The 44358-nt window shown below is 46.2% G+C and carries 39 protein-coding genes and 1 pseudogene; 18 read left to right on the plus strand and 22 right to left on the minus strand.

Going from position 1 to position 44358, the window contains the following annotated elements:
• Nucleotides 1-329: 329 nt before the first annotated feature.
• The 4 genes from ISR87_08265 to ISR87_08280 all read left to right on the plus strand — a co-directional run bounded on the left by ISR87_08265 (nucleotide 330) and on the right by ISR87_08280 (nucleotide 4047).
• Nucleotides 330-731 carry a hemerythrin family protein gene (locus ISR87_08265; protein ID MBL7025438.1) on the plus strand — a complete coding sequence of 134 codons (402 nt, stop codon included), beginning with the start codon at nucleotides 330-332 and terminating at the stop codon, nucleotides 729-731.
• 33 nt (nucleotides 732-764) lie between these two features.
• On the plus strand, nucleotides 765-1553 hold the full coding sequence (locus ISR87_08270; GenBank protein MBL7025439.1) for a GNAT family N-acetyltransferase: 789 nt from the start codon (nucleotides 765-767) through the stop codon (nucleotides 1551-1553).
• A 15-nt stretch (nucleotides 1554-1568) separates the two neighbouring features.
• Nucleotides 1569-2342, plus strand: coding sequence for an ABC transporter ATP-binding protein (locus tag ISR87_08275; GenBank protein MBL7025440.1), 774 nt, complete (start codon nucleotides 1569-1571; stop codon nucleotides 2340-2342).
• A gap of 97 nt (nucleotides 2343-2439) precedes the next feature.
• Nucleotides 2440-4047, plus strand: coding sequence for a hypothetical protein (locus ISR87_08280; GenBank protein ID MBL7025441.1), 1608 nt, complete (start codon nucleotides 2440-2442; stop codon nucleotides 4045-4047).
• Nucleotides 4048-4169: 122 nt separating this feature from the next.
• On the opposite strand, the gene ISR87_08285 is transcribed toward ISR87_08280, so the two are convergent.
• The 6 genes from ISR87_08285 to ISR87_08310 form a co-directional block, all read right to left on the minus strand.
• The gene (locus tag ISR87_08285) at nucleotides 4170-4652 is read right to left on the minus strand and encodes a peptidylprolyl isomerase (GenBank protein ID MBL7025442.1); all 483 of its coding nucleotides are present in this window, start codon (nucleotides 4650-4652) and stop codon (nucleotides 4170-4172) included.
• Between the two features lie 343 nt (nucleotides 4653-4995).
• On the minus strand, nucleotides 4996-5772 hold the full coding sequence (locus tag ISR87_08290; protein MBL7025443.1) for a hypothetical protein: 777 nt from the start codon (nucleotides 5770-5772) through the stop codon (nucleotides 4996-4998).
• Between the two features lie 82 nt (nucleotides 5773-5854).
• Nucleotides 5855-8584 (minus strand): MMPL family transporter, encoded by a 2730-nt coding sequence (locus tag ISR87_08295; protein MBL7025444.1) that lies wholly within the window; start codon nucleotides 8582-8584, stop codon nucleotides 5855-5857.
• Between the two features lie 105 nt (nucleotides 8585-8689).
• On the minus strand, nucleotides 8690-9874 hold the full coding sequence (locus ISR87_08300; protein ID MBL7025445.1) for a hypothetical protein: 1185 nt from the start codon (nucleotides 9872-9874) through the stop codon (nucleotides 8690-8692).
• Complete coding sequence (locus ISR87_08305; GenBank protein ID MBL7025446.1) at nucleotides 9871-10620, minus strand: outer membrane lipoprotein-sorting protein; 750 nt, start codon at nucleotides 10618-10620, stop codon at nucleotides 9871-9873. The genes ISR87_08300 and ISR87_08305 overlap by 4 nt, the downstream gene beginning before the upstream one ends.
• Nucleotides 10617-11222, minus strand: coding sequence for a TetR/AcrR family transcriptional regulator (locus tag ISR87_08310; GenBank protein MBL7025447.1), 606 nt, complete (start codon nucleotides 11220-11222; stop codon nucleotides 10617-10619). The genes ISR87_08305 and ISR87_08310 overlap by 4 nt, the downstream gene beginning before the upstream one ends.
• A gap of 173 nt (nucleotides 11223-11395) precedes the next feature.
• On the opposite strand from ISR87_08310, the gene ISR87_08315 reads away from it, so the two are divergent.
• The 4 genes from ISR87_08315 (at nucleotide 11396) to ISR87_08330 (ending at nucleotide 15992) form a co-directional block, all read left to right on the plus strand.
• Complete coding sequence (locus tag ISR87_08315) at nucleotides 11396-12985, plus strand: ABC transporter substrate-binding protein (GenBank protein MBL7025448.1); 1590 nt, start codon at nucleotides 11396-11398, stop codon at nucleotides 12983-12985.
• Nucleotides 12986-12993: 8 nt separating this feature from the next.
• A complete protein-coding gene (locus ISR87_08320; protein ID MBL7025449.1) occupies nucleotides 12994-13314 on the plus strand; it encodes a hypothetical protein in 321 nt (106 codons plus the stop codon).
• Nucleotides 13315-13488: 174 nt separating this feature from the next.
• A complete protein-coding gene (locus ISR87_08325) occupies nucleotides 13489-14667 on the plus strand; it encodes a DUF819 family protein (protein ID MBL7025450.1) in 1179 nt (392 codons plus the stop codon).
• 449 nt (nucleotides 14668-15116) lie between these two features.
• The gene (locus ISR87_08330; protein MBL7025451.1) at nucleotides 15117-15992 is read left to right on the plus strand and encodes a rhomboid family intramembrane serine protease; all 876 of its coding nucleotides are present in this window, start codon (nucleotides 15117-15119) and stop codon (nucleotides 15990-15992) included.
• 33 nt (nucleotides 15993-16025) lie between these two features.
• Here the strand turns inward: ISR87_08330 and ISR87_08335 are convergent, their stop codons facing one another.
• Nucleotides 16026-17300: a right-handed parallel beta-helix repeat-containing protein gene (locus tag ISR87_08335; protein MBL7025452.1), complete on the minus strand. Its 1275-nt coding sequence runs from the start codon at nucleotides 17298-17300 to the stop codon at nucleotides 16026-16028.
• A 108-nt stretch (nucleotides 17301-17408) separates the two neighbouring features.
• Between ISR87_08335 and ISR87_08340 the strand changes: the two genes are divergently transcribed.
• Complete coding sequence (locus ISR87_08340) at nucleotides 17409-18197, plus strand: phytanoyl-CoA dioxygenase family protein (protein MBL7025453.1); 789 nt, start codon at nucleotides 17409-17411, stop codon at nucleotides 18195-18197.
• A 71-nt stretch (nucleotides 18198-18268) separates the two neighbouring features.
• Here ISR87_08340 and ISR87_08345 read toward each other — a convergent pair whose 3' ends face one another.
• The 7 genes from ISR87_08345 to ISR87_08375 form a co-directional block, all read right to left on the minus strand.
• On the minus strand, nucleotides 18269-19291 hold the full coding sequence (locus tag ISR87_08345; GenBank protein MBL7025454.1) for a hypothetical protein: 1023 nt from the start codon (nucleotides 19289-19291) through the stop codon (nucleotides 18269-18271).
• Nucleotides 19292-19305: 14 nt separating this feature from the next.
• Nucleotides 19306-20079 (minus strand): hypothetical protein, encoded by a 774-nt coding sequence (locus ISR87_08350; GenBank protein ID MBL7025455.1) that lies wholly within the window; start codon nucleotides 20077-20079, stop codon nucleotides 19306-19308.
• 199 nt (nucleotides 20080-20278) lie between these two features.
• Nucleotides 20279-21631, minus strand: coding sequence for a cell envelope integrity protein CreD (creD, locus tag ISR87_08355; protein MBL7025456.1), 1353 nt, complete (start codon nucleotides 21629-21631; stop codon nucleotides 20279-20281).
• A gap of 90 nt (nucleotides 21632-21721) precedes the next feature.
• Entirely contained in the window at nucleotides 21722-22306 is a 585-nt protein-coding gene (locus tag ISR87_08360) for a GNAT family N-acetyltransferase (GenBank protein MBL7025457.1), read from the minus strand.
• Between the two features lie 19 nt (nucleotides 22307-22325).
• The gene (locus ISR87_08365) at nucleotides 22326-23138 is read right to left on the minus strand and encodes a dioxygenase (GenBank protein ID MBL7025458.1); all 813 of its coding nucleotides are present in this window, start codon (nucleotides 23136-23138) and stop codon (nucleotides 22326-22328) included.
• A gap of 350 nt (nucleotides 23139-23488) precedes the next feature.
• On the minus strand, nucleotides 23489-23812 hold the full coding sequence (locus ISR87_08370; protein MBL7025459.1) for a hypothetical protein: 324 nt from the start codon (nucleotides 23810-23812) through the stop codon (nucleotides 23489-23491).
• Between the two features lie 98 nt (nucleotides 23813-23910).
• Nucleotides 23911-24390, minus strand: a complete 480-nt coding sequence (locus ISR87_08375; GenBank protein MBL7025460.1) for a hypothetical protein — start codon at nucleotides 24388-24390, stop codon at nucleotides 23911-23913.
• Nucleotides 24391-25355: 965 nt separating this feature from the next.
• Here ISR87_08375 and ISR87_08380 point away from each other — a divergent pair.
• From ISR87_08380 to ISR87_08390, 3 genes are all read left to right on the plus strand, one after another.
• On the plus strand, nucleotides 25356-26492 hold the full coding sequence (locus ISR87_08380) for an NAD-binding protein (protein ID MBL7025461.1): 1137 nt from the start codon (nucleotides 25356-25358) through the stop codon (nucleotides 26490-26492).
• Nucleotides 26493-26516: 24 nt separating this feature from the next.
• Nucleotides 26517-27020 carry a cyclic nucleotide-binding domain-containing protein gene (locus ISR87_08385; protein ID MBL7025462.1) on the plus strand — a complete coding sequence of 168 codons (504 nt, stop codon included), beginning with the start codon at nucleotides 26517-26519 and terminating at the stop codon, nucleotides 27018-27020.
• A 100-nt stretch (nucleotides 27021-27120) separates the two neighbouring features.
• Nucleotides 27121-27603 (plus strand): peptidylprolyl isomerase, encoded by a 483-nt coding sequence (locus ISR87_08390; GenBank protein MBL7025463.1) that lies wholly within the window; start codon nucleotides 27121-27123, stop codon nucleotides 27601-27603.
• Between the two features lie 368 nt (nucleotides 27604-27971).
• Here the strand turns inward: ISR87_08390 and ISR87_08395 are convergent, their stop codons facing one another.
• Nucleotides 27972-28577, minus strand: a complete 606-nt coding sequence (locus ISR87_08395) for a thioredoxin family protein (GenBank protein ID MBL7025464.1) — start codon at nucleotides 28575-28577, stop codon at nucleotides 27972-27974.
• Between the two features lie 10 nt (nucleotides 28578-28587).
• Nucleotides 28588-29331 carry a hypothetical protein gene (locus tag ISR87_08400; protein ID MBL7025465.1) on the minus strand — a complete coding sequence of 248 codons (744 nt, stop codon included), beginning with the start codon at nucleotides 29329-29331 and terminating at the stop codon, nucleotides 28588-28590.
• 665 nt (nucleotides 29332-29996) lie between these two features.
• Between ISR87_08400 and ISR87_08405 the strand changes: the two genes are divergently transcribed.
• From ISR87_08405 to ISR87_08430, 6 genes and pseudogenes are all read left to right on the plus strand, one after another.
• A complete protein-coding gene (locus tag ISR87_08405; protein MBL7025466.1) occupies nucleotides 29997-31523 on the plus strand; it encodes a family 10 glycosylhydrolase in 1527 nt (508 codons plus the stop codon).
• Nucleotides 31524-31556: 33 nt separating this feature from the next.
• Nucleotides 31557-31673: pseudogene (locus ISR87_08410) on the plus strand (transposase).
• A gap of 272 nt (nucleotides 31674-31945) precedes the next feature.
• Nucleotides 31946-34111, plus strand: coding sequence for a T9SS type A sorting domain-containing protein (locus ISR87_08415; protein MBL7025467.1), 2166 nt, complete (start codon nucleotides 31946-31948; stop codon nucleotides 34109-34111).
• Between the two features lie 34 nt (nucleotides 34112-34145).
• The gene (locus tag ISR87_08420) at nucleotides 34146-35093 is read left to right on the plus strand and encodes an ABC transporter ATP-binding protein (protein ID MBL7025468.1); all 948 of its coding nucleotides are present in this window, start codon (nucleotides 34146-34148) and stop codon (nucleotides 35091-35093) included.
• A 445-nt stretch (nucleotides 35094-35538) separates the two neighbouring features.
• Entirely contained in the window at nucleotides 35539-36690 is a 1152-nt protein-coding gene (locus ISR87_08425; GenBank protein MBL7025469.1) for an ABC transporter permease, read from the plus strand.
• Nucleotides 36691-36715: 25 nt separating this feature from the next.
• Nucleotides 36716-37543 carry a carboxypeptidase-like regulatory domain-containing protein gene (locus tag ISR87_08430; protein MBL7025470.1) on the plus strand — a complete coding sequence of 276 codons (828 nt, stop codon included), beginning with the start codon at nucleotides 36716-36718 and terminating at the stop codon, nucleotides 37541-37543.
• A 184-nt stretch (nucleotides 37544-37727) separates the two neighbouring features.
• Here ISR87_08430 and ISR87_08435 read toward each other — a convergent pair whose 3' ends face one another.
• The 6 genes from ISR87_08435 to ISR87_08460 all read right to left on the minus strand — a co-directional run.
• Nucleotides 37728-38408 (minus strand): NAD(P)H-binding protein, encoded by a 681-nt coding sequence (locus ISR87_08435; protein ID MBL7025471.1) that lies wholly within the window; start codon nucleotides 38406-38408, stop codon nucleotides 37728-37730.
• An 81-nt stretch (nucleotides 38409-38489) separates the two neighbouring features.
• Nucleotides 38490-39287 carry a hypothetical protein gene (locus ISR87_08440; protein MBL7025472.1) on the minus strand — a complete coding sequence of 266 codons (798 nt, stop codon included), beginning with the start codon at nucleotides 39285-39287 and terminating at the stop codon, nucleotides 38490-38492.
• A 39-nt stretch (nucleotides 39288-39326) separates the two neighbouring features.
• Nucleotides 39327-40022 carry a hypothetical protein gene (locus tag ISR87_08445; GenBank protein ID MBL7025473.1) on the minus strand — a complete coding sequence of 232 codons (696 nt, stop codon included), beginning with the start codon at nucleotides 40020-40022 and terminating at the stop codon, nucleotides 39327-39329.
• A gap of 45 nt (nucleotides 40023-40067) precedes the next feature.
• Nucleotides 40068-41006: a hypothetical protein gene (locus tag ISR87_08450; protein ID MBL7025474.1), complete on the minus strand. Its 939-nt coding sequence runs from the start codon at nucleotides 41004-41006 to the stop codon at nucleotides 40068-40070.
• Nucleotides 41007-41163: 157 nt separating this feature from the next.
• Complete coding sequence (locus tag ISR87_08455; protein ID MBL7025475.1) at nucleotides 41164-42300, minus strand: beta-lactamase family protein; 1137 nt, start codon at nucleotides 42298-42300, stop codon at nucleotides 41164-41166.
• A gap of 619 nt (nucleotides 42301-42919) precedes the next feature.
• Nucleotides 42920-44358, minus strand: a 1439-nt coding sequence (locus tag ISR87_08460; GenBank protein MBL7025476.1) for a hypothetical protein, incomplete at its 5' end; no start/stop codon positions are given.

Below are 44358 nucleotides of genomic sequence, written 5' to 3' on the forward strand. Positions count from 1 at the left end.
AATCAGCATGCCCTTACCGTTCTCAACAAAGGCCAGGAATACTCACAGGGACGGGGTAGGACGCACCGTCAAAGAACCATCTATAAATATGATGGCATGGAAATCTTTTTTCCTTGACTTTCTTTTTCATAGAAGACAGGTAGGCTCAGGCTATTGTGTCATTGCGAACGAATGTAATGAGCGCGGCAATCTTCATATTCGAGGACAGGTTCGAGATCGCCGCGTCGGTTTTCAACCTCCTCGCGAAGACTGGGTGGTTCTGGTGCCAGGGGTGGGAATTTTGGTTGTCAGGGTTATCTTTTTGGAATTGAGACACAGGAGAGATGCTTATGTTTGCATGGACAAATATTATGTCTATTGATAATGGTTTTATTGATGAAGACCATAAGAAGCTTATCGAAATAGCCAATCGGGTTGTTCAGCTTCACCACCCCAATCGTGATGCCGAAGAACTGAAACAGGCCATTCGTGATCTATATGATTATGTTAAATATCATTTCTCACGTGAAGAAGCCTTCATGGAGGAAATTCAATATCCCCATGCTGATGCCCATCATCAAAAACATGAGGGGATTGTCAAAGAGATGAATCACTATCTTACCAGCTCACATCACATGGGCGAAATGTTGGAAAATTTTCGCACACTCATGAACAAATGGGTGCTCAATCATATTATGGATGAAGATATACAACTCCATGAATTCATAATTTCCAAACAGTCACCCAGCTAAATCAGAGCCCCCCCGAGGTAATTAAAGAAATATATGAAACTTTCACCACAGCTCCAGGCTGATCTGGATAGTCGAAAACTAAAGCTGATACAGGCCTGCGACCTGGATGGTTTTCTGGATGCGTCAGATGTGGTTACGGTGCCATGCTGGCCGGAATTCATGATGAACGATACAGTGGCTAACAGTAATTGGCGACCCATGCATGATAAATATCCTGAGTTCCAATTTGCCCTGATAGAGCAGGACACAGATAATTGGATTGCCGTGGGCAATAGCATCCCCCTGCATTTTGAAGGTCCTCTGGAAGACCTGCCAGACGCCGGTTGGGACTGGGCGGTTCTAACGGGCATGCAAGCTGAGCAGCCGGCAACTCTTTTATGTGCGCTGGCGATTCAAATTCTACCGGAATATCGAGGTGGCGGCCTGAGCGCTTTCATGATTAAAGTCATGCTGGAAATCGGCCTGAGCCATGGGCTTGGCAAATTGATTGCGCCAGTACGCCCGAGTAAAAAAAGTGATTATCCTCTGACCCCCATGGCGTTATATATTGAGTGGTCAAAAGAAGACAGACCCTTTGATCCCTGGTTGCGGGTTCACCACCGCCTGGGGGCACGCATATTAAAAGTTTGTCCGGAGGCGATGCACATTTCCGGGACCATCAAGTCTTGGGAGGAATGGACCGGTTTGAGTTTTCTGTCCGGTGGTGATTACATTATCCCCGGTGCCTTATCGCCAGTGACAATTGATATTGAAAATGATCGTGGCGTCTATATTGAAGCCAATGTGTGGATGCTCCACGATTATTACCAAAAAGCGAAATAGAAGAGAAACTATCTCATGATAAAGTTAGAAAACCTCTCAAAGCAGTTCGATACTACCCTGGCTGTAAATAAGCTGGACCTGCATATTGAGAAAGGGGAGCTGTTCAGTTTTCTGGGACCCAATGGGGCCGGAAAAACCACCACCATAAAAATGATGGTTGGCTTAATGACACCTACCCAGGGTACCATTCACATGGGTGGATTCAATGTGGATAAAGAACCCCAGAAGGCCAAGTTTATCACGGGTTATGTCCCTGACGCGGCCTTTCTCTATCAGCATTTGTCCGGGCTGGAACTGCTGATGATGGTGGGGCAACTCTACTCCATGGACAACAAGACCGTGCATGCGGAACTTGACGCATTGAGTGAGCGCTTGTTTATGAAGGAATGGATTGGTGATCGTATCTCGGGATACTCTCAGGGAATGAAACAGCGGTTGGCCTTTGCATCAGCCTTTCTGCACAGCCCTGAAATATTGATTATTGATGAGCCCATGGTGGGTCTGGATCCCAAAACCGCCAGGATCATCAAAGACATGCTCAAAGAGCGCAGTGAACGTGGCGTCACGGTCTTTATCTCAACTCACAATTTGAATGTGGCGGAGGAATTATCAGATCGCATTGCCATTATCAACAGGGGAAAACTCCTGGGTCTGGGCACGGTGGATTCCTTTGAGTCCATGGCCGGTGAGCAAGAGAATCTGGAAGAGCGATTTTTGAGAATTGTTGAAGAAGAAGAGCACACGGTGGGGCACCAGGACCTTGATGAAGCACGACCCCAAGCCAATTGACCACCATTTATAGATTGGAGATTTTGTCATCGTAAGCCAGCAAGCCCAACTTCTGTTCCGTGTAAAACGCCAAAGCCTTAAGGGGTTCCTTTCAGGTGTGTTCAAGCAAAAACGCCTGGAGATTATTGTATCCAGCCTGATTGTTTTCGGACTGATTTTTGGTGGATATAAACTGTTTGTCTCCGGGGGCAATTTTCTCCTCAGACAGGGAGAGCTGGGCGGGGTTTTTCTGGATCGTCTGTTTTACCTGGGTTGGTCCATTATTTTTTACCTCCTGATTTTATCAAACCTGGTGACGGGTTTTTCAACCTTTTACCGTTCGCCTGAAGTCGCCTTTCTCATGACGTTGCCAGTTGACAACAAGCAGATTTTCAGGATCAAGTTTATTGAGAACCTGATTTACAGTTCCTGGGCAATTCTTATTCTGGGAATCCCGCTGACACTGGGCTACGGATCACTACAGGGCTTATCATTCTGGCAGTATGGCCTGGTCTTTATTACCGGGATTCTGCCCTTTCTCTTTATTGCTACGGTGTCTGCCAGCCTGCTGCTCATGTTGCTGGTATTCCTGAGTCGCTTTTTTAAGATGCGAACGGTCTTTATTTTTCTTGGTGTCATTTTTACCGGTGTTTTTTATCTCTATTTTAGTGTGAGTCAACAGGACACGGTCTTGACTGGCAATCTTGGCAACTTCAGGTCTCTGGGGCGCTATCTGGCCAATATGGCCAATACGTCTTTCCCCTTTATACCCAGCTACTGGTTGAGTCGTCTATTTATGGGGAGTGAAACCCTGGTGTTACTGGAGCGTCTTTTCTATTCGGCCATGTTTGTGACCACGGCGGCCCTGGGCTGGGAGCTTATAAACTGGACGGCCGAGCGTTTCTATTTTCAAACCTACCAGGTTATGGAAGGCCAGGGGCAAAAGACAAAAAGAACCCCACTGAGCAGGATTTTCAATTTTGGCTGGTATGGGTTGCGGCCCCCGGTAAAAGCCCTGGCCTCAAAGGATCTGGTCCAATTTCTACGGACGCCCCAGCAGTGGGTTCAGTTTTTATTGCTGGGTTTCTTTATTGGGGTGTATTTGATCAACCTGTCACGGGGTCAATTGCAAATGGATGAGTTGTCATCCTTTTGGCGCACCACCATCTATATTTTCAATTTTGGATTTACAGGATTCATTCTGGCAGCGCTAACGGCACGCTTTGTTTATCCCATGATCAGCATGGAGGGCCGCAGTCTGTGGATATTGCAGATGGCTCCCTTCTCCATGAAACGGGTCTTTGTGGAGAAATTCTGGTTTGCCTTTTTTGTACTTTTCACCCTCACCGAGGTAGTGGCTCTTACTTCAAATTTCTTTCTGGGTCAGAGTCTGGAAGTATCCCTGATAGCCAGTGGATTCCTGTTTCTCACCAGCCTGGCGCTGATCAGCCTGTCCCTGGGTCTGGGTGCCGTATATGCTCAGTTTAATGAGACCAATCCCATGAAAATAAGCAGTGGGTATGGCGGAATTATCACGGTGGTCCTCAGCCTGATTTATGTGGCCTTCTCGGTTACCTCACTGGTGCTGGTTATCAATCTGCACATAAACCACGGCTCAGATATTGTGATTGGGCTGATTGTTGGTTTTGTGATAGTGCTGACCGTCTTCTATACCTGGTTGCCTTTGAAGTGGGGTGTCAGGGCTATTAGTTCTTACGAGCGTTAGTCGAAAGTCTTAAGGTCGAAGGTCCAAAGTCCTAAGGTTCCAGGCTACCAATCCCCCGGACATTGAGCCTGCCTTGGAGTTGCTCATAGAGCGAAGACTGGTCGAAATGTCCACCCTCCTGACTATCCTTCAGTGATGATGACCTTTTGCATGACATCACCCTGCTGGATGCTGTTGAGGACATCGAGACCCTCTGTCAGTTTTCCGAAAACTGTGTGACGACCATCCAGATGAGGTTGGGAATCGTGGGTGATAAAGAACTGGGAACCATTGGTTCCCGGACCGGCATTGGCCATTGAGATGACATTGTCAATATGGCGATTGGGGTTTCCGGCAAACTCATCTTCGAATTGATATCCAGGACCACCCATTCCCGTACCTGTTGGATCTCCACCTTGAACCATGAAGTTGGGGATGACTCTGTGAAAGGCGACTGCATCATAATATCCCTCTCTGGCAAGAAAGATGAAGTTGTTGACCGTTTTTGGGGCATGGGCTGCATATAGGTCCAGTTTGATGCTGCCTTTATTGGTTACTATCTCGCAGGCGTAGTTCTTGGCGGTGTCGATCTGAAGTTCTGGGGGGGTGTTCCATTGTTGTGACATGTCTGTATTTCCTTATTGATTCATATTCAAATATTTAGCTTACAAAATATGAACGATAGGCGCATCCCCAATCAAATAAGCAAAAACCAATTAATAGCTTCCCTCAGTGTCCGGAGGATCTCATGGTGGAGATCGATTACCACGGCTTTTGGTGAGGGGGGATAGAGTTTTTAGTTAGAAGTTAGAAGTTAGAAGTTAGAAGTTAGAAGTTAAAAGTTAAAAGTTAAAAGTTAAAAGTTAAAAAATGTATGAGTTTATGAGTTGGGGGTTGAAATTGAAAATTTGGGTTGGGGTTGCCCCTTTGGTGGCGCAGGCAAGCAGGGTCGCCGGAGGCAGAAACCAACTAACTCCAGATTAACATGAGGTGTAAACCTGTGCTGTTTAGGGAGGGTGCATTGTTCAGCTTGACAGAATTGCCATCACCGCTATAAACCCCGGGCTTCAGAAAAGAAAAGGGATGAAATACCCCACCTGTTTTTAAGGTGATACTATGCTGGGTATCAGACTTTTTAGGAAGCAAAAATATGATGGAAATATCCGTGGAAAGGGCAAAATCAATTTGTCTCACTGTTAGCATTAGCCCGTCGTTTTGATAGATATCATCCCAGTCCATTTCCTTCCTACCGTTGGGCTTCAGGCTGAGATAATTTTGGCTAAAACCAAAGCCCAGTCCAGGAGCGATCTGTAAACCACCCACTGCCTTTTTATAGGAAAGATCAATAAGAACGCTGAGGAAGGTATACTTGCTTGAACCGGTGACTCCTTCGTTGTAGCGGTTCAGCAGCGCATTGCTGAATATGGTCGTTCCGACGGAGATATGGTCACCCACATCAACCTGACTGCCAAAAATCCAACCCAGACTGGCAGCTGCTATTTTACTAAAACCAGCTGAAAGCAAAGAGCTGTTAAGGTCGCCAAGATTGCTGTACTGTTTGGTCATGAGGCCAAGTTTTGTGGCGGTGATTACTTCAGGCCCCTCTTGCTCTTGATCCAACAAGACATTTCGCTCAAGGAGAGAATTGATTTCTAGGGAGTCAGTTAAAAGATATTGCTCAATATCCTCTTGAGCTGTTGATGTGATTGAGAGTGTGGCCAGCAGGCAGAAAGTCAGGTTTCTCATGTGATGCGAACTCCTAGTTGAAGGGCGAAACGAACGGTCCGTGAGGGAGAGTCCTCTCTCCCCCACAAGAACCTAATTGGCGTTATTTCTTTTTGTCCAGCAAGCCCATAAATGCCGGGAGTATGATTATGGTGGTGAAAAAACATGCTCCCACACCAAAAATAAGTGCATAGGACAAACTGGCATAGCCACGGAATGGTGAGAACATCATGGATCCAAATGCCAGGATGGTAGTCAATGAAGTTAACAAGACCGCCTTCCCGGTACTTGAAAGCACTATATTGGCTGAGCGTGGCCCCTCCAATCGCCAACGATGGACCACATGAACACCATCATCTATACCAATTCCCAGGATCAGGGGCAAAGCCATGACATTCATCATATCCAACTGGAAACCAAAGAGTTGCATGAGGCCAACCATCCAGACTGCACCTGTAGCCAGGGGTAGCATGGCAATCAAGGCATACTTGAAGCTCCTGAAGTCGAGAAGCAGAATGAGATAGACCAAAATCAGGGTCAGATAGGCGGCATTGCGACCATCGCGACCAATGATATCAATAAGTGCCCGCATGATCACCGGCATTCCCGTGGTACGTTCACTCACCGTTTCCAGCTCGTTTGCAAACTGTTCCATGAATAGTTTGTCCTGCCAGATATTTCCAGAGGGCAGTACCGTTGTGAGAAAGAGCGATCTGTCTTTGCTGGCATAGCGGTCAACAATTGACTCTGGAAGCATTTCCAGACTAAGGGATGAGGCGTTGGCCATTTTCAAGACGCTTGCTGTGAAATAGCTCGCATAAGCGTCCTGGAAAGCATTCAACTTTGTCGTCACAATACTCGGTCCCTGGTCAAAAAGTCCATAAATGTGGCTGAATATTGTAATGGCTGGTGGATTCTCTACGCTGCCAACAATCTCTGTGCAGCGCCTGTAGACTTTATCCTGCCCACCCAGAAAGGCCATGGACTGAAATTCCATGATATTCATTTCCAGTCTTTCGATTTCCTGTCGAATCAGGTCAAGGTCTTGAGCTTTTATGGGAGCCACCTGTGCACTCTGCATGAGAGTATGAATCTCTTCAATATGGGGTGTTCTTTTTGCCTGCTCCTCAAGTGAAGGGATGAAAATTGAAATGTCTTCCACAGAGGCCACGGAAGGTAATTCTTTGGCCTTCTTGCGAAGCTCACGGGACTCCTCCACGCTTTCTGAAACGAGATAGGCGAAGTCCATGCTCAGGTCAAATTTATCCTGGACCGTGTCCTGGAGCATAATGCTGGGTAGCCCCTCAGCCTCAAGATCCATCATATTATGATTAAATGTGATTTGCCGGGCACTGAAACCCATGAGAATGGTGATCACAACTACGGCGGCGAGACTGAGCCAGGGATTGTCCTGAATAAACAGGCCAGCTTTACCCAGTGGTTTGAGCGTGAGATCTCGTAGGGTAACCTCGGCGGAGAGGCCCTTTTTTAGCTGTTTTTTTTCATACCGACGTTCTCTTACAACCAGGAAGACCGGGAGCAATACAAAGCTGGAAATCATAACTGCTATGAGTCCTATGGCGGTTACCAGGCCCAGTTCGCTCATGGCCCGGGAGTCACCAATCATTAGCGCTAGAAAAGCTACAGAAGTTGTCAGTGCGCCTGTTGACACACCACCACCACTTTTTTGCAGGCCAGCAAGGGTGGCTGCTTCCAGAGAGAGTCCCTTGCCGCGCATTTCCGTAAAGGTTGAAATAATATGAATGGAGAAATCGATACCCAGACCAATCAATATGATCATGAACATGGCCGTCATAATATTTAACACGGGAACCACCACAGCCACAATACCAGCTGCCCAGATCAAGCCAACAATCAGATTGAGCAGGGCAAGGGCGGGGGCCATGGCCATCCTGAAAGCCACGTAAAGTAGTGCACCAATGAGGAAGAAGGAAAGTCCCATGGATATCTCAAGACCCTGAGAACTATAATACATTTCATCCCGACCAACTGCTATGGCACCTGAGAGCCCGGCTTGCACATGGGGGTGATCTTTCAGAACGTCGTTGAGAACGGCCTGAACAGCATCGGTTCCATCTACAATCATGAAAGCATCCATCATGCTGAAGGTGGGTATGAGATTCATGATCAGGGCTTCTCTGTCGTAGGAGAGGAAATAGGGTTCACCCAATAATAGTTTATCCACAGCTGCTTCAGCAGCCGGAACTGAAATGGTTCCAGTTTTCAGGGTTTGTTCCATGGTCCCAAGCCAGCTATTGATACCGTTGAGAAAGACCAGCGCACCATCTTCCTCTTCCCTGGTTGACATGGATTCATCAGGTTGGATGTATTCTTTTTCAAAGGAGTTGTTCATGTTGGTCAACAAGCCGGCCAGACCGGGATCCTGGAAAATGTCCTTCATGTTTTTCAGATCATCTTCCTTCATGAGCATAAAGCCATGCTCTTTCATGAAATCCAGATCAGCTTTATAGTCGACGCGGCGGACATAAATTGCTGGCTCCTTGTCCTTGCCTGGAATGGTCAGCGAATCAAGGACCCGGGGGGCCAGATCATCAGCGAAGGCCTTGATGTCCGCTTCCTTGCCCTGAGCCACCACGATAATGCTGGAGGCAGATTGAAATTCCTCCAGGATGCGGTCGAATTCAAGGGTGCGTTTATCTCCTTCTGGGAGCATGTCCGACCATTTGGGCGTCATGGACATTCCACCTGAAAGGACCAGGGTTATTAGGGTTATGCCTGCCATTATCCAGAGCATGAGACTGGTTTTGTTTACAGCCAGGTCGGCCAGCTTTTTGATTAATCGAGCTCTCATGATTAACCCTTTCTTGAGTAGTAATTAAATTTAGAAAAACACGTAACCGTAAAGTTCGCAGAGGGCGCGAAGGCTTTGACGTTTAAGGAAGCGGGGTGATAGTGCTTAAAAATCACTGCGAACCCTGAGGCGAAGGCCCCAGTCCTGTAGTCCGAATTCTGCATTCTCCTCACCCCAGAACAGGCTGCCCTGGAGGGAGATATTGGTGTCTTCAAAGGCGTTCCAGTCAAGCTGAGGAGCCAGTGTTCCACTATTGTCGTTAAAATTTGCTATAACAAGGCTGCTCAGCGTGATATAATCGAAGGTGGGGTGCTTGGCATAGAAAAAGGCATAGTCCTGCATGAGGCTGTGAGTCTGGCCGCCCAGTGAAGCAAAGTAATCAGCAATGCTTAGTTGAGATATTTGGTCAGGCCGGTATCCATTGTGGAGAAATTCCGTCAGCACATAGAGAGAGTTGTCGAAGGTGTGGTCAGCCCCAAGAACAACCTCAGAATAGGAATTGATATTAGATACCGGGGGGATTAATAGAGCAGCCCATATGGGTATTCCACCGCTGTAATCAATTTTATTGTATCCATATTCCACCCAGATTCCACAGCCGAGGATTTCCCCGACCACACTACCCCCGATTAGTAGTTTTTTATCCAACTCTGTATATCCATAAGCAAGGCTTCTGACAGACTGCCAGCGGTGTTGGGCTACCGTCACTTCAAAATCAAAATGTCCCGCGCCACCCCTTAACCACACCTGCCTGGTAGAATTATCCCAATTACTTTCTGGCTTCAGGGCAATACTCAAGGAGGAGCGGCTATCCAGGGGCAGGTCAAGACGAATAGCTGGTACACCGGTTTGTTCGTAACTGGGATCTAATAGAGACTTGGTGTTGAAAATGTCGGTGGGGTTCCAGGCATATCCTACTCCGGGAGATAGTTGTTGCCTTCCCACAGTGAGGTCTGCCCAGGGGAAAGAAATGCGCATATACAGATTGTCGACGAGGATGGTGTCACGTATCTCTTCGATTAATTCAAGTCCGGAGTCTGAGTATCCCGGCAGAAAGTCGTATATATTCCAGCTGGTTTTCCCCCAGTACTTTTCAACATTCAGATTGGCGCCGATAAGCACATTGTCTGAGGGGCGGGCTTCCACATCAAGACGAAATTTGTTATAGCCGAACTTATAACTTATTGATCCAAGCTGCATCACATCAGCTTCAGATTCGAAGTAGCCAAAAAACTCTGGCTGTGCTAACAGCAGTGTCGGCAGCAGAAAAAATATCCCCCAGTATTTCATTTCTTCAAATTCCTTTCAGAGAAGAAGCCCTGAGGTGGTTCCCAGGCATAGGTGATTTCCAGATTTCTCATGGTTGTGCTTGACCGTTCTTTATGGTCGGTCATGACCATAATCATGGCGGTGGGATAATCCTCAATCATCTGGATGTCACTGAGCAGTAGAGATTTGGAGTTGAATCCTTTTTCATCGTAATAATCTAGAGCTACAGGGAAATAGTCTGACTGTCGGGCCCATAGGATAATTTTTGGATAGGGTGGGTCCTGTTCGGTGATACCCAGGAGTTCTACTTTCCAGACCAATTCGCTGTCACGGGTTTCCTCTGCCAGGAGTGTTGATGTAAATTTTGTCTGAAAAACATCTCCCCCGCCCATGTCTTCATAGGTGAAGTCAGAGCCTTGCATTTTTTGTTTTTTGGCATGAGAAGCAAGTTTGCGAACCCGTTTGGTCCGAGGGAAATAGCTCCAGATATCATCGGCATTGTTCAGCATGAGAAAGGCCTGGCCTCGAATTGCTGCTGGTTTAGTGTAGCGGGTCAGCGAGCTTTTACCTTTCTCAGCGGCCCAGGATTCGAACTCGAAAACCCGCTCCTTACCAGAACTGGTTATAATGGTTTGGGTTCCCCTGGAGTATGAATTCTCAGGTGACATGATGGTGGTGACTCGGTCGATAATTTCAGTTCCGGTTGGTGCTTGAGCAAACAGGCAGGAGAAGGAGATCAGGGAAAATAAAACTATTCTTGCCTTCATCGTTCCAGTCCTTTCATAAAACTGTCTATACCTTCGACGAGGGCCCTGTCATAAGCTGCTCGGTCATGGTTGAGCATAAATTGCCAGACAAAACCATCGATAAATGCCAGGGCTAGTGTTGCGACGCCATCAAAATTCATATCTCGAAAGTCTTCAGCCATGACACCAGCCTTCAAGATGTTGATGACGAAATGTTTCATCTTTTCATAAGATGCTGAAAGCTGTGTGGATTCATGCTCGCCACGTTGAATAGCCCTGGCACCCTGAGCCCACATTTCAGTGATGATGAGCATGGCTTCGTCCATTTCGAAGATGATTTCAATATTCATACGCATAAACGTACGCAGTTTGTCTCGGGGACTGAGATCCATGGCATACAGGGTTTCTGAAGCATCCACCATGTCGTTCATGATGGTGTCAACCATGGCATGAAATATCTCTTCCTTGCTGCTGAAGTATTCATATACAGTGCCTTTGCCGATACCGGCCTCTTTGGCAATGTCGGCGATTTTGCCTTTCTCTAAGCCATCTCTGGCAAAAATATGGATAGCGGCTCTGATTATTGCGTCTGCTTTTGCAGGATCTTTTTGTAGGGGACTCATAGTGGATTACCTCCTAAGGTTGAGTATGGCTGGAAAATATGACCGAACAGTCGGTCAGGCAAGTATTTTTTGGTGTTTCAACATAGTTTTTCCATAAATGCCATTCCAGTATATCTTAGACCACCATAGAATAACCTGGAGCGTTGAAAACAGCAAAATGAGAACACCTCGCCATGCTTAAGCACATGATGAAGCAACCTAAACGCCGGGTGCACATAATAGCACTTGTGGGAATGGTCATCTCACTCATGCTAAGTCTTGGGTCCTGTTGCTCAGAAGACCCCTATGCTGATTACCTCAATTTAATCATAACCACAGAGCCAAAGTCTCTGGATCCTGCCTTATCTGCTGATATTACAACGGGAGTTATAACTGCCTTGATGTATGACAACCTCGTCCGCTTTGGAACCGGCAGTGAAATCCTGCCTGGTCTGGCGAAATCATGGGAGGTGTCAGAGGATGGCTTGAGTTATATGTTCCACTTGCGAAGTGACGTCACTTTTTGGGACGGGAAACCCTTTTTATCAACTGACGTGAAGTATTCGTTCGAACGAGTACTGGATCCAGATACCCGATCTCCCCAAACCTGGTTGCTATCACCGATAAAGGGGGCTAGCGACTATATGCAGGGAAACGCAGATGAAGTGAGGGGTATAAGTGTAATTAATGATACGACAGTTCAGATAAACCTTACCTTTCCCTTTGCACCTTTCATAGGTTTTCTGGGTGCCCCGGCCACATCCATAGTGCCAGAATATGATGGTCAAGAGGTTGATTTTAAAATTTCACCGATTGGAACCGGACCATGGGTTTATCAAGAATGGCAAGCGGACAGACAGATACGTTTTAAGCGAAACGATAACTATTATGATGGTCCTGCAAAATTAAAAGGACTGTTATTAAATAATATGCCGGAAGTTTTAACTTCAGCCGTTGAGTTTGAGGCAGGTAACCTGGATGTGATGACTATTCCCAACTCTGAATTTAAGTATTGGACCCGGTCCACAGCCTGGCAGCCATACATTCACAAGCTTGATGAGCTAGGCATCTATTATTTGGCCATGAATGTCCAGAGAAAGCCCTTCGATGACCAAAGAGTAAGGCAGGCTGTCACCCTGGCCATTGATAGAGAAAAGATCATTCATCGCATAATGCACAATAGTGCAACATTAGCGCTAGGCCCGATACCGCCAGGACTTGAAGGCTATGACTCTACTAGAGTTCCTGTTAAATACGACCCGCAAGCTGCACGAAATCTATTAAAAGAGGCGGGATACACAGAAGGTTGTGAATTTGATTTGTGGGTAGACCCCGGTGCCGCGGTTTCACAAACCCTGGAGGCAATACAGCACTATCTCAATGAATCCGGCTTTATTGTTCATCTTGTTCGCAATGATTGGAATATGATGCGGGATGCCATGCGTAAGGGTGAAACTGACGCCTATTGGGGAAACTGGTGGGCAGACTATGCCGATTCAGAAAACTTCCTGGCCCCCCTCTTTCATTCTGATAATGCAGCACGCCGAAACAGATACTCCAATTCAGATGTCGATCGATCAATTGAAAAACTACAGCAAAGTTTGGATCCACTAGACAGAAAACTATTGGCCATGGAAATTGATAGTGTACTCATAGAAGAGGCACCCTATGCTTTTATGTGGTACCCGACATCTTATACTGTGGTGCAACCAAATTTAAAAGGCTATGTACCCCATCTTATGCCAAACGCTAATAAATATACCGACGTTTATTTCGAAGATTAGGACACATCATGAACAACATTGATTCTCATCCCATTCTAGGACAATTAAACGAAACCCAAAGACGTCTCACTAATGTTGCAGAAATTCAGACTGCTCTCGCCGAGCGAAGACGGGTCATGGAGCGGGACGGGAAATACACAACCATTGTTGCTGGCGTAATCGGTATCAGTGGCTTGTTTTTCATGAACCCACTCCCCTTCTATCTGGTTCTTGGCCTCCTGGTGATTGGCCTGCCAATGGTCTGGCGCCATCTTGTGAAAGAAGCTCGGGAATTTGTTATGACTGATGATGAGATAGAAGAAAAATTGAAGATAGAAGATAGAAGATAGAAAAAAGATGGGGAAGAAATGAGGACAGGTGGTGATATGAAGGCGGGAAGAAACAGAACTGACAATTTTCCCAATCAATCAAAAACATGAATGTTAACCCCATCAAACTCACTAAACTCATAGAACTCAATAACTCAATAACTCAATAACTCATAAACTCTAACAGGTAAAAACATGCCCCTGATAAATGACCCAACTGCTATCCTGGTTTATCTGATCTCCCTAATTGGCCTGATATACTTTATAAAACAACAGCCCTGGGCATCAAAAATATTCGATATCATCCCCCCTGTCATATGGGTCTATTTCCTACCCATGATATCCACCACACTGGGGATCACTCCAGAACAATCTGATCTATATGGATGGGTGAAAACATACCTCCTTCCTGCAGCCCTGGTATTGTTGCTTTTGTCTGCTGATGTAAAGGCCATTTCCAAGCTTGGACCCAAAGCCCTGGGAACCATGCTGGCTGGAACCATTGGAATTGTTCTCGGGGGTGTCATCAGTCTGGCCATCTTTGGTCGTTGGTTGCCTGAGGATGCCTGGCAAGGCATGGGCGCTTTATCGGGATCATGGATTGGCGGGAGCTCCAACATGGTTGCCGTGGGAACCTCAATTGGCGTAAGGGACGAATTGTTTGGGGTGATGATCATTGTGGATACCGTCGTTGGATATGGCTGGATGGGTGTCGTGATATTCATTTCGGCCTTCCAGACAAGACTGGATAAATGGAATAAAGTTACCTCCTCACCGGTGAATGAACTCGCCAATCACATGGCGACTTCGGATCATCAAAAGAAAGAGGTCTTAACCTTTCCAGGTTTGATCTATATGCTGGTAATTGGAATAGGTCTCGGATATGTGTGTCTCATAGCCGGTGAATTTCTCCCCGATCTTGGAAAGGTGGTTACCAGTTTTGGCTGGACGGTGATCCTGGTTTCCATTGTTGGGCTGGGTCTCTCATTCACACCAGTGGCAAAACTTGAAAAACAGGGCGCCTCACATCTTGGAAACATATTTTTGTACATTCTCCTGGCAACCATTGGCGCCAAGGCTGATCTACGTTCCATCACTGAAGCACCAATGTTTCTCATGGTGGGGGTTGTGTGGATAGGCATTCATGCCACGGTGTTGTTTAGCGTGGGCCGACTGTTAAAGGCACCCATGTTCCTCATCGCAACCAGCTCCCAGGCCAATATTGGAGGTGTGGTGAGCGCACCCATCGTTGCTTCTGTTTACCAGAAGGGCATGGCTCCGGTTGGATTGCTCATGGGGGTTCTGGGAAATATCCTGGGTCTGTATTTTGGGTTTCTCACCGCCCAGCTTATGGAATGGGTGAGCAGGCTTTAAAATAAATTTGGAAATCACCTTTGGTTTCGACTACTGTATGGCGGGGCAGGTAGGCTCTGTGTGACACCTCAATGTCCAGGGTCGTGCTCCGGCCCTTGAGCTCCCCTTTCTGTCATTGCGAGAAGCGTAGCGACGAAGCAATCTCCGCATTCAGGATAGGTTCGAGATTTATCTCTCTTAGCCTTGGCATAGAGAGATAGCTTCGTCGGCTATTGGTCTCATCCAACCTAACCCTTCGGGTATACTTCGTCCCTCGCACTTCGACTCCGCTTAGTGTGACAGCCAGGGATGACACAAGCTCAACGTGACACCCCCAGGGTGACAGCTCAACGTCCGGACTGATAAACGTCAATGTTACTGTTTCTTTCAAACACCTGCCTTTCATATCATCATAAATTTCTTATTATAATTCAATGAACCAGTGGAACTATCAGCAAGGCCCTCAACGCATGCGATTTGGCCCTAACAAAATGGGTGAGGGAGTACGTCAACTCCTCATCGCCAATGTTGTTGTGTTTTTGCTCACCCAGATCATGGGCATGCCCATCTGGGCCAATTGGTTTGGTTTGAACCCCCATGATGTCATTTTTGGTCTGCGCATCTGGCAGCCCTTTACCTATATGTTTTTGCATGGTGGTTTCTGGCACATCGCCATGAATATGCTTATGCTGTGGATGTTTGGTTCAGAACTGGAAGGGATCTGGGGTCGCAAAGAGTTCCTACGGTTCTATGTGGTGACTGGCGCCGGAGCCGGCGTCTTCTCTCTGGTTCCATATTTTATTGGTGTTCTCGGTGGGTACCGGGGAACCATTCCCTCCATTATCGGCGCTAGCGGGGCCATCTACGCCATTTTGCTAGCCTATGCCGTGACCTATCCTGACCGCAAAGTGCTGGTCTATATGCTGGTGCCCATCAAGGTAAAATACCTCATGCTTATTATGGGCTTTATGACCTTTGTCTCGGTTGGAAATGGTGACGGAATCAGCCATATAACTCATTTGGGCGGGCTGGTTGTGGGCTGGTTTTATCTGAGAAGAAATGGGCGCTACCGCGGTCTAAATATTCCCTGGAGACAGTGGCTTGGAAGACTTACTAAAATTCGATTCATCAATGACGATGCCCAGCGTAAGACGGGACCATCCGCCTCCAAACCTCAGCAAAAGGGTTGGCACCGTGTCAGGAGTGAAACTGAATTACGAAAAGAGATGGATGCCCTCCTGGATAAGATTACAAAAGTGGGTTACGAGAATCTTAGTAATGCCGAAAAAGAGCGCCTGTTGGAATTATCCTCACAGCTTTCAAATGATGGGAATCATCTGGACTAAACGCATCGGTTTTCACCGACCCTTCAAAATCTTCTATTCAACCACAATTTCTATGAGTGCTGTCACATCCCTCACATTGATGTCAAAATCATGATTGATATCTGAGAGATAAAAGGTCACGGGATCAGGAACCCCCATACCCACAATGCCCTCAATGAGCAGTACGACATCAAGAATGTTGACCACTCCATCATCATTGATATCCGGCGGTTCTGGCAATGCTGCCGCATAAATGGGTTCAAAGATAATTTCACCACCACCTTCTTCGTTATCATATAGCGTGGCATCGACTTCAGAAAGATCCAGACCAAGCCAATAATTATTCTGAGCCATAATGGGGGAAGATGTATCATTCCAGATGTGCCAGGTCTGCCCTTCAAAACTGTTGTCATAGAATAAATTGAGACCATCATCACCGGGATAATCATTGACCATATCACCCAGGTTGGGAGAGGCACCCACGATAAGTGAAACCCCATAATAATTACCACCGATAAAATTTCCCATGACAATACCAACGGAAGATGCATAACCAGCGTAGATACCGGCACCGGAATTAAAATTGCCTTCCTGGTAGTTGGCCACGATAACATTATCCAGGATATAGGCCGGGGCGCTCACAACAGTGATCCCGGTATAATTACCCCTGATAAAATTGCCCCTTATTACAGGAGCTGCGACTGAGGTTAAGGTCCAGACGCCCACGCCCTGACCATGATTATTTTCGATAATATTATTCTCAATGACCTGGGGGGAACAGGAGTCGATAAAGAGAGCAGGATGATTGAAATCATTCACAGAATTCCCAATCAATTGGCAGCCAGAAACTTCCACCTCATCTGATTGCAGAATTTTAATACCATAATCACCGCAATTACTAATGTGTGAATTACGAACGTATGAAGAGTCAACATTTGAAAATGAAATGCCCGTCTCTGCGGTATCATCAATTCGACAGCCATGCAGCCGAGCCCTGCCGCTGATTATTTTGATACCTCCATCGAGCTCATTAAAGGCACAGTTATTCATGTCGAGCAAGCCATTGTCACCCCTGACACTGCCGCCATTGTGGAAAAGCACTCCTGTGGCGAACAAGACACCCTGGACCCTGAACTCGAAAGAGGAATCCAGATCAATACCAACCCCGTCATCAATGATCAAGGTGTCCCCAAAAGCAACAATACAATTGGCCGTCAAGCGATAAGGGTTACCCTGCATATCCCAGACACCGCTCACATTCCCACTAACCAGGGTTTGCGACATCAGGTTGCTCAGGAGTAAAAGCAGGAGAAATATTTTATTACGCATTGGTTGATTCCTTCATCGTTGATGGAAGATAAATCAATTCAATTGCTTTTAATCATTCAAATGGATAATAATTTGAGCACGTACAAAAACAGTATCGCGGAGATGGTTATGATTGATATCAGTTCAAAGATGCAAGAGCAATATAGTCGGGATGGGTACATCCGGGTCACCAATGGGGTTGATGCGGCTAGTCTTGGACAACTTGCCGTTGAACTCCGTGACCTCATGGCAAAACTGAACCCCAATTCTGATCCCATTGAAATGCGCTCAACCTATAAACGGGCTTTTACCCAGGTCACCAACCTGTGGCAGAAATCCGAGGCAGTCAAAAAGTTCGTTTTCCGAAAAGACCTGGCTGAAATCGCCGCCAATATCATGGGCATTAAAGGCGTTCGCCTCTATCATGACCAGGCGCTGTTCAAGGAGGCTGGGGGAGGGGCAACACCCTGGCATGTGGATCAGGTTTACTGGCCCCTGGATACGGTAAACACCTGCACCTTCTGGATTCCCCTCCAGAAAACCCCTTTAGAAATGGGCACCCTGTCATTTGCCCAGGGGAGTCATTTGAAAACCGGTGGGAGAGACATGGTCATCAACGATGCCAGTGAGGCCTTCTTTTCTCAATATGTAAAGGACTCTGGTTTTGAGGTCAGTTCTGATGAGTTTGAACTTGGAGATATCAGCATACATGCAGGTTGGACTGTTCATCGTGCCGGTCCGAACCTCACCAGCACACCCAGAGAGGTCATGACCATCATCTATATGGCTGATGACACCTGTTTGTTAAAATCTCCCAGCACAACCCAGTATGTGGACCGGGATGCCTTTACGCCAGATGTTCAACCTAGAGAGCTTATCGCCACGCCCCTTAATCCAGTCCTTTTCAGGAAAAACTAGAGCGCTTCAGTATCCCTGCTTTCAGTTGGAGTCTCAGGTATCTTTTCTGAGGCGGTCGGTGCCTGCAGAGATCAATGATGAAGAGCCATGGCCTGCTCTAGGATCAAATCTCTTCCAAGTTCTATATCAGCCGCTGTCTGGATGACTTGAATGTCAGGGGTTACCCCCAGCCCTTCAATCGGCCGACCATCATAAGCTTCAAAATATTCTGTCCCAATATAGACGCTCTTCCCACTGGGTAATTCATATTCACCAACAGTTTCAATGGTGGCATTTGAAGATGCCACACCGGCGCCACCTGTTGTGTCACCTACCACAGTGACCTGAGGCAATTGTTTCAGTATCTCAGTCGTCCATTCAGGTGCGCTGATGGTCGTACCGTTGATCAAAACCACAACGGGGTTGGTATAGATATGGGGTCCCCGGGGCTGAAATTGAGGCAGCTCGATCAGCTCACCCAAGCGGTAATAGCTGGGCTTATTCATCGGCTGGGACATAAAGCGGGTCACCACAGCTTCAATGTTTTGAAATGATCCTCCAATGCCATCTCTAAGATCAATGATCAGACCATTGGAATCCCTGAAATGCTCCAAAACAGACGGAAATTCATGGAACAGGAAATCTGCTTGAAAACTGGAGAGGTATACATAAGCGATATTGCCAGGTAAGAGCCCATACTCAATAGTCCCACTTTCCGTAACAGTTAGTTCCTCGGTAAAATAGTGTCGGACTGTCAGCGGACTATAGGAATGCACATCCTTGAAATAGCGTTGGGGATAATAGGGGTAAACCTCACCGCCACCGGGTGTCTGATAATAGATATGCGCATCCTTCAACTCAGCCAGAAGATCATTCAGTACGAGCAGGGCTTCGTCTCCACGAGCAGCTTCAAAGTGTTGAAGATAGACCGGATAGAGAGAATCCCAGCCGATCCCCTTGAACTCCAGAAAAGGATATACAGCGTCTACCCGATGCCAGAGGGCTTCGAAGTCTTCCACGTTCAGATTGGAATCGCTGGATTGGACAATCAGGTCCGAGCAGCCTGCGGCCAATAAGACCAGGAGCGCAAAAAATAGTATTCCAAGTCGCTTCATGGTGATCGCGCCGTTCAAATTCCGTAACTGATTGCCAAGATCAAATTGTCGCTTGCAGATATCAACGGTTCCCAAACCGTCATCCGGAGCAGTTCGAATTTATATCCAACCCTGCAGTCCAGATGGTTAGAGAGAGAATACTGCAGGGCAAGATCAAAGCTGGAATAGAGACCTGAGAAAGGGGATATTATTTGAAACGCAGATTGCTCATCCGAATTTTTATCGTTCCGGCCAAAGCCCAGCGACAGAGCACTTATCTCCAGAGCAGAATGCACTGCAATATCTGGTTTCAGTTGAAAATCACCCCTAAGGTTAAAACAGATTGATACTTGGCCGGCAGCGGATTGGGCAAAATCAAACCCTGACACAGACATATTCAAGTCATTGTAGTAGAAATGTAACAGGATTGAGGGACCCCAAAAAACTGACAATCCATTTTGGAAAGAGGGGCTTCTTCTTAAGGGATAAAAAAAACCCTGGTTGAGGGTGAATTGGGTGATCGTAGTACTGATATTATGATTTTTTATGCGGGTCCCATGTCTGAAGCTTGCATAAAGCCGATAGTTGTAAGTGCCATGGTCTCGTGTCCAGCGCAGGGCCTCGTAGGGGAGTGATCCCTCATACTTCTCAGGAGAGATGAATTCATCAATAACCGCGTATTTCCCGATGCCACCCTCAATGTAGAGACGTGAAGGCTGTACCTCGGTTACCATAGTGGCAACTTGCCCATAAAGATTGCTTAGACAGAAGAAGGAAGTGAGTGCAACAAACCAGATTTTCGCCATCATGTTGATCCTCCCGGGAACTTTAGAGTGGAAGTGAAGATTTCCTGTAAAATAAGAAAATTCGTTTGTGCAAAACACTATTGCTTTTGCACCCACTCCAACTCAGCTGGTTGACCGAGATGCCTTTACACCAGATGTACGGCCAGGTGAAAGCATTGACACACCACGAAACCCAGTCCTCTATAGAAAAAGCTAACCCCCCTTAATCTTCACCGTTATCAGCTGGCGTTTCAGGCTGCTTGCCAACAGGTCCAGGCAGTTGCAAGGTGGAGAACCAGTCTATCTTTCGGGTTAGATACATCACCAGGCTCAAGATACTAAATAGTCCAATACTGCCAATCATCAGAGCCAGATCCTGTAACTGTAAGACGATGTACAAATAGGAGTAAAGCAGAACCAGAATTAGAAAAATGATTCCGGTCTGTAGCTTATCCTTCAATACCCCTTTGGTATAACTAGTGATCAAACCGATGGTAGCTATGCTGGAAATGAGATAAGCATATTTGAAAGCCATCTGCTCTGAAAAGGATAGGAGGAGTGTATAAAAAACAAGAAGTGAGAAACCGATGAGCAGATACTGAATGGGATGGATCAGTTTCTTGTTCAGCAATTCAATCATAAAAAATGATAGGAAGGTCAGACCAATGAACATGAAAGCATACTTCGCTGTGCGCATATTTTTCTGATACTCATCCACAGGAACTAAAAGTTTTACCCCGAAGGTTGCTGCACTTGTTTGATTATTGCTGCCCGTCCATTTCTGGGGAAAGTTGCGGTTGAGGTGGAGGATTTTCCAGTCGGCGTCAAACCCCTGATGTGAGGTTTCATGATGGGCCGGCAAAAAGTTTCCCACAAAGCTGGGGTCAGGCCATTTGGAGCTCAGGTTAACCGTGGTTTCTTTTCCCACAGGAGCGAAGAGAAGTGACTCACTCCCATTTAAATTCAGGTCAAAGGTGAAGACCAGCTCTTCATTTGAATTGACAGTATCAAGAGGAATGCTAACACCAGAACTGAGAATATCATCCGTCTCAATGCCGGGTTGCACCTGGATTTTTTGACCATTGACTTCAAAGGTGATCAGGTCGTTGAGCCCTTTCATGTCGGAGATACCCAAAGAGATAAAGGCGTCACTCCAGACAAAATCTTCAGGAGCCACTTTTAGATCCTTTATGGATACTGGCTTAAAAGCGCCTGATACATTAAGCACCGATTTGTAGAGAATGATTTCATAAATACCCCGTTTCCGGACCTCGGGCAAGAGCTCTCCGTTTACCTGAAGTTTTTCGGGCAAAAAATGGGCATATCCAATGGTGGGGACCAGTCTGTTTGAGGCATCCTTTTGATAGTATTTATAAGGAACAGAGAGGATGGGTCCAGTAATGGTTTGTGACTCTCCCCACTTCTGGTTTACCTCAGCTACAGCGCCATCTCTTCGGGCTTGTCTTTCATGAATGAGAGACTGGACCATAAATGAGGGGATAAGCAGGACCAGAACTAAAAAACCAATAATAACCAGACGTGCGCTGATCGATTGTTTTACCCAGTTAGTTTGCATAAAAACCTCCTGTTGAGAAATTGAAGGGTACGATGTGTTAACGTCAAGGATTCTAAGCTTGTTCCTCAGGAGTGGAAATAACAGGAATATCTATAAGGGCTTTGCCTTCAGGATGTCATGTATAATAAGTTTGTATTTGACTTCATCCAGATAACCACCCCTGGCAGTTTTGACCTGTTTCTCTTCAAATACCTGACCCCCAAGTGATTCAGCAATCTTACGACTGGGGATGTTGGCGCGGTCAACAGGATAGATCAGGTAATCCAGGTCAAGATGTTCGCAGGCCCAGAATGCCAGCGCTTGAATTGCTTCTCTGCCGTATTTGTGACCGTGGGCTGATTTTTTAACCCAGATACCCAGTTCTGGTGTCCGATGTCTTCCTTCACCATGCAAACCACAGCAACCTAGAAACTCACGCCCAGCTTTTAATGTGATGGCGAGAACTAGATTCCAACCCCCACGCATGCCCGTCAGAGAATCGTTTATAAATGTCATGGTCTCTTCAATTTTTTCAGCTGGTTTGGGAAGCATATACTGGATGATGTCAGTATTGAATTCTCGAAATATATCTTTGCGGTAGCGATTGAGGCTGGTCGTGAGGAGAAGCCGTGCAGATGGAATCTTTACGCATGTAAAATCCAGGAGTTCTGATGTTTTGAGATCAAAGGGGTGCATGCAATCCTCGGGTTTACCATTAAGTCCAGAGAAACGCCGAAACCTTTTTGCCCATAATGGTTTTGTTAAAAACCAGCTCTGCTGGTGGCGAATCGTAACCAGCAGCACCATAACAGACGTGCAGGGGCAGCAAATGTTCTTCTCGTGGGTGACAATAGCGAGCCTGAGGAGCCTGGGACCAGTTGATCAACTCATGATCCCGTTCATCAGGCGTAAGACCCTCTGAACAACAGGCCTTAACCAGCCAGTCATCAAAAACCTGGTCAGGTCGGTTTTCGTTTATATCTCCAGACATGAGTGCACGCATATTGTGAAAAGACATCCCGGATCCAACAATGAGTACCTTCTTTTCCCTGAGAAAATTGAGTGCCCGTCCCAGGGCTATATGTTGTGCCGGGTCTAGACCTTTAATAAGAGAGATCTGAAAACAGGGAATGTCCGCTTCCGGGAAGATCAGTTTTAGCGGTACAAAAACACCATGGTCAAACCCTCGTTCTCCATCCATTGCGGGTTTGAAACCAGCCTGGTCCAACTCATCCCCAATCTCTTTGGCCAGAGCAGGGTGTCCAGAGGCTGGATAGGTGATCTTGTAGGTCTCTGGAGGAAATCCATAATAGTCATAAAGCATCTCTGGATGCTCAGCGGATTGAATGGTTGGCTGTGATGCTTCCCAGTGAGCGCTGATGATCAGAATGGCCTGGGGTTCACCTAGTTTCCCCCGGATGTTTTGGAGAAAGGTGACCATTTCACGATGTCCAGAATCACCAAGGAGGGGCAGGGGTCCCCCTCCGTGGGGTAAATAGAGTATTGGCGATATTTTATTTTGCTGCATATATAAGTGGGGACTCGCCCATTTCCCTCTAAATAGAGTTGTTAATTAAAACATCAGGTGTCAGAGTAAGAGCGGCCCTTCTTCTCCTTTACTTTGTCTTTTTTAAGTTGTCGTTTTTCCTTAAGCGTATGTGCCGCTTTTTTCTGTTCTTCCTTTTTACCTTTGTCTTTACTGCCTTTGTCACCCATGAAAATTACTCCTTATGAAAAATGGTTCGGAATGAAACCCTTTTAAAGAGAAAAACCAACCAGACTGTCTGGGGCGGTTTCTCAGATACCATTTTGCATCAATGTAAGTTACATGAAAACAATTAACTAGGATTGTATATAGCAGATAAACGATAGGATTGTTTACTCGTTTTTAAAATAATCGGGCAGGATGGGTTTATGCCTGGGCTGGAATAGACTCACTAAGAAGCGCCCGATTATTGCGTATATGACAAACATGGCCAGAGCACCCAGAACAATACCATCTTGTTTGATGGACGTGATGTCGTATTGGTAATGATAAATAGCACCAGCCGCACCGACATTGACCAGAGCATAGAGCAGGTTTCCCAGGGCAGAAAATCCGAATAAGTTTAAAAAGCGGAGCCTGATGATGCCAAAAATCAGGTGAGGCATGGCATTCATCAACAAGAAGCCAGTCAAGAAATCTAATATGTTGAGTTGCATCTTAAAATCTCCGATTTAATGTTTTGTCAATATGATCAACACTCCGCCTGAGTGTTGCCAGGAGTTTAGTACGAGTAATCCCACAATAGGATAAATATTTATGTCTGCAGATCCTTTAACAAGCTGCCAATCACATTCAGGCGCTCGCTGATTATCTCATCGTCCTTTGCCAGCGTTGCTTCAAAAAGATCAAGATCATCCTCAATAAACTCATTGTCCGTGCAAACCTCCACATTCATGGCACCCCCTTGAAGACCAATTCGGTCCAGGGAAGGATAGTTTGGATAATCCTTCTCGTTTTTGTGATAGCGTTCCTTGAATACCTTTTTGGCTTTAATGATGAGGATCGCCAAATCCAGAACGCGATGCAGGGGCAGTTCTTCAGACTGACGGGACCATTTTCCACCGGTATGCCGCCAGACTTTGGCGGAAATATCAACATTTCCCCGCTCATTCCATTGGGCCAGCCCCAGGGATAATCCTTTGGCATCTGAATTGAGCGTCTGGCGTCCATCAATCCGGTCATAGTCTTCGGAAACAATCACAGGTTTATGTTTGAGTTCGCTGGGTATTTTCATTTCAAATTCTCCCTTAAATATTTACTAAATTACTACGTTACTAGATTACTAAATATTTATGGTAAATCAAGGAGTAAATGCCAATTTCATAGTACTGTGCGATTTGAAGAATAAATCTGGTTTTATGGTTCGAAATTATCCCGCCCAGCCCCCCACCGACCAAGCTAAAGGTTTAGCGTAGGCTGAAGAAATAAAGTGACAAAGCAAGCTCACATCCCCCGGGGATGGCAAAGGTTGAAACCTCCTTGATCTCACCCGTTTTTGCTGGAATTCAAGGTTTCGGTGGGATGCTATCTCTCCAGGCTTGGACATGATAACTCAGGGTTGTGTCTCGGGAAATCGTGACCTTATGATGGGATGGCGTTTCTCCATTTAAATCCACCTGCATATTCTCTCAGCTTCCCCGAGTAATCCTGAAAGCAAGCCAGGTTGAATCCAGGACGTTAAAATCTGTGGTCCACAGGCTGTCATTGTGTTGTTTCAATTTTAGACCCTTACCAATCCAAATCCTTTGGCATACACCAGCTCATCTCCGGACACGATGGCAACAGCCAGCCCCGGAATAAATGCTTCGGCTTTCAGTTTCTCAAAGGCAGGGAATAGAAGCACCACTTTGTCAATCGCTCACAAAAGCGGAGCCTTGTCGCAAAAAGAAGGTCTGGACTCAAATACGTATTGAATAACCCATTTGCGCATCTTCCATGCCGAAGCATTAGTGCAGGCTGGAGGGGGCAATACAACGACGCGATCGCCTAAACCAGGTTGGCAATTATCCAAAACCGGTTTGATCTCACTCCGTTCGATTGAAAACCGGTTTGGAATTTCTGAGGCTCACCACTCTCCCCCCCACTAAACCCATTGAACCCATTAAACTCATAAACTCCCCAACTCACAAAACTCAAAACATATTCCTTCAAGATTCCACCTTTTGACTTAGTTTAATGCGAATGAAGATCATCCATAACATGATAGCCTGGCTCAAAAGACTCCGCGAAGAAGGTGTCTTGGACCTACTGGTGATCCTTTGGGTCATACTTTTTGTAGGTGGCATTGCAGTTTTTCTGTTGGATTACACATCAAATGATCGTCAGATCACCAACGTCTTCGATGCCTTTTACTGGGCCTGGGTAACCATGACCACGGTTGGCTTTGGTGACTTGACTCCAGTTACACCGGCAGCCAGAATCGCTGCGTCTATCATGATGTTTTTCTCCATGGCTTTGATCTCATTCTTTACGGCTACCATTTCATCCATCTTTGTAGCCAGGAAAATCAGAGAGGGTAAAGGTTTGGAAAAATTAAATTATAACGACCATTATATCATCTGCGGGTGGAATGATCTGGCAGATGAATTATTGGAAACATTACTCAAGCACAATCAAAAAGACGACACGCCCATTGTGCTCATCAATGAATTGACAGAAGATGAAATCGATACCTGGCGCTCTACCCTGAATGCCAGCCATCTCGGTTTTGTCCGTGGCGATTTTACCCAAGACACGGTGCTTAACAAAGCCAGCGTCTCCAAAGCCAAGGCCGTTCTCATTTTACCAAACCTGATCAAAGCCAGCGAGGCAGAAGCAGATGAAAAAACAGCCCTGGCCACCTATTCCATTAAAGCCCTGGCCCCCAAGACCAAAGTCTATGCCTATATCCTTCATTATGAAAATAAAGCCAAGCTCCGTCGCGCCAAGGCCGATGGTATCATCATTGCTGACGAATTCGGACCCTTCCTGGGAGCCAATCAGTTGTTTAACCCTGGAATTCCAGCCTTCCTTTCTGAAATCTTGAATACAGACCAAAACCGTCTTGAGACCAAGGAAATTCCAGAGCGCATGGTTGGGAAAACCTACGCCGAATTGTTTGCCCAATCCTTTGAAGAGCATAACATGATCCTGCTGGGTGTGTTTCAGGAAGAGGGCAGTGCCGGTATTGGAGATTTTCTCAGTGCCGATTCAGGTGATTATCTCGACCAGTTTATTGCTGCCAAACTCAAGGCGGCCGGACGAGGTGTCACAGATGAACAAAAGATTAAAATGCGCATTAATCCGGAGAAGGACTATATCCTTAAATCCGGCGAGCAGATGATTTTGTTAAAATAAACCTAACCAGAAACCGAGTAGCCTATGCCTCACATACAACATCTCAAGAATTGTCCCTTGTTTAAGGGTGTGACTGAAGAGGAAATTGCAGTTTATCGACCTGCAACCAGGCAGGTTTCCTACAAAGCAGGTGAAGCCATCATGACTGAGGGCAAGCCTGGAGATACCCTGGTCATCCTGATTAAGGGAGAGGTGACCATCAGCAAAAAATTAACCCTGCTCGGCGACGAAGAAACAGACACCAAAGACAAAACCTTTATCACCCTAAATGATGAATCCAGACCCTTCTTTGGGGAAATGGCCATGCTCATGGAAGACTCCATACGCACGGCATCGGTGATAGCGTCTACCGATTGTGAAATAGTGATAATGGAGAAAGACGCTTTTAAAGCAGCCAGTATAAAACATCCATCAGTAGGTTTTCAGGTCATGGAAAATATTGCAAAAAAATTGGCTGCCAATCTGGAACGAGAAAGCAAAAACGTACTAAAATTGACCACAGCCTTTAGTTTAATCCTGGAAGAATAGAATTCGTAAAGCGTAAATAGTCACTGCAGCGAAAGGTGTGAAACAAGGCGATTCGTTCTGTTCGTCTCTTTCGATGTAAAAAAAGAAAGAAAGCATAGATATGAACATTGAAAAAAATAAGGTCGTAAGCATCGATTATACACTGACCAATGACCATGGTGAAGTATTAGACAGCAGCTCTGATCGCGAACCTCTCGCCTATTTACATGGCAATGGCGGACTCATCCCCGGTCTGGAAAAGGAACTTGAGGGCAAGGTCAAAGGCGACAAGCTGGTGGCTATTATTGCCCCTGATCAGGCCTATGGCGTGCGGAGTGAAGAGTTGGTTCAGGAAATCCCCCTGGAAAATTTCCACGATGCAAATGAGGTTAAAGTCGGCGCCCAGTTTCAGGTCCAGAATGGTGAACAGGTTCACATCGCCACCGTGACGACAATTGGTGATAAATCAGCCACCGTCGATATGAATCATCCCCTGGCTGACGAAACCCTGCATTTTGATGTAGAGGTTATGGATGTCCGTGAACCCAGCCAAGAAGAACTGGAACATGGGCATGTCCATGGTGCCGGTGGACATCATCATTAATTATAAATGATGAATGGTGAATGATGAATGAGGGCGGCCAGGTGCTGCCCTTTTTTCATCGCGAGAAAGTCAAAGACCGACGAAGCGATCTGGGCAAGATTCCTGTTCAACCATTTAGAGATTGCCGCGGTCGCTACACTCCCTCGCAATGACCATCATGGGATTATCTCGGCCACCAAGACCCAAATGTCAAATTTCAAGTATCCAATCAACATCACTGTTCATTCGACCAATTCGTGACATTCCTGTCAAAAAAGTAACCCAATGCGACCAGCCTACGCTTCCAGCTACAGCCTGGCAGGCGGGGCTCAGTATGACGCGCGGGAGTGTGTCATCACCCCTCCCAAATTTCAAATTTCCAGTTTCAGTTAATACTTAACCGAACACCCATAAGGTTTCGAAATACTGTTGCTGATGGGCTGACCAGCCAGCGCCTCATCCAGGGCTAAGGAAACAAAATTTTTGGCTCGGGAAATATCCTCGATTTTGGTCGAGCGGATATTATCAATACCACCGGCGTATACCAGTTGACCTTGAGGGTCAATGATGAAAATGTGAGGTGTGGTTCGAGCGCCATACGCTCTTCCAACCTGACCATCGGCATCAATGAGATATGCTGAGAATGCCGCGCCATGATCTTTGGAGCGTCTCAAGATTTCGTCTGCGGAGAAGTTTCCCTGTTTTCCCGACGCTGACGAATTGATGGCCAACCAGACTACATCCTTTCCAGTATACTTCTTTTGCAGGGATTGCATATTGCCGCTGTCATAGTGCTTTTTTACAAAGGGACAGTCATAATTAACCCATTCCAACACCACATACTTCCCGCGGTATTCTTTGAGTTGATGTACCTTGCCATTGGGATCATTTAAAGAAAAGTCAGGGGCTGCATTCCCCACCTGCAGATCCTGGCCAAAACCAGTGATGGCTATTAAAAGAGTGAGTCCTGAAATCATGATATGCTTTAGACGCATGGGTGTCTCCTTATGGTAATTGTTCATGGATAATTGAAGGGGTGGTTATGAGGCCCCCAGGTGAGTCGCTGTTTAGTACAAGCACACCATATAGGACTTCTGGGGTGATGTTCAAATCTTTTTGTAAGGGAATGCGTATCCTGTCCCGGAAAACACCGTGCTGTATTTGAACAGGTGTTCCAGAATCATAAATCATTTCATCAAAAGGGAAAAAATCGGCACTCCGTAGCCGCTTGCTCCAGGGATAACGCTTTAAGGCCAGCTCGATGTGATCTCCCTTGTGAGCAATTCGATCTATTTGCCTCGTAAAGGCTTGTGGAAAACTTAATTCAGCGCGCTCAACCAGACGGGTCCATTCCGCTTTTTCTGATCCCGGAGAATCACTTCCAATCAGAACAAAATGATGCCTTGAAGAGCCCGGCTGGCAAAGATCCTTGCATTCAAGCCAGTTGATATCCACCCTGAAGCTGTTGCTGTCGGCAACTTCATCAGGTGCCTGGATGTTAAAAAGATAGATGGCTTCCTCATCGTGGATGAAAGTAGTGATTCCCGCTTCCACATGTCTTGTCGGTGCAGGCTCACGCTGTCTGATCAGCTGGAAGCGCTCCGGGAGATTCCACTCAAAGGTGGTGGGCATCCCGGCCTCACCAGGATTTTGCCAGTAGGTGTGCCAGTCTGGTTCCATTGAGAATATCACTGCAATTTCAAAGGACTCACCAGGTGAAACTGCCTGAACCAGTGGAATGACTTCCACAGAAACCATGGCCTGGTTTGCAGCTTGTACAAGTGGACTAATCAGGAGAAGAGCGGTTAAGAGTCGAGCAGTAATAGCGGTTTCCTCTTGGATGAATGGTTAATGGTGACAACAAAAGTAACGATAGTTTCTGCCCACTTGTTCCGCAAGCGAAAGTTTATGCCCATGAGAAGCTCGACCATGGACATGTCCAGAGTACGGGTGGGTCCAATCATTAAGTAAATGGGGATAAGCCTGCCCTTATGGCAAGAAGTCGGAGATTGCCGCACTCATTGCATTCGCTGCAATGACAGAAAGGACAAATCCCAATATGTCTTCGCGAGAAGGTCGAAGACCGACGACGCGATCTCGATTCATCCACCAACCAAGGATCTGGAGATTGCCACACTCACTCCGTTCGCTCGCAATGACAGTTTCTGTTGATCCGAATCCGGTTCCACGAGGAGGCATACAGCAATATTTCCCCCAGTTTCCAGTTTCAAATCAACATTAGTATTCATTCACTCAATTCGTTCCATTCGTGTTCAAAAGAAAGCATAACCCCTTGCTCCCCGCCCCCCCCAGTTTCAAGTTTCAAACCTCACGGAGTATTAGCCCTGAGCACTGTCCCCAACTATATTGCCTGGAACCCATTTATTTGGACCCAAAAGCCAGGAAAGCCACCCATGAAACACACCACGCTATTGATCATTGTCGCGATAATCCTTGCTGCCTGTGCGGCACCACAGCCACCCATTGTACCAGAGCAAAAGGAACGGCCAGCGACTGAAGCCAGGCCTGATTTTGAAATTCCCAGAGAGTTTCGGGCGGCCTGGGTAGCCACCGTCGCCAATATTGATTGGCCCAGCAAACCCGGTCTTAGTACTGCCGAGCAACAAGCTGAAGCCATCAGCCTTCTGGATAGTGCAGTGATCCTTAACCTCAACGCCATAGTATTTCAGGTGCGACCCCAGTGTGATGCCCTTTATGAGAGCAATCTGGAACCCTGGTCTTACTTTCTTACCGGTGAGCAGGGTAAGGCACCAGAACCTTTTTATGATCCCCTGAGCTTTTGGGTGGAAGAATCCCACAAACGTGGGTTAGAACTCCATACCTGGTTTAATCCCTACCGCGCCCACCATCCAAACGGACAGAAGAATGAAACCTCAGTCATTGCAACCCGCCCGGAAATCGTCCGCGAAATTGACAATGGCTATTTCTGGCTGGATCCATCCATGCAGGCCACCCAGAACTATTCCTTTGATGTGGTTATGGATGTGGTCAAACGCTATGATATCGATGGTGTTCATTTTGATGATTACTTCTACCCCTACAGCAGTATTGAATTTCCCGATAGCACACAATGGGAAGCCTACCTGGAAAACGGAGGAAGCCTTGAGCGTCATGACTGGCGCCGCGAAGCTGTAAATGTTTTTATCAAGCGGGTCTATGAGGGCATCAAAGCTGAAAAAAACTGGGTCAAGTTTGGCCTCAGTCCATTTGGAATCTGGCGTCCTGGCAATCCGCCTTCAATCAAAGGCTATGACCAATACGACAAACTCTATGCAGATGCAAAACTGTGGCTCAACGAAGGCTGGGTGGATTACTGGACCCCTCAGCTCTATTGGCCCACACGCAAAATCCCCCAGAGCTATCCCGTCCTGCTGGGTTGGTGGGTTAGTCAAAACTCCCACAACAGAAATCTCTGGCCTGGTCTTTTTACCAGCAAGATCAATGATGAAGCTTCCGCCCTGGAAAACTTCAGTCAGATTATGATAACACGTGGAATGGTTCCTGATGGTCCAGGTAATGTTCACTTTTCCATGAAGGCCCTCCAGCGTAATTATGGAGGCATTTCAGATATCCTGCTTGGTGGTCCATATAGACACCCCGCGCTTATTCCTGCTTCTCCTTGGCTTGACAATCAGCCCCCTGTTGCTCCCCTGGTGGAAATCGAACCCAAAGAAGGCAATGTCCACATCAATTGGTTTCATGAGGATGTGGATGATGTCAACCAATGGGTGGTTTATTTCCAGAGAGGCAGGCACCGGGATTACCAGATTTTGACTTCCGATAACGAAGCTTATGTCCTACCCCTGGTCATCCGCTCCGAGGATGGTATGACGCCGCCCCAAATATTGGATACCATTGCTGTATCTGCAGTAGATCGTCTGGGTAATGAGAGTGAACGAGTTTATATCCCGGTGAGATAGTGTCATAACTGACTATTTGCAGGTTGTCTTTCTGAGGCTGTGTTCGGTCAGATCAAGGCGAATCGTCAGTTCAGGCGGTTCCTGCTTCGTGGTCTTGATAAGGTAACCATCGAGTTCGGATTGGTAGCCATTGCCCATAATCTCATGAAACGATGGCAAAGAATCATGATGCTACTGAAAAATACAGACATTATTGTGGCTGAAAGACTGCTTTTAGTACCAAGGTTCAAAAATTAACGCAGGGACTCTGTATGTTTATCAATCTGTGCAAATCCGTGTGAATCCGTGGTTAAAAACAAAAGAGGCCGCCTCATGTTCTGAGACAGCCCCTTCATTCTTTATCCAACATTCCTTAAGGGCTGTTCAATACCTATATTCCCAGACACAATTTTTGCAAAACTTTTTGGCGAAGGGACTCCACGATGAAACACTGGCTCCTCATAGCAATAACCGCTCTCAGTATAAGAGGGGAATGGTCCAATGATCCAGGTAACCCCGTCAATCTTGGCTCCGGTATTCAACCTCAAATCGTCAGCACATCAGATGGTGGATCCTATGTAGCCTGGTTGACCAGCGGAAATTTCCATATTTATCTTCAACGACTGGATATCAATGGCGATCCCCAGTGGAATCCTGGCGGCATCCTGGTAAGCGATGCCCCCAATAGTAGCTGGATCGCAGTATATCATATGAATCTGGCTGTGGACGGGGAAGACAATGCCATTATTTCAACCGTGGACACCCGCACTGGAAACTGGGAAGTTTATGCCTATAAGATTGATCCTGATGGAAACGCCGTGTGGAATGAAAACGGTTTGGCCCTCTCGGTAAATGGAAGAGACAACATATCACCCCGTTTGGTTGTAGAAACTTCGGATAACAGTGTGATCGTGACCTGGTCAGATGATTACTCCTCCCTGCGTCTGCAAAGGATTAGCTCCGATGGTCAGGTGTTGTGGGGAACCAGCGGGATTAATGCCTCTACTTTCAATGCCTCGCTAATGAGTCCTCAGCCAGTACAGAGTTCAGATGGTCATATCCTGGTCCAGGCTGTGAAGCAAACCGGTTCATTTCCAGCTCTGAGCAGTCAGGTCATCATGCAGAAATACGCACTGGATGGCACTGCTCAATGGAGTTTCTGGCTACCCCTTGCCGACCCGGTTGGTTTCCCCCTGGGTAACTGGCTCCAGGATATTCAACCCGATTTAAACGGAGGAGCCTTCTCATCCTGGACCGAAATGACAGGCCAAAATCAAACCGGCAAGATTCAATCTGTCAGCGATACGGGAACGCTTGAATGGACAAGTGCTACAGAAGCATCCACATCAGCAAGCAACTTCAGGGTGAGTCCCCGGCTTGCTCTGGCAAACGATAGCTCAGGAGTATATACAGTCTGGGGTGAATCTGATGCCGCCCAGATCAATCGGGGAATCTTAGTACAACGGATAGATACAACAGGCACTCGAATGTGGGGTGATGGCGGCCTGGTTGTGGAACCCATGGGTCTTTCATCATTTCTGGATATCAATACAGATCAAGTAGAGAATGATTTATTACTCAGCTATATCAGACAATACAGCTTTGGGACCATGGATATTTTCGCCAGCAGACTGGAAACTGACGGCTCTTTTGTATGGAATGCCGAGAGAGTTCCAGTAACAAATTCAGCCGCGGAAAAATCCGATTTAAGCATGACCAGAGGACCGGGCTGTACCTTTTTGACCTGGTCCGAAGCTGGAGGCATCAAAGCCCACTGTCTGCTGGATGATGGCAGCCTGGGTATTCCAGGTGAAACGCCACGGGATACACTGAATTATTTTCCACTATTAGTCAATTCGGGAATGGTTTTAGCCAGCGAGATAGATACTACCACGTTCATGATTGTACATTCAACAAATATTAATGGAAATCTATACCATGTTTTTGATACCTATTACCCTGGTGAGAGCATAAACCAGTTCCGTGTCGATGGAAATCAGGTCAAAGTATGGGATGGTAACGATGATGCCGTCTTGTATGATATTTCTGTCCCTTTAAACACAACCTGGGAGTTTAATGTGGGCGAATATAGCTCTCAAATCACATTCGTCAGTATGGGCGATACCATCGAAACAGGATTAGGTGTGTATGAAAACTGTTTTTGCTTTCATCGCAATATTGGTGCGGACTATGAGTATTACGACTGGCTTGCTGAGGATGGTGGCCTGGTGCAACGGGATGTGGTAACCATAGCGGGTGCAAGACGGTATATCATGATAGATCAAATCGTTCCCGTTGCTATTGAAGATGAAAAACAATCAACTACTCCTGGAAATTTCCAGCTAAGCCAGAACTACCCCAATCCGTTTAATCCCAGCACGCAAATTCAATACGTATTGCCTGAGCGAGCGGAGATTTCAGTCGCCATTTATGATGTAAATGGAATTCAGGTTGTAGAACTTCAAAACGGTATCCAGGAAGCTGGAAACTATATCCTTCAATGGCATACTGCCAATGAAGCAGGATCACCAGTTCCATCAGGGCTATATTTTTGTCGAGTCACTGGATTCGGATTGGCACAGACCATAAAAATGGTGCATTTGAAGTAGTTAAAGCGGGTATATTCCAGGCACGGGGAAAGCCATGATATCTATTTCACATCTCAGAAAAACTTTTGGTGATCTGGTTGCCGTAGATGACTTGTCTCTTACCATTAATCAGGGTGAGATTCTGGGACTCCTGGGTCCCAACGGTGCTGGAAAAACGACCACCATCCGCATGCTCTGTGCTTTACTGGAATCAGATGGGGGAGAGATCAAATGGGAATCCTCAGCTGATCTATCAGAGCTGGTGGGATTTTGCCCCCAGGAAAATCTGTATTGGCCACGGCTCACCTGTCTGGAGCAATTGATTTTTCTTGGTAAAATGCATGGTATGTCAGCTGAAGCAGCCCATGATCGAGCCGTTGAGTTACTTAAGATGCTGAGCCTGTCGAGAAAAGCTGATGTTTATGCCTCCAAACTTTCTGGGGGTATGCAGCGTCGCTTGAATATTGCACTGGCCCTCATACACAACCCGCCTGTTCTCATATTGGATGAACCCGAAGCCGGTCTGGATCCCCAGAGTCGCATCCTGGTGCGAGATCTCATTCGCTCCCTGGCCAAACAGAAAACCGTTATTATCACCACCCACAATATGGATGAAGCAGAACGCCTCTCCGACCGCGTAGCCATTATTGATCATGGGAAACTTCTGGAGGTGGGCAGCGTCGACTCGCTGAAGGAAATATTGGGAACCGGAGATTGTCTGGAATGTCGCTTTGAGTCAGATCTGGAATACCTCCTGGCGGAAAAAGCTTCTCAAGCCACACAGTTCCTTACAGATGTGAGTACTGTTTTGGGTCAACCAGCCGAAACCATCTCGGTTATGCAGCATCAGTTGATTATCAGACCTTTTCAACATCTTGAAAAGCTATCTGATTTGACTGATCTGGCAAAAAAACACGGCCTGGGAATTGGAGATATCCAACTCCGCAAAACCACTCTTGAAGATGTCTTTATTCACCTCACAGGAAGGGCTTTGAGAGAATGAGCTGGTCAAACTATTTCAGACACCCTCTTTTCCCGGCGGCTGAGCTTGAAGCCAAAGGCCATCCCGAGATCGCTTCAGTCGCCAGGCTCCTTCGCGAAGACAGGTCAGGCAAAGTTTCAATATTAATGCGAGGGAGTGAAATGAGCGCGGCCTGTCCGCCGAAGTTGCAACGCAGGCGGACAATCTCCGTCTTCTTGCCTGGTTGTGTCATCCTGAGCTCGTCGAAGGATAGACACAAAAGGAACCGACTCCTGGGTTTGGGTCATCCTGAGGACTTCTGCTTCGTTCGGTATAAACTCCTTCGAGGGATGAAACCAAAGCATATTTTAACAAGCCTTCGGGTCCCAAGAGAACACTTCGACAAGCTCAGTGTGACACCTCAGGATAACGCTCCGGCCTGGCAGGTAAACTCAATTTCCAGCGACCTGAAAAAACGAGATAATTCATGATCTGGGCCATCTTCACAAAAAGCGTAAAAGAACAGCTCCGCAATTTCTGGATACTCATCCTGACGGTGTCCATGGCGCCCTTTTTTGTCTTTGTATATTTTTTGATCAACGAAGCCAGTCAACCCCACTACCGAGCGCTCATCCTAAATTCGGATCAAGGCGTCCAGATCCAGGGTGAGGTGATCAATCTGGGGGAAAGCTTGCTGCCAGAACTCCAGGAATATATTGGCAGTGTGGAAAACATGCCCTTGAGTATCCACTCCGCAGACTCTCGGGATGGCGCTATTAAGAAAATTGAATCTCATAAGGCTGATGTCCTCGTGGTGATTCCTCCTTATTTCAGCCAGTCCATACTCATAGAACCACCAACCACTCCAGAAATTGAAATTGTGGGCAATCTAACCAGTACGGGTTACTTAATCTCAGCGGTCTGGGTGGGTGAGATGCTCAATGATTTTATGGCTCACCAGACTGGAAAGGGCCGGCTTTTTGCCGTGAAGGAAACAGCTCTGGGGCTATCAGATCAGATTGATGAGTTCGAGCTCTGGATGCCCGGCATGCTCATCCTCTCCATCATCATGCTCATGTTTTCGGCAACCATCGCTATTATTGTGGAAGTCGATCAAGGTACCATTCTCAGATTGAAGTTGTCTGGAATGAAGGCCTGGCAGTTTCTACTTGGAGTGGGAGCCAGTCAGGTGCTGGTGGGGATCATTGCTATTTTTCTCACCCTGGGTGCAGCCACCTCCCTGGGCTTTGAAATGCGAGGCGCCTTCACATCCTTTTTGTTGATCACCGTCCTCACCAGTATCAGTATGATTGCCTTTAGTTTGATTCTGGCCGCTGCTACCCGTTCGGTAACGGACGTTTTGGTGGTGGGTAACTTTCCACTCTTTCTGTTTATGTTTTTCTCCGGGGCAGCCTTTCCAATATCCACCAAAGCCTGGTTTTATCTGGGTGACTATGGCATCAGTTGGCAAACCCTCATGTCAGCTGCACCAGCAATTTCAGCCCTCCAAAAAATCAGTATCATGGGTGTTGGACTAAGTGATGTCAGTGGCGAGCTATTGGCACTAACGCTTATGACAGTCATCTATTTTGTCATTGGTTTATGGGGCTTTCAGCGACGACACCTCAGAACAAAATAGACAGTCCATCGTACAAATAATCATCATGATAATCATACGAATCATCTTTCTGCTCGTCTTAATACCCCTTTCAGGCTGGAGTGAGACTATATCTGGTCGTATGGTTGACAGTGAGACCGGGGTGGCCTTGCCTTATGTGAATATCGGCGTTCTGGGTGGGGAGCGGGGGACGGTCTCCAACGAACAGGGCTATTTCCATTTAGATCTCACGGATCTGATGCCAGAATCAACAATCCGCTTCTCCTTTATTGGCTATGAAAACCATGATGCTACTGTTGAAAAGCTGAGCGGGTTGGGTGGCAACCTGGGGGAAGTCAAACTGACTCCCATAACACTGGAAATGCAGGCAGTCCTGGTGTTTCCCCGAGAATTCAAAGAGAAGGTTGTGGGAAATCCCCACCCTCCTGCCATGATGCGAGGCGGCTTCGCAGAAGACAGCTTGGGTTATGAGCTAGGTATTCGAGTCAAAATAAGAAAGCGACCAACCCTGTTAAAGACCCTGACCCTGCATGGCGTTACCACCACCTATGACACTGTCTTTTATCGACTGAACGTCTATGAAATGGAAGATAAACAACCAGGCAAGAACATTCTCACAAAACCCATTTACATTACACTCACCGATTTTGAACAACTCGCAGACATCACTATCGATCTAACATCACACCACATTGTGGTTCACGACGATTTCGCAATCACGTTGGAGTATGTAAAAGAGTTGGGTGAGGGTGACCTGCAATTCTCAACAGGCATCCTCAATGGGAAAATATTTTATCGCAAAACCAGCCAGGCCCCCTGGCATTCAGCGCCCTTTGGTCTGGGAATGAGCGTGCTGATCCGCTACGAGAAGTAGCGCTAATTAGTGCCTGTCCATAAAGTCAGTGCTAAACAGATGCTACTACAGTTTTTACAACGAATCTATCTACACCCTATGGGTTTCGATAGACAAGTTTGACGACGATTACGAGATAGCATTAAATATTTTCGTGGATTTCGTTTGTTTCGTTGTGAAAGAAGCGTTTAAAGACAGACTCTAATTAAGAGCTGTGGGCAAGTGCTGAAGGTGTCTGGCAACCCACTATTGCAGGCGCTTCCTGAATCAAATCGTCCTTAACCAGGGCATCCACCATGAATAAGGCGAAATCGATGCGCCGGGTCATGTTGCTCTCCAGGATGGGATCACCAATATGATGGCTCCAGACGGGAAAGCCCTGGCTTTCACCTTCTTCCAGATCACTGCCTCGTACCACGGTCCACTTTGTGTCGCTTTTGAAGATGCGGTCGCAGGCTTCGACCTGGTCATCCAACTCCAGCATTCTGGTTATCTTTCCAATCCAACGACCAATGACAACCTGAATCTTGAGCAGACGCGAATAGATATCTTGATTATCACGGGTAATGTGCCATCCGCAGGAGAAGATGAGGCGAGCATTGGGTTGGGCAAAATCAAGAACAGCCTGGGCGGTTCCGGAAGCATATTGTTGAACCCCCCAGGGCACCAGGACAGTGAGGACGCCATCACAACCGTTAACCGCCTGTTTAATGAGTTCTCTATCATTGGTAGCTCCAGGGAGAATGGTCATCTTATCTCTATAGTCATCCAGCTTGCCCACACTTTTTTCCCGGCACACGCCAACCACTTCGTAACCCAGATCCAGACAATGCTGAACCATATATCTTCCCAGTTTTCCTGATGCCCCCACGACACAGACTTTCATATATACTCCTAAGGATAATTATTGAGATTGTTATGTGTGTGAAACTAGACAGATTCTTTCAAACGAGAACAATTAATCACTTCAGAGGTTCAGACTTGATTTGAATGCATCTAAAATGGTATCCAGCTCTGAACCATATACAGTTCCAAACATCTCTCGGTAGCTTTCTGGTGCTTCGATATAGAGTTTGATGTAGTCTTGCAGAGCTGCCAGACCGTACTGATTTACCAAATAGTCTATGAAAAGCTGGTAGTAGGTGTAATTCAACTTGAGGTTGGGGAAGGACATTTCAAGAGGATTTTGCTCTCTTAAACTGCCAAAACTGATCTGCCTTGATTTGCATATCTCGACGAATTCCCAGGGGGAGTAAAAATGATGGCCACTGAAATATTGGGCAATCCCTTCCAGTAACCAACCCTGTTCATGCATCTTTAAAGCCTTCCTGAAACTGGTGTTCTGATCCATGAGCATATGAGACAACTCATGCTTCAAGTAGGTCTTAATGCCAAAGGAAGATCGTCTTGCTGTGGGTCCAATATAAATCAGGTTAAGCATGCTTAAGGAAACGGAATAACCCGAGCCCCTCAACCAGGGAGCAAACCGTTTCATGCTGGTGGTTGGATCTACAATGATGATGGTACACTTCTTCTGGTAGCTAAGCTTGTGAAACGTCTCTTCCTTATCCAGGATTGTATCGATGTGGAAGACAATAGAATCCGACGAAGTCATATTCTGGATATAGATATTTGCTTTGGAGGATGGGATTTTTTGAAAACCAGGTTTTATGGGACTCCAGGCGAAGAGGGGGCCCCAGAACAGATAGAACAGCAATCCCATTGAGATGATGGTAACAATATAGGTGATCTTTTTTTTAAACATGGTCTGAGGTATCTTAAAACCGCCAAGTGGCGGAAGGTTTCACCTTACTTCTGGAGCAGACTTTTTTGCCAGCCTGAATAGATCAAAGCTCATCAGGGGATACCATATCAGGTAGGCTACCATACCAAAGGATAAATACTCTGTGATCCCTGGCAGGAAGGGTGAAAGCATATGTTGAGTCAAATCAAAACTATTCCCCACAATACCAGCGATGGCAGTGGTTTTATGGAAGTCCCTGGAACTAAGCATAACCACAGATATCATGATCCCCCCGGTTTGTAGTAAAGCACCTGAGACATAGGATCCAGTGCTGTTCCACCAACCGCTGGCTAGAATCGACTCTCCTGCTGCCAGAAGCTGTGATCGCTCACTCCCAGAGCTGGCCTGTATATATTTTTCACCAAGATGGACCAGAGCAAAGGTTGACTCACCGGCAAAACTTACAACCACAGCGATGAGGGTAAATCCAGCCCCAAAAAAACTTAACACGGGGTTGTGCTTCCACAAGTTCACCAGAAGCGCCGGAAAATTTCCAAGATAAAATCCCACCAGAAGCATCATCATCAGATCAAGCCGCAGCAGGCTGGTCCAGAAGTTGGCTTGTTGAGCGAGAAAAAATTCTTCAGAGCTGGTCACCCTTGGTCCTATGGTAAACGTGACAATCATGTAAGTCGCAATGAGGGTTAATTGCATGATGGAACAAATAGCGCCAATACGATATAACTGTGAATGCATTTTTTTATCCCCTAAGATTAAAGGCGTTCGAAATATGGTTTTGACTCAATCCGTATCAGAAATCAACCAGTGGATGATATTTAGCACGAGCTGTTTGTTATCATAGTTGCCATAATTAAATCCAGCCCGTATGGTTTTAAAAAATATTCTCACCTCTTGCGCTGTGAACATGGCTGCCTCTCCAGCAATGACAATCCTGCCTGAACCGTATTTGCAGGCGATAAGTTGAGATTGTCCAGGCACAGGGAAATAAGTTGATGGTTCTGCTGATACGATTGAGGCGCTAGCCTTTGCATAATAATTTCGGGCTGAATCTGATAGTTGCAGGATTGAGGTCCAGGTAGAGTCAAAACTCAGGGACTGCCCGGTAAAGGTAATGACGCGCTGAATTGCAGGTTCTGGATTGTCAACCTGGAGGATGGGGTGAATGCCCAGCCCTCCATTTTCCCTGCTATACTCCAGCCAGGTAGCCCTGCCAATCTCCGGGTTCTGTCTGGATGTGTCCACGGTCCAGACGCTTTGCATGCCAACCCCCAATGCTCGGGCCAGATCAGCAGCAGCACTGCCAAAGGGGTCATGGTCAGCGATGAGGAACAGGGACCCTCCCTGGCTAATCCATTCGATGAGGACCTCTATTTCGCTCTCCGAAAAGGCACTGGTCATCCCACCATCTTTTTGTTCCTCACCTGTGGCATTGGCGATGATGAGTAAATCAACATGCTGTAATGCTTTTTGGGTAAAGCGGTCTTCATGGATGCTGAGAACGATACCATCATTATTGAGCAAAGTCGCGAATGGTTTATAGGTGGAATGAATATGGTGAAAATTCCCATGACCCGCATCAAATAATACCACAGGAGAGTTCTTAGCGTTGAATGTTGGTCGTTCCACCGACACGTCAGTTCGCATATCTGGTCTCTGATAGACACAGGAAACAAAGATTAATAAGGGTATAATTAATTGAAGTATTCGCTTTTTGTTCACGTGATTCCCCTTCATGTATCAAGCTGATTTGCATTCCGCCATGATAGCGGTGAACTGGCCTGCCCTCTGGAGCGATTAATCAAAGGATGGGCTTGTGCATGGTCTGTCGTGGCCAAGATTGAGTAAATCGAAGCCAGGAGGCAAAGTCTGATGCTTGTTATGTGTTCGCCTGCGCTATTTTTTGCTCTATTTGACCAAATAGATCATACATCAGCTTTGTGATATCTGGCCTATCATTCAACAGAGCAGAAATATTTGTCAGGACAACAATTCCAACCTTATTATCTTTCTCGAAAGCAATTCCACTTGAATACCCCATGGTACCACCGTGATGATAATAGACTCTCTCAGCATGCATTTTTGAATAGTGCCAACCTAGAGCAACGTCATAATCTTCGTCAATCTCATATGTTTTATCATGGGACCAAACAAAAGGTGCTAGATCATCCATATTTGCTTTAACAAATTTCACCATATCCCTGGTGGATGATTTCAAACTCCCTGAGCACACATACAAGTCACTAATAATCAATGGAGCAACCGCTCCCATTTCATTATAACCTACAACCATTTGCTGCCTTTGAGCAGGTGATAAATTAACGACAGTGTTTTCCAGACCTATTTGCCTGCCAATATGGTAGTCGACCAATGATTCAAAGTCACCCCCAAGTTTATCACAAACGATCATGCAGAGAAGTGACATGCCCAAATTGGAGTATGCATAGCTTGAGCCAGGTTTGAAATCATAGGTGCAATTTTGACTCAAGTATTTACTTACAATAGCTATTTCATCTTCATCTGAAATTTCATACTCATAATCCTTTATCAATCCTTCTGGTAATGCATGAATGCCCGATGTATGATTAGCTAAGTGTTGAATCAGAACTGCTTGTCCGGCGAGCTCATACTCACTGAGTTCAATGGGCAAATGTTCTTGGATAGGATCGTCCAGCTCCAAATAGCCTTGCTCCAGACATATTGTCAGAAGCGTTGCAAGAAAGACTTTACTTGTTGATCCGATCTCAAAAAGCTTATCCTCATTTTTGATTGATACCAAAGAATGACCTTCCTTGTGTATACCTAGATATTGGACACTATCCCCAAGGATGACGGCCAATGAGATTTCGGTTTTGTCAGGGTATATTCGACTATTTGCCTCAATTTTGCTTACAATAGCCTGATCAAAGATCCCTTCTTGGAAGGTTACTTCATTTTCAGTTATCGGAGCCAACAGATTGAATAATACAACAAAGATGGCTAGAATAACGCCAAGGATTAATAGTCTGGCATTCATGTTAATCACACCGAATGTTTTGGACCGTTCTACGTACTGGAACTGCAATGGGAAATCTTGAGCCTGCTTGTCGTAGCTCCAGGAGGATGTAGACTAGTTTGCTATGATGACGCCTAAAGAGCGTAGTCTGGCCTGTCATTGCTTAGCTCCGGTATGGCAGGCTGAGTTGACTATACTTTATAAGACTGTCCTCAGCGAATAAGAAACAATTCAAATTAATGCCTGCCCCCATTAGAATGATATTTCCGTCGCCTGTAACGGCTCGGCACTCACCGTTTATTGCACCTTGAATTACAATATTATTCAGTTCAAAAGGTGAGGCCAGTATAGGGGTCAGAAGAAAAACACAAATTACTATTCTCAGACGGGTTCTTCTCAAAATCATGATATTTGTCCTCAGCTTCTCCAGACCTGCGATTGTATGGCACCTGTGGAACGGGCCTGGTTTTATGACCCTGGTATGACTTATTAGTCCACCGAAGGCTATATTCTATTCAACTGAAAAGCACGACTCTTGATGGCTATATTGCTCCCCCGATATAGGCTCGATTGATTCTTCCTCACTTCGAAAGCTAGCAACAAAAGCTTGTTTGACAGGTTCCAGCAAGATTGCCACCCCTTACCATTCTTTTAATATCAGCTTTGGTGTGATCTGCTTATTCAGCCAGTCCAATTCTATTTCTCTGTCTAGCCCTATCTGAACCAGTCTCGAGTTGTCAGTATTTTCGCTCTTTATTATTAGATAGGTCTCCCCGGGTGAAATCGCAAAAGCTGGATTTGGACCATGCGTAGTAATTATTTCTCCACGAGAACCATTATTGAAAAGTTTTCTTCTTAATTCACCTTCATCCCAATTCGTGTGGTAAACATGCTGATTATCCATTGACCAGCGAAACACGAAAAAATCGAATCCTTGTGTCATAGTCATCGTTGAGAAATCATAAGTTCTATGTCCCCCGTATGTGGTAGAATAGATTATAACCTTTGATCGATCTGGTGACAAACGCATTGGCCATCCATCATCGCCCCCACTGAATAGAAACTGTCTTTCTGCCCCTGTTGTATCCATAATAGCGTAATCAGCACCCATTCCAGGACCACTGCCATCATCAAAAAAAACTTTACGGTTGTTATCTACTAAAAAGACTTCTTCCATCTTTCCATATTCATCAGTTGTAATTTGTCTCAACAAAAGGTTACCTCGTTGCCACAGAGATATTTGTCGACTGCGCCACGCACCCAGATTTAATACAAACAAGTTGCCATTATCACCAACATCTAAACTTCTAATCGGGTTCTGGAGGGTCAGGAGTTCCTCACATTGGCCGGTCACATAATCATATCTGGATATAGTGGAGACCTCCTCATCATATCCAGAATAAAAATAGACCGCTTCAGGCTTGATGAGTATTTGTGAGTTTATGGGGAAGCAAAACGAGAGAAGAGTAGATTCACATGTTGTCAGATCATATTTCCACACCTCATTGTCTGAGTTATATACTAAAGCATTTAAAGGTTCTACTTCTTGAATTTTAGTCCAATAGGTTATAGGGAATGCTGTGTGTGTCTCGCTTCCATCAAGGTTTGAGATCAACCATTCTCCATTATAATAGTAAATAACTCTATGATTTGGAAGCCCAGTAGCGGGCATGCTCAAAATTGCGCCAGAATTAATCAGGATTTTGAGCGTGAATGTCTGAATCTCTCTTTCCATGAGTTCAGCTGCAAGAAATTCTGTATCCGTTATGTTTCCTGTCTCATAGATTACTTCAAGGGTGTCATTTAGTAGCTGATAGCCTAGAAAGTCACTTCCTTGATATTGCTCCCAGGCAATCCTGAAACCAGTTGTTACTTTTTCCACGTTAACGATCACGGTAGAGTCTAATTGAATCTCTAGGCATTCAATGGAATCAGGGCCTGCCAAATAATATCCAGGTGGACATATAACTTCTAAACACTCTGTGGAATCCTCTCCACCTAGATAATATCCGGGTGGACATTCAATTGACAGGCACTCAGTAGAATCCTGTCCTCCCAGGTAATACCCTGGAGGACAGG

The sequence above is a fragment of the Candidatus Neomarinimicrobiota bacterium genome, from assembly GCA_016784545.1.
Lineage (GTDB): Bacteria > Fidelibacterota > UBA8477 > UBA8477 > JABMPR01 > JABMPR01.

Coding starts and splice junctions, on each gene's coding strand:
- ISR87_08360 (MBL7025457.1), bottom strand. CDS start 22,306: ATGCACCCCTTTGATCTCAAAACATCAGAACTCCTGGATTTTACATGC.
- ISR87_08295 (MBL7025444.1), bottom strand. CDS start 8,584: ATGAGAGCTCGATTAATCAAAAAGCTGGCCGACCTGGCTGTAAACAAA.
- ISR87_08340 (MBL7025453.1), top strand. CDS start 17,409: ATGATTGATATCAGTTCAAAGATGCAAGAGCAATATAGTCGGGATGGG.
- ISR87_08390 (MBL7025463.1), top strand. CDS start 27,121: ATGAACATTGAAAAAAATAAGGTCGTAAGCATCGATTATACACTGACC.
- ISR87_08455 (MBL7025475.1), bottom strand. CDS start 42,300: ATGAATGCCAGACTATTAATCCTTGGCGTTATTCTAGCCATCTTTGTT.
- ISR87_08290 (MBL7025443.1), bottom strand. CDS start 5,772: ATGAGAAACCTGACTTTCTGCCTGCTGGCCACACTCTCAATCACATCA.
- ISR87_08420 (MBL7025468.1), top strand. CDS start 34,146: ATGATATCTATTTCACATCTCAGAAAAACTTTTGGTGATCTGGTTGCC.
- ISR87_08425 (MBL7025469.1), top strand. CDS start 35,539: ATGATCTGGGCCATCTTCACAAAAAGCGTAAAAGAACAGCTCCGCAAT.
- ISR87_08445 (MBL7025473.1), bottom strand. CDS start 40,022: ATGCATTCACAGTTATATCGTATTGGCGCTATTTGTTCCATCATGCAA.
- ISR87_08310 (MBL7025447.1), bottom strand. CDS start 11,222: ATGAGTCCCCTACAAAAAGATCCTGCAAAAGCAGACGCAATAATCAGA.
- ISR87_08430 (MBL7025470.1), top strand. CDS start 36,716: ATGATAATCATACGAATCATCTTTCTGCTCGTCTTAATACCCCTTTCA.
- ISR87_08440 (MBL7025472.1), bottom strand. CDS start 39,287: ATGTTTAAAAAAAAGATCACCTATATTGTTACCATCATCTCAATGGGA.
- ISR87_08370 (MBL7025459.1), bottom strand. CDS start 23,812: ATGCAACTCAACATATTAGATTTCTTGACTGGCTTCTTGTTGATGAAT.
- ISR87_08320 (MBL7025449.1), top strand. CDS start 12,994: ATGAACAACATTGATTCTCATCCCATTCTAGGACAATTAAACGAAACC.
- ISR87_08380 (MBL7025461.1), top strand. CDS start 25,356: ATGATAGCCTGGCTCAAAAGACTCCGCGAAGAAGGTGTCTTGGACCTA.
- ISR87_08325 (MBL7025450.1), top strand. CDS start 13,489: ATGCCCCTGATAAATGACCCAACTGCTATCCTGGTTTATCTGATCTCC.
- ISR87_08330 (MBL7025451.1), top strand. CDS start 15,117: ATGCGATTTGGCCCTAACAAAATGGGTGAGGGAGTACGTCAACTCCTC.
- ISR87_08395 (MBL7025464.1), bottom strand. CDS start 28,577: ATGCGTCTAAAGCATATCATGATTTCAGGACTCACTCTTTTAATAGCC.
- ISR87_08345 (MBL7025454.1), bottom strand. CDS start 19,291: ATGAAGCGACTTGGAATACTATTTTTTGCGCTCCTGGTCTTATTGGCC.
- ISR87_08415 (MBL7025467.1), top strand. CDS start 31,946: ATGAAACACTGGCTCCTCATAGCAATAACCGCTCTCAGTATAAGAGGG.
- ISR87_08270 (MBL7025439.1), top strand. CDS start 765: ATGAAACTTTCACCACAGCTCCAGGCTGATCTGGATAGTCGAAAACTA.
- ISR87_08435 (MBL7025471.1), bottom strand. CDS start 38,408: ATGAAAGTCTGTGTCGTGGGGGCATCAGGAAAACTGGGAAGATATATG.
- ISR87_08265 (MBL7025438.1), top strand. CDS start 330: ATGTTTGCATGGACAAATATTATGTCTATTGATAATGGTTTTATTGAT.
- ISR87_08405 (MBL7025466.1), top strand. CDS start 29,997: ATGAAACACACCACGCTATTGATCATTGTCGCGATAATCCTTGCTGCC.
- ISR87_08385 (MBL7025462.1), top strand. CDS start 26,517: ATGCCTCACATACAACATCTCAAGAATTGTCCCTTGTTTAAGGGTGTG.
- ISR87_08335 (MBL7025452.1), bottom strand. CDS start 17,300: ATGCGTAATAAAATATTTCTCCTGCTTTTACTCCTGAGCAACCTGATG.
- ISR87_08300 (MBL7025445.1), bottom strand. CDS start 9,874: ATGAAATACTGGGGGATATTTTTTCTGCTGCCGACACTGCTGTTAGCA.
- creD (MBL7025456.1), bottom strand. CDS start 21,631: ATGCAAACTAACTGGGTAAAACAATCGATCAGCGCACGTCTGGTTATT.
- ISR87_08365 (MBL7025458.1), bottom strand. CDS start 23,138: ATGCAGCAAAATAAAATATCGCCAATACTCTATTTACCCCACGGAGGG.
- ISR87_08315 (MBL7025448.1), top strand. CDS start 11,396: ATGCTTAAGCACATGATGAAGCAACCTAAACGCCGGGTGCACATAATA.
- ISR87_08285 (MBL7025442.1), bottom strand. CDS start 4,652: ATGTCACAACAATGGAACACCCCCCCAGAACTTCAGATCGACACCGCC.
- ISR87_08305 (MBL7025446.1), bottom strand. CDS start 10,620: ATGAAGGCAAGAATAGTTTTATTTTCCCTGATCTCCTTCTCCTGCCTG.
- ISR87_08375 (MBL7025460.1), bottom strand. CDS start 24,390: ATGAAAATACCCAGCGAACTCAAACATAAACCTGTGATTGTTTCCGAA.
- ISR87_08275 (MBL7025440.1), top strand. CDS start 1,569: ATGATAAAGTTAGAAAACCTCTCAAAGCAGTTCGATACTACCCTGGCT.
- ISR87_08350 (MBL7025455.1), bottom strand. CDS start 20,079: ATGATGGCGAAAATCTGGTTTGTTGCACTCACTTCCTTCTTCTGTCTA.